This window comes from Photobacterium lutimaris (assembly GCF_003025555.1).
GTDB classification, from domain to species: domain Bacteria; phylum Pseudomonadota; class Gammaproteobacteria; order Enterobacterales; family Vibrionaceae; genus Photobacterium; species Photobacterium lutimaris.
Genome location: NZ_PYMH01000023.1, coordinates 1 through 46233 on the forward strand (window position 1 = coordinate 1; position 46233 = coordinate 46233).

General features: G+C 48.9%; 34 protein-coding genes and 2 tRNA genes. 32 read left to right on the plus strand and 4 right to left on the minus strand.

The window, feature by feature from the left end:
- Positions 1–378 precede the first annotated feature (378 nt).
- On the minus strand, positions 379–897 hold the full coding sequence (locus C9I99_RS25830) for a porin family protein (RefSeq protein WP_107351713.1): 519 nt from the start codon (positions 895–897) through the stop codon (positions 379–381).
- A 166-nt stretch (positions 898–1063) separates the two neighbouring features.
- On the opposite strand from C9I99_RS25830, the gene C9I99_RS25835 reads away from it, so the two are divergent.
- From C9I99_RS25835 to ahpF, 12 genes are all read left to right on the plus strand, one after another.
- Complete coding sequence (locus C9I99_RS25835; RefSeq protein WP_166645524.1) at positions 1064–2407, plus strand: amidohydrolase family protein; 1344 nt, start codon at positions 1064–1066, stop codon at positions 2405–2407.
- Positions 2408–2759: 352 nt separating this feature from the next.
- Positions 2760–2930: a XapX domain-containing protein gene (locus tag C9I99_RS25840; RefSeq protein ID WP_107351715.1), complete on the plus strand. Its 171-nt coding sequence runs from the start codon at positions 2760–2762 to the stop codon at positions 2928–2930.
- A 61-nt stretch (positions 2931–2991) separates the two neighbouring features.
- Positions 2992–3702 carry a purine-nucleoside phosphorylase gene (deoD, locus tag C9I99_RS25845; RefSeq protein ID WP_107351716.1) on the plus strand — a complete coding sequence of 237 codons (711 nt, stop codon included), beginning with the start codon at positions 2992–2994 and terminating at the stop codon, positions 3700–3702.
- A gap of 393 nt (positions 3703–4095) precedes the next feature.
- On the plus strand, positions 4096–5586 hold the full coding sequence (locus C9I99_RS25850) for a lactate dehydrogenase (RefSeq protein ID WP_107351717.1): 1491 nt from the start codon (positions 4096–4098) through the stop codon (positions 5584–5586).
- 152 nt (positions 5587–5738) lie between these two features.
- A complete protein-coding gene (locus C9I99_RS25855; protein WP_107351718.1) occupies positions 5739–8552 on the plus strand; it encodes a hybrid sensor histidine kinase/response regulator in 2814 nt (937 codons plus the stop codon).
- A gap of 177 nt (positions 8553–8729) precedes the next feature.
- Positions 8730–9656 (plus strand): LysR family transcriptional regulator, encoded by a 927-nt coding sequence (locus C9I99_RS25860; RefSeq protein ID WP_107351719.1) that lies wholly within the window; start codon positions 8730–8732, stop codon positions 9654–9656.
- A gap of 183 nt (positions 9657–9839) precedes the next feature.
- On the plus strand, positions 9840–10904 hold the full coding sequence (locus tag C9I99_RS25865) for an alanine/ornithine racemase family PLP-dependent enzyme (RefSeq protein WP_107351720.1): 1065 nt from the start codon (positions 9840–9842) through the stop codon (positions 10902–10904).
- Between the two features lie 50 nt (positions 10905–10954).
- Entirely contained in the window at positions 10955–12367 is a 1413-nt protein-coding gene (locus C9I99_RS25870) for a YfcC family protein (RefSeq protein ID WP_107351721.1), read from the plus strand.
- Positions 12368–12744: 377 nt separating this feature from the next.
- Complete coding sequence (gene tal / locus C9I99_RS25875; protein ID WP_107351722.1) at positions 12745–13695, plus strand: transaldolase; 951 nt, start codon at positions 12745–12747, stop codon at positions 13693–13695.
- A gap of 81 nt (positions 13696–13776) precedes the next feature.
- The gene (gene tkt, locus C9I99_RS25880; protein ID WP_107351723.1) at positions 13777–15768 is read left to right on the plus strand and encodes a transketolase; all 1992 of its coding nucleotides are present in this window, start codon (positions 13777–13779) and stop codon (positions 15766–15768) included.
- A 383-nt stretch (positions 15769–16151) separates the two neighbouring features.
- On the plus strand, positions 16152–16709 hold the full coding sequence (gene ahpC, locus C9I99_RS25885) for an alkyl hydroperoxide reductase subunit C (RefSeq protein ID WP_107351724.1): 558 nt from the start codon (positions 16152–16154) through the stop codon (positions 16707–16709).
- A 219-nt stretch (positions 16710–16928) separates the two neighbouring features.
- Positions 16929–18539 carry an alkyl hydroperoxide reductase subunit F gene (gene ahpF, locus C9I99_RS25890; protein ID WP_107351746.1) on the plus strand — a complete coding sequence of 537 codons (1611 nt, stop codon included), beginning with the start codon at positions 16929–16931 and terminating at the stop codon, positions 18537–18539.
- Positions 18540–18960: 421 nt separating this feature from the next.
- Here ahpF and C9I99_RS25895 read toward each other — a convergent pair.
- Positions 18961–19037, minus strand: a tRNA-Asp gene (locus C9I99_RS25895).
- A gap of 41 nt (positions 19038–19078) precedes the next feature.
- A tRNA-Ser gene (locus C9I99_RS25900) sits at positions 19079–19169 on the minus strand.
- A gap of 436 nt (positions 19170–19605) precedes the next feature.
- Here C9I99_RS25900 and C9I99_RS25905 point away from each other — a divergent pair.
- From C9I99_RS25905 to C9I99_RS25970, 14 genes are all read left to right on the plus strand, one after another.
- Positions 19606–20661, plus strand: a complete 1056-nt coding sequence (locus C9I99_RS25905; RefSeq protein WP_107351725.1) for a PTS fructose transporter subunit EIIC — start codon at positions 19606–19608, stop codon at positions 20659–20661.
- Between the two features lie 22 nt (positions 20662–20683).
- Entirely contained in the window at positions 20684–20998 is a 315-nt protein-coding gene (locus C9I99_RS25910) for a PTS fructose-like transporter subunit IIB (RefSeq protein WP_107351726.1), read from the plus strand.
- A gap of 221 nt (positions 20999–21219) precedes the next feature.
- Positions 21220–22062, plus strand: coding sequence for a helix-turn-helix transcriptional regulator (locus C9I99_RS25915; protein ID WP_107351727.1), 843 nt, complete (start codon positions 21220–21222; stop codon positions 22060–22062).
- Between the two features lie 497 nt (positions 22063–22559).
- Positions 22560–24956: a GH92 family glycosyl hydrolase gene (locus tag C9I99_RS25920; RefSeq protein ID WP_420849270.1), complete on the plus strand. Its 2397-nt coding sequence runs from the start codon at positions 22560–22562 to the stop codon at positions 24954–24956.
- A 210-nt stretch (positions 24957–25166) separates the two neighbouring features.
- Positions 25167–27767 (plus strand): GH92 family glycosyl hydrolase, encoded by a 2601-nt coding sequence (locus tag C9I99_RS25925; RefSeq protein ID WP_107351729.1) that lies wholly within the window; start codon positions 25167–25169, stop codon positions 27765–27767.
- Between the two features lie 43 nt (positions 27768–27810).
- The gene (locus C9I99_RS25930; RefSeq protein WP_420849268.1) at positions 27811–30213 is read left to right on the plus strand and encodes a GH92 family glycosyl hydrolase; all 2403 of its coding nucleotides are present in this window, start codon (positions 27811–27813) and stop codon (positions 30211–30213) included.
- Positions 30214–30573: 360 nt separating this feature from the next.
- Positions 30574–30885, plus strand: coding sequence for a PTS fructose transporter subunit IIB (locus C9I99_RS25935; RefSeq protein WP_107351731.1), 312 nt, complete (start codon positions 30574–30576; stop codon positions 30883–30885).
- An 18-nt stretch (positions 30886–30903) separates the two neighbouring features.
- Positions 30904–33393, plus strand: a complete 2490-nt coding sequence (gene ptsP / locus C9I99_RS25940) for a phosphoenolpyruvate--protein phosphotransferase (RefSeq protein ID WP_107351732.1) — start codon at positions 30904–30906, stop codon at positions 33391–33393.
- Positions 33394–33702: 309 nt separating this feature from the next.
- Positions 33703–34101, plus strand: a complete 399-nt coding sequence (locus tag C9I99_RS25945) for a DUF2170 family protein (protein ID WP_107351733.1) — start codon at positions 33703–33705, stop codon at positions 34099–34101.
- A complete protein-coding gene (locus C9I99_RS25950) occupies positions 34101–34787 on the plus strand; it encodes a PspA/IM30 family protein (RefSeq protein ID WP_107351734.1) in 687 nt (228 codons plus the stop codon). The genes C9I99_RS25945 and C9I99_RS25950 overlap by 1 nt, the downstream gene beginning before the upstream one ends.
- Before the next feature lie 23 nt (positions 34788–34810).
- Complete coding sequence (locus C9I99_RS25955; RefSeq protein ID WP_107351735.1) at positions 34811–35845, plus strand: potassium channel family protein; 1035 nt, start codon at positions 34811–34813, stop codon at positions 35843–35845.
- A 62-nt stretch (positions 35846–35907) separates the two neighbouring features.
- Positions 35908–36540 carry a YjfK family protein gene (locus tag C9I99_RS25960; protein ID WP_107351736.1) on the plus strand — a complete coding sequence of 211 codons (633 nt, stop codon included), beginning with the start codon at positions 35908–35910 and terminating at the stop codon, positions 36538–36540.
- 33 nt (positions 36541–36573) lie between these two features.
- Positions 36574–36990, plus strand: a complete 417-nt coding sequence (locus tag C9I99_RS25965; protein ID WP_107351737.1) for a DUF350 domain-containing protein — start codon at positions 36574–36576, stop codon at positions 36988–36990.
- A gap of 11 nt (positions 36991–37001) precedes the next feature.
- Entirely contained in the window at positions 37002–37637 is a 636-nt protein-coding gene (locus tag C9I99_RS25970; protein ID WP_107351738.1) for a DUF1190 family protein, read from the plus strand.
- Positions 37638–37804: 167 nt separating this feature from the next.
- Here the strand turns inward: C9I99_RS25970 and C9I99_RS25975 are convergent, their stop codons facing one another.
- The gene (locus C9I99_RS25975) at positions 37805–39241 is read right to left on the minus strand and encodes a cytochrome-c peroxidase (protein ID WP_107351739.1); all 1437 of its coding nucleotides are present in this window, start codon (positions 39239–39241) and stop codon (positions 37805–37807) included.
- 589 nt (positions 39242–39830) lie between these two features.
- On the opposite strand from C9I99_RS25975, the gene C9I99_RS25980 reads away from it, so the two are divergent.
- The 6 genes from C9I99_RS25980 (at position 39831) to C9I99_RS26005 (ending at position 45853) form a co-directional block, all read left to right on the plus strand.
- Positions 39831–41252: an immunoglobulin-like domain-containing protein gene (locus C9I99_RS25980; protein ID WP_420849269.1), complete on the plus strand. Its 1422-nt coding sequence runs from the start codon at positions 39831–39833 to the stop codon at positions 41250–41252.
- Positions 41253–41449: 197 nt separating this feature from the next.
- The gene (locus C9I99_RS25985) at positions 41450–42517 is read left to right on the plus strand and encodes a permease (protein WP_107351741.1); all 1068 of its coding nucleotides are present in this window, start codon (positions 41450–41452) and stop codon (positions 42515–42517) included.
- Between the two features lie 245 nt (positions 42518–42762).
- Positions 42763–43485 carry a sulfite exporter TauE/SafE family protein gene (locus C9I99_RS25990; RefSeq protein ID WP_107351742.1) on the plus strand — a complete coding sequence of 241 codons (723 nt, stop codon included), beginning with the start codon at positions 42763–42765 and terminating at the stop codon, positions 43483–43485.
- A gap of 136 nt (positions 43486–43621) precedes the next feature.
- Positions 43622–44326 carry a hypothetical protein gene (locus C9I99_RS25995; RefSeq protein WP_133638295.1) on the plus strand — a complete coding sequence of 235 codons (705 nt, stop codon included), beginning with the start codon at positions 43622–43624 and terminating at the stop codon, positions 44324–44326.
- Between the two features lie 108 nt (positions 44327–44434).
- Positions 44435–44767, plus strand: coding sequence for a DUF4156 domain-containing protein (locus tag C9I99_RS26000; RefSeq protein WP_107351744.1), 333 nt, complete (start codon positions 44435–44437; stop codon positions 44765–44767).
- Between the two features lie 183 nt (positions 44768–44950).
- On the plus strand, positions 44951–45853 hold the full coding sequence (locus C9I99_RS26005; protein WP_107351745.1) for an NAD(P)-dependent oxidoreductase: 903 nt from the start codon (positions 44951–44953) through the stop codon (positions 45851–45853).
- Positions 45854–46233: the final 380 nt, after the last annotated feature.

Genomic DNA, 46233 nt, shown 5'->3' on the forward strand with positions numbered 1-46233 from the left:
CTCACTGCTTTATAAGTTGCTGGGTGCCAATTGGTGCTCTCGTGAAGGCTTGAGCCTAGTGCGGTGAAAGTTGCACGCTGGGTTCTTAGAGGGACGACACTTGGTAACAGGTGTCGTCTACTCGACAGAAGCGAGTTACACCAGCATAGCATCAATGACCCAGCAACACGTATCTACCAACACTCCCGATATCTACACGGTTTCGTCGGATAATAAAGTGGTAGGGATTTGTGATTACCCAGTCGCGGAAGGAAAAAGCCCAAGAGCTGGTTCTGGGAACCGGTATTCAGCATAAAGATATGCAGAGGCTAACACTCATTCTTTAGCGTAATTGCGGGGAAGCCCGCACTGTCAAGCCAGTGCGGAAAACCGACCTGATTAAAGTCCAGCACTAACCCCGAACACAATAGCGTTATTGGTTACATCGCCCATATCGCGATATTCATAATTCAAAGACAAATCGATAAACGGCAGCATAGTAAAAACAACGCCCGCCCCTCCGGCGAACCCCCAACCGTCTTCACTTTGTCTGGGTTGGCCAGATTGGTCGACATCATAATCGTAGTAATTAGTGCCGAGTTTGCCGTATACACTGCCGATCAACAGAGGCAAATCCGCCCGCAACGTTAGTGGGAATGACGTGTAGTCAATTTCATTTTTTGCCAACTGGTTTGGCGCGTTGACATCAACACTGCCCTGCACCACCCCGGCATTGATACTCAAAATATCATTAATGTGGTAAGAGCCATTAATACCATATTCAACCCCTGTATCATCATTCCCCTGGTACTCAACCCGGCTCCCCCCCACCGTCGCTCCGACGGAAATGCCCAACAAGTCTGCTGAAGCAGGCGTTGCACAGAATAATAACGTCGCCACTAACCCTAGTCTTTTCATGCTTCCTGTCCTTCGAAAATAATCTGACCGCGTCCTTATTATGGGTAGTGCGTATTACAGCAAATTACCAATTCCATTGTTGTTTTCCGTGCAGGCGCTCAACTCTGCCTATACTCACAAAACGGTTTTCCTAATTCACTGTGCTCTCAGGACGGTTACCTATATCATGCCCAACACCTTTCTCAGGGACCTCAAGCAATACCTATCAGCGGCGATGCTTTTTATGCTTTTGGCCTGTGACAGCATAGACGAGACACCAGATGCCGACACCATCTATATAAACGGTACCATTCTTACCCTGTCAGCCCATACTGAAAAAGTCACGGCGATTGCGTTTAAAAACGGTAGGGTACAAGCAATAGGTTCCCGAACCGGAGTCATGCGCCACCAAGGCGATACCACACAAGTTATCGACTTGGAGGGCAATACCATGATCCCCGGTTTTTTTGCCGGCAACAGTGAATTTTCCAAACACCTTGAGCAAACAGCCGACCTTGAACAAGCCCAACGCTCCTTCGCCAGCCAAGGGATCACAACACTGGTTGATATCGGCATCACTCACACAGAGCTCAAGACCTTGTTTGCACACGCTAATGCCAACAAACTACTATTAGATATCATCGCGATCCCCAGCATCAGTGAGCTAGAAACCGTTGTCGATGATGCACAATTCACCTTAGGGCAGTACCACAACAAGTTAAAGGTTGCGGGGTTCTCGCTGGCGCTTGATGGCCGTGTTTCAGACTACACCGCCTGGATGGCTTACCCTTATCAAGATAATCCTGCCCTACCCGCACCAAATTGGCGTAGCGAATCCTTGTTGCCTTTCAGCACCTTCTATAGCGTATTTCAATTGGTTGTTGAAAATGAGCTCCAGCTGTTTATTCACGCCATGGGCGATGCCGCGATTGATGCTGTTATCCAGGCCGGCTATGACCTAAAACTCAATGCCGGACAAGATCAGCGCCACGTCGTTGTGATGTCGCGCTTTATGCGCGATAACCAATTGCAGCAGTATGCCAAGCTGGGAATAATCGGCTGCTTTGACACCAGCAGCATCTATCAACACGGGGAAGACGATGTCGACAAACTCGGCCTCAACCGTGCCGATACCCAGAGCCCGATAAAGCACGCGTTGGAGGATGACCTACCTGCCAGCAACATTTGCCATCCCGGTCCCTCAGCCGTCGATACCCTTTTTACATTGTGGTCTGCGGTCAACCGAATGACGGAAGGTGAAGAGATCATGGGCAGTGGGCTACGCCTCACCCCCCAGCAGGCCCTGTCAACCATGAGCACCCATGCCGCCTTCCAATTTTTTGAAGATGACATTAAAGGTGAACTGGTACCGGGAAAGCAGGCCGATGCCGTGATCCTCTCCGCTAACCCGATGATGATGGATCCGGGGCTGATCAAGGACATCACAATTATCGAAACCATCAAACAGGGGAGGACGATCTATCGCCAGCCCGCCATTATTAACGACAATGAGAACAGCCAACACCAGTGAAATCCATTACAACATCACATTTTTACTCACATTGTTTCATTAAATTGCACTAGTATAAAGCTATCGAAATTAACAACAAAACCCCTTTAACTTTCAACAACCTAAACAAAAAACCAGCGTAATTAAACGGAATTCCCCCGACCTGCCACGCAAACGATACCCCTCACCCTTTCAACAGATTTGGTAATCAAGCTGCTATTTTTAACTAACAGCTCAATAAAATGTGATCACGATCGCGAGATCCCATCACGTCCTTGCTTACACTTTAATCCATCAACACGACGCAACGAGTCAAGGCGCCAAAAGAGCAGCCAACTACGTTGAAATACACAACAATATAGAGGGTAAACACATGAATGAGATTCTGCTTGCAGTTTTTGCAGGATTAATTGTTGGTCTATTTTTCTCGGCCATTAAACTTCCACTGCCTGCGCCACCTGTGCTGCCTGGCATCATGGGAATCGTCGGTGTTTACCTTGGCGGCGTTGCCTACCAAAGCATCGTTGAGCGTTTTTTCTCTTAAACACACACTTTATATAAACGACACAGCGAATAACGTATAAACCACATACCTGGAGTGAACTATGGCTACCCCACATATCAATGCTGAACTTGGTGATTTTGCAGAAACAGTCCTGATGCCTGGCGACCCACTACGTGCAAAATTTATTGCTGAAAATTACCTTGAAGACGTTCAACTGGTTTGTGACGTTCGTAACATGTTCGGTTACACCGGAACATACAAGGGCGAGCGCGTATCTGTTATGGGCCACGGTATGGGTATCCCATCATGCTCAATTTACGTTCACGAACTCATCAAAGATTTCGGCGTGAAGAACATCATCCGTGTCGGTAGTTGTGGTGCCGTACACGACGACGTGAAGCTGATGGATGTCATCATTGGTATGGGTGCATCAACGGACTCTAAAGTGAACCGTATCCGCTTCAACAACCACGACTTTGCGGCTATCGCTGATTTCGGCCTACTAGAAACTGCTGTCAATGAAGCCCGTGCGCAGAATGTACCAGTCCGCGTTGGTAATGTTTTCTCTGCTGACCTTTTCTACAGCCCAGAAGCAGACCTGTTCGACAAAATGGAAAAACTAGGCATGCTAGGCGTTGATATGGAAGCGGCAGGTATCTACGGTGTTGCCGCCGAGCTAGGTGCGAAAGCCCTGACTATCCTAACAGTGTCTGACCACATCAAGCGCGGTGAAAAACTAAGCTCTGAAGATCGCCAGAAGTCCTTTGCACAAATGATGAACGTTGCATTGGAAACAGCCATCAAGCTATAACGAACCTACCGTGGCCGGTGTAACCCCGATTCATCGGCCACACTTTAACTTGTCTACCCAAGCACCTTGGTGCTCCTTGGATAGACCCTCATACCAATGCCATTTGTTCAGATGGTATTGGTATGACAGACAGTGAGAATAATTAGTCTCTGCAGCATTGCTTTGCCTTACTATCAAGCAGCTCAAAATTTTGTAAAATGTGGCGTCTTACACAATTTAATGGCATTCACTACCGTTTGCCGGCGAAGATACTAAGTCAAGGCCCGTTGTAGACACTAATGGTACAGAGCAGGGGACACCTGCTCTGTACCACCCCCCTTATGGGCTCTCCCCCTGCCAAACAGTTCACATAACTCGCTTGTTGCTTAAGCCCATGGATAAGGTTAGGCTGCCATGATGAATACGCGCCGTCTCGACAATCACGATTCGTTACTTCCCGAAGCCTGTAACGGCCATCAACTCAATCATTGTAAAACCGTCAGCTGCAGCCATTTTGGTTCTACCGACCCCCATCATTACGTCCTTCAGCGTAACAATCCGAACAAGCCAATGTTGGTTTGCAAGGAGTGCGGGGCCTTCCCTCCGATCATCAATAACCATGATGTCGTCGAAGAAGCCTTGCGCCTCAAGCAGCAGCAAAACAGCGGCATGCCGGCCTGCAGCAACCCCGACTGCGAAAACCTCGGACTACCGGTACTGACCCACCGCCACCTCTACCATGCTTTTGGTTTCAGTGGCGATCGCCAGCGTTATCGTTGCAAATGCTGCCAAGCGACCTTTGTTGATCGCTGGTCAGGGGTTAACGGCAAAAATCTTATCCAGCAAAAATTGTTAGCCATGCTGTTTACCGGTTATCCGGTCAGAGATATCTGCCGTCGCCTCAACATGAATCCAAAATCGTTCTACGATCAGCTATCGCATATTGCCAGTCGCTGTCGCCGCCAACTCGCGATGTTTGATGCCCGCTTGGTAAAGCATACGCCACAGTTAGCATTGGCCTCAGATATTAGTGAATTACAACCCAACAGCGGGAACGGTGTGCTCTGGGTCGCCAGTAGCGAAGCCGAGTCCGGTTACGTATTGGCGCAAGATATCAACTACCAGCCCGATGAACACAAAGAATGTAGCGAATGGCATGACCCTTACGCCGATGGGGCACGATTTATGGCTGCCCCATCAGCCCAACGGGTTGAAGCCCCAGCCGCATTGCCACAAGGGCTATTAGCCCATATCGACGCGGTTTACCGAGAGATCATGGCGCGGCCAAATTTTGAAGACCCGCTGTCGAGCAAGCCTCGGTTGAATTACCCTTCCAAAGGCTGTTTGATCCGACCACAATACACGGTGTATGCCCACTATATGCACCTGCAACAAATGCTCGTTCAAAATGAAAAGCTGGCTATCTATATGCCACAAGAAACCTTGCTCCGCTCCGCCTGTATCTCTATTTTTTGCGAGCGCATCAAAGACAAAACCATCCACCCGATATATGTCGAAACCGATCCCGAGTGGCAACACGGTCAGCAGGCAGGACGGATTGATATCGTGCTGATGGGGTGGTGGCGTGACCGCTGGGCTTTCACCCGCCAAAACGACATCAGCAAAGGGGTCTGCCATTTAGGCGGCGAAAAGGATAACGAAGGTCAATGGTTGGAGATTGCGACCCACAAGGCCATAACGCGATACCAGCAGCGCTTCCAAGATCAATTTGCCCAGTTCATCAATGAACCACGACGTAAGCTGCGACCGGGCGGCCTGCTCCCCTTGCTTGATATCTATCGCGCTTGGCACAACTTATGCCACCAAGATAAAGATGGCTTCACCCCTGCCCAGCGAATGGGATTGGTAACCACACCGTTAACACTCGAACAGCTACTTAGCTAATACCTTCTAGGCCAATAATGATGGGGAGATCCAATTTCTCCTCTTCCTTTCCATGTATCGGTTGATAAATTCATGGAAGATATATCACACTCCTATAAAAGCGTAAGCGTGCTAACCTTCGGGCACCGCTGTAATGGAATGGATGTTCACGGATGATACCCAATAGAATTAAGCCGATTTTACTCGGAAGTATGCTGTTTATCGGCATTGTTCCGGCCTTTATCTATAACTGGCTCAGCAGTGATAAGCTGACAACAGTAGCCACCGAACAAATTGCCAAGGGATTGAGCAGCCGCACCGAATTGGCCGCACACAACCTTGATGATATCCTCGCCCAGCGCTTGTTGAGCATCCGCAAACTTGCCAGTTCGCCCGTTTTCGAGCTGCCGTTGCTGGAACATCAAGCAGACCATTCCCCAGGCCAACGCACCTTTATCAGCAACTACCTCAACGAACTGTCTAAGGTTGATCCCAGCTTCAGTCAAATAGACCTGATCGAAGCGCACCAGCAGACGCTAACAGCTGTCGCCACCTCTGCCAATACTCTGCCGACAAACATTGAGGCAACCCTGGAGCAAGCAGGGCTGGCAGGTATCACCCAGCAGCTCGTCGAACTCAGCAACGACAAAGCCAACCTTCTTATTTCGCCGCCGCAATACCAAGACGATATTGCCTATCTCTATATCATCAGTACGGTGACCCATCAGCATCATGCCGATGATACGCGCGAAATCTATCTGGTTATCCGCTATCGGCTCGATGAGCTCAACGCGCAACTGACATTTCTTGGCGAGCAGATCAGCAACAGCGACTACATCATGCTGATCAACCGCAACGCTGACATCATCCTTTCGGGCCGCCACCAAGGCATAAGCCTCGCGATATTTGACGATTTCCAGACATACATTCGCCAGCAGCTTCAGCTTTCCCAACCAAGCAGGCAAATTGACAGTCAGAGCCCAGGCGACCTGCACAGCTTCATCAATCGGCAAGGACAAGCGATGGTCACGACGCTTGCCCCACTCAATATCCAGTTAGAGGGGCAAACAAGCTGGTACCTCGCTTCAATCACCCCTGAGCACACGGTGACAGCAACCATCGACTACCTTCAACGGTATTTCTTTCTGGCACTGCTGCTTACTGCAGGCATCGTCATCGTACTGTCGCTGATGCTTACCAAACACATCACCGCCCCTATTGCAGCCTTGAGCCGATTTGCCGCCCAGTTCAAACTTGGCAATTATTCACGTAACAATACATTCAAAGGCCCTTATGAATTCAAAGTTCTGCACGACGCGTTGAACCAAGGAGCCAACAAAATCGCTAGTGATACCCAGCGCCTGAACCAAGCCCTGAACAAAGCAGAGTCAGCAGACCGGGCAAAGTCCGCGTTCCTTGCCAACCTATCGCACGAGATCCGCACCCCGATGAACGGGATGCTTGGCCTATCACAGCTATTGCTCAAGACCGATCTCAACAAGGAGCAAGAGCAGCATATGCGCACCTTGCTTGAGTCTGGCAAGCACATGATGGCTCTGCTTAACGATATTTTGGATTTTTCCAAGATTGAGCAGAGACAATTGAAGCTTGACCCCACCCACTTCTGTTTTACCGATCTGGTTGGCGCCATCGAGAGCACCTACTATTCGCTGGCGAAAGAGAAAGGCATCGAGTTCAATATCCAGTGCGACTTTGACCGTCGCCTATGGTTCTATGCCGATAAAGCTCGGATCCGGCAGATCCTCTTTAACCTCATCAGCAATGCCATTAAATTCACCGAAAAAGGCAAAATCTCGGTATCGCTATCCCTCACCACGGGAGAATCAAGTGGTGATCAATACCTCCATATTGATATTACCGATACCGGGATTGGTATTCCTGCCGAGCGCATCAACCTTATATTTGACCCCTTTGCCCAGGCCGAAGCATCGACTAGCCGCCGCTTTGGCGGTACAGGGCTGGGGTTGAGTATCGTCAAGCAGCTGGCGCAGCTGATGCGCGGGCAAGTGTCCGTGACCAGCGAGCAAGGAGCCGGCGCGACTTTCCATGTCTCTGTCATGATGCAACCGGGACAATATACCGCCGAAGAAAGCAGTGACATTGCTTTTGACAGCCGGGCATTTGCTGGCCTCAAGGTGTTGATTGTCGAGGATAACCACCTCAATGTGCTGATCATTGAAAGTTTTCTTAAGCAACGGGGGTTTATTCCGTCCATCGCCGAGAATGGTGCTGAGGCATTGAAAATCATGAAGACCCAGGCCTTCGATCTGATTTTGATGGACAACCATATGCCGGTGATGGATGGTATCGAAGCGACCCAGCGGATCCGCAAGCTGCCCCCTCCAGCCTGCGAAACACCGATTTTTGCCTGTACTGCTGATGTCTTTGCTGAAACCCAGCGCAACATGCTCAAAGCCGGGGTGGAATGCATGATCACCAAACCGCTGGATGAAGGTAAGCTGGTTGACGCCCTCCAGCGTTTTAAGAGCAAGATCACCCATATGGCTCGGCTGCGCTCGGAGCTAGAAGCTGAGGAGCAGGCCCTTCTCCATGAAGCGGCTTCCCCCCACCACAGCAGTCAGCCAACAAACGGCGAAGGCGAGGGCAACCTTAATCCAGACAGCTTCAAACAAATCGACCTGACAAGCCTGCTAGAGATGATGGACGACGACCACGATATCGTATGCCAGTTCCTGCAGATGTTTGTCGACGAGCATAGCTTGGATATGAAAAAGTTAAGGCAAGCCCTGGTTGAGCAAGATTTTGATTCAGCGGCATTGATTAGCCACTCATTAAAAGGCGTATCAGGCAGCATCGGCGCCATCCATGTACAGCAAACGGCAGCAGCGGTCGAAAAGAAAATCAAGACCGGTCAACTCCCTTCAGATGACGTTCTTTCATTGCTCGAACAGCGATTATCGCTGCTGATTGAGGAGATTCACCATCAGGTAACCCTCACCACTTAATGACGCAGTGCCATTATTCTTCCGGTTTAATGGCATCGCACAATCACCCGTTTATTTCTGACAGATATTGTTCGTCTGTTGTGTACCTATTTGGCTTGAATATTTAAACCAGAGTGATAGATCTCAGAACAACATATCATTCGATCATAAAATCAATAATAAAAATGAGAATATGAGATGCGAAAAATTAATGACTGTGACATTAAACTCCTCCACTTATTTGCGACAATCGTTGATTCAGGTGGTTTTTCCGCAGCACAATTTAAATTAAATATGCACCAATCAACAATTAGCACCCGAATGAACGATCTGGAAACCCGACTCGGTATGACACTCTGCCACCGGGGACGCAGAGGCTTTCGTCTTACCCATGATGGCCTCAAGGTTTACCAGTTATGCCAGGAACTATTTAATAATATTGTCCATTTTGAAGAGCAGCTCGATAGCATCAGAAATGTTTCCCACGGCCATATTAAGCTGACCTTAACCGATAACATTGCCACCAACCCGCAATGCAAAATCCAACAAGCCATCAGGATCTTTTGCAGTGAGCACCCGAAAGTCTCTATTAACACCGATATCTGGGATTCCTACCAAATAGAGATGATGCTGCTTGACGGTAAAACAGAAGTAGGGATCACCTCTTCTGAAGTCCCCAAAGACGGATTAAAATATACCTACTTGTTTGGCGAAAGACAGTGCCTGTACTGCGTACCCGACCACCCAATACTCGCGATATCAAAGGAGATCACCCCCCAGGAACTACGCCAGTTTCCAGTTGTAGAACGTGGTCTGTCCCACAAAATCACACCGCTTAGCGATACCAAAGATCTGATCCATCTTGCCTGCAGTACCAACATGGAAGCCACAGCCCATCTCATCCTATCCGGCAATTTTGTGGGTTATCTGCCAGATCACTACGCATCGATTTGGGTGCAGCGAGGAGAAATGGTCAAAGTTAACGCCCCTTCTCTGGAGTATTTTGCCAAATTTCATTTGACCACCCTTGAATCAAAAGAATTATCAAAGGCTGCCTCTGAATTAATTCGTGCCATCACCATGGTGCACCAGCAGCAACAATCTCCGCTCCCCCTCTCCAAATAATAAACTTTGTTTTAAATATAATGATTATTACCGCGGGATAAAATTACTTATCCTGCGGATATTATTTCATCAAAAATAATACATTGTCATTTTTCAAAGTAACCATACAAAACTCATTATTTATCTTTACCCATAAATAGCGCTCAATAATACCAAATTACAATATTGCCTAAAGGTAATGATATGAGCACTTACCCTTGCATTAATATTCATTTAGATACGATCACCGAAAATACCCAGCATATGGTTTCCGCCTGCCACAACTACGGCGTTTCCCCCGCTGGCATAACCAAGCTGGCCTGCGCCTATCCGGAGGTTGGCCAAGCAATTATCGACGGCGGTATTCACCTGCTGGCCGATTCACGCATTGCCAATTTAAAAAAACTCCAGCGGCTTGATGCGGAAAAAATGCTGTTAAGGATACCCGCCATCAGCGAGGCCGACGATGTGGTGCATTATGCCGATATCTCCCTCAACTCAGAACTCACGACATTGGAAGCACTGTCTGACGCGGCAGTCAGGCAGCATAAAACTCATCAGATTATCCTCATGCATGACTTGGGTGATCTCCGCGAAGGGGCGTTCTATGAAGAAGAGACGATCGCGCTTTCTCACAAAGCAATGGCGCTGCCCGGTATAGAGGTAGTCGGTCTCGGCACCAACCTCGCTTGCTACGGTGGAGTGGAGCCCACCGCAGAGAACCAGAGCAAACTGGTCAGCCTCGCCAGGCAGATTGAATCTGAACTGGGTATCACACTGAAATACATCTCCGGCGCCAGCTCGGCCGCTCTGCCCTTGATGCTCAACGGTCAGCTTCCGCGAGATATCAATCAGCTCAGGCTCGGGGCATCACTCCTGATGGGTATTGGCTTAAACGATGATCCAATCCCCAATACCCGGCAGGATACTTTTGATCTCACCGCCGAAATCGTCGAGCTTAAAATAAAACCTTCAGTACCGACCCATTCCACAGCCCTCGATGCCTTTGGCAACAAGCCTGAGTTTGTTGACAGGGGATTACGCAAACGCGCCATTTGCGCAATTGGCAAGCAAGATGTCGATATCAGCGAGATCACCCCCAAAGACAAGGACATCATCGTTATCGGCGGCAGTAGCGACCACCTGATCATCGACATCAGTGACAGCAAGACAGACTACTACACAGGCAGCCTGGTCGAATTCGAACTCTCTTACGGGGGGGTCCTGCAATGCATGACATCCGAATACGTCACCAAACGCTTCATTTAATTTCGACCCAACTAATGCAGCACCGAACTGCAACCTGCTAAGGAAGCACCATGCTAAAAATTAAAAAGTTTCCCAATACATTTACCATCCTGTTCTTCTTGATAGCATTTTTTGCCATGCTGACCTACATACTGCCAGCAGGGAAATACACCCGCGAGATGAACGAACAACTCGGCCGTGAAGTCCCTTTGCCTGGCTCGTTCCAAATAATTGAATCGTCGCCGCAAGGTTTTTTCGACACACTAATGGCACCCATTTCTGGTTTCTATGATCCTATCAGCGGCGTCATCGGAGCCATTGATGTCAGCCTCTTTGTCCTGATGGTCGGTGGCTTTTTAGGGATAGTCACCAAAACCGGGGCAATTGATACCGGTATTGCGCGGATCATGGTGCGCCTGAAAGGCAAAGAGATCTATATGATCCCGATCCTGATGGTTCTGTTCGCGCTCGGTGGCACCTCCTACGGTATGGCAGAGGAATCACTGGCATTTTACGGCCTGCTTATCCCCATTTTCATGACTGCACGCTTTGACCCTCTGGTGGCCGTTGCCGTGATCTTCGTGGGTACCGGGATCGGCACCCTGGGCTCGACTATCAACCCGTTTGGTACGGTGATTGCCTCTAACGCGGCCAGCGTGGACTTCCTCAGCGGTGTAGAACTGCGTTTTGCGATTCTGGCAATCGCCCTGGTTGTCGGTATCGGCTACGTCATGCGCTACGCGAAAAAGGTTCAGAACAATCCAGAGTCATCACTGCTTGCCCACCTGCGCCATGATCACGAACAGCATTTTCTTGGCAACAAAGACACCACCAGCAACCTGCCGGTGCTTACCGGCCCGCAGCAAGCGGTACTGGTACTGTTTATCCTGACATTCACTATCATGATCTACGGTGTATCCGTTCTTGGTTGGTGGATGGCTGAGATGGCAACCCTGTTTATCTTCATGGGGATCCTATGCGGGATTGTCGGCCGCCTGAGTGAAGATGACCTGATTGACTCATTTGTCGCCGGTGCAGCCGATCTCATCGGGGTTGCATTAATTGTCGGTGTTGCACGTGGTATCGTTGTCGTAATGGAAGCAGGCAATATCACCGATACCATTCTTAACTATGCCGAAGGGCTTGTTGCCGGCAAGAGCTCGGTACTGTTTATCAACACCGTCTACGGCATTGAAATGCTGCTGTCGTTTATTATACCGTCTACCTCCGGCCTGGCAGTGATGAGCATGCCTATCCTGGCTCCATTGAGTGATTTTGCCAACACTGGCCGCGAATTAGTCGTTACCGCGTTTATGAGCGGAATTGGTACTGTCCTGTTTGTAACCCCAACTTACGGTGTACTGATGGGCGGTCTGGCCATTGCGCGTATCCCTTATGTGACCTGGCTGAAATTTATCGCACCGCTGGTTGCCTTCTTTGTCGCGCTAAACTGCATCATCCTCTCCATCGGCGTCACCATGTAACCCTACCAACCAGTCGTCTGCCCCGGGAGTATCGCCACTCCCGGGGCCATACATATGATCAGCAACCAGATCATATGTTCAGGCTCTAACCTTATGTGCATTGGCGATTATTGCGCCTAACAACCGACACATACGGCCTAAATAACATAAAGCGAGTAAAATAATGAGATCAGATCAGGATTTGAAAAGAATTCCGATTGACAAAATATGCCAAAACGCTAATTATCGAAACATCAATTGTTCTTAAGCTATCCATATGTTCACCAACATTGTTTTTGGTCTGATAAGGAAAGGTTAAGAAAAGGTAATTATGGCTTTGCTGGCCGGAATTTTGGCTAGCATTGAAACAAAGCCCAACGAGGATAAGGTCGATATTTATGAGCACTAAACTGGAACAACTGCGCGCGCTAACAACTGTTGTTGCTGATACCGGCGATATTGAAGCTATCAGTAAGTACAAGCCTGAAGATGCGACCACTAACCCATCGCTGATCCTTAAAGCGGCTCAAATTGCTGAATATGCACCTCTTATCGAACAGTCCATTGCTTACGCAAAAGCACAGAGTGATAACAAAGAACAACAAATCCAAGACACCTGTGACATGCTAGCCGTCAGCATTGGTAAAGAGATCCTAAACGTGGTCCCTGGCCGTATTTCGACCGAAGTTGATGCCCGTCTTTCTTACGACACTGAAGGCAGCATTGCCAAGGCGCGTCAGCTGATCAAAATGTACAACGATGCCGGTATTACAAATGACCGCATCCTGATCAAACTGGCTTCTACATGGGAAGGTATCCGCGCTGCGGAAGTACTGGAAAAAGAAGGTATCAACTGTAACCTGACTCTTCTATTCTCATTTGCTCAAGCGCGTGCTTGTGCCGAAGCGGGTGTTTACCTGATTTCTCCATTTGTTGGCCGCATCATGGACTGGTACAAAGCCAAAGAAGGTCGTGACTTCGACGCTCAAGAAGATCCAGGTGTGATTTCTGTATCTAGCATCTACAGCTACTACAAAGAGCACGGTTACAAGACTGTCGTTATGGGCGCAAGCTTCCGTAACATCGGCGAGATCCTAGAACTTGCGGGTTGTGACCGTCTAACTATCGCACCTCAACTTTTAGCGGAGCTAGAAGCAGCAGAAGGGGAAGTTGTAGAGAAGCTAATCGACTCTAACGGCACTAAAGAACGCCCTGCAGCAATGACTCACGCTGAGTTCCTATGGGATCACAACCAAGATCCAATGGCTGTTGAGAAACTAGCAGAAGGTATCCGTAACTTCGCTGTCGATCAGGGCAAACTTGAAACCATGATTGCAGAGCGCCTGTAACCCTGCAGATATAATTTAGAAAGCGGCCGATTGCCGCTTTCTTCCTTTTTCGATTAAGACAAATTCATAGTGGATACAAATATGGAACGTAAAGTGTTGGCAAATGCAATCCGTGCCCTGAGCATGGACGGTGTACAGCAGGCAAACTCTGGTCACCCAGGTGCACCTATGGGTATGGCTGATATTGCCGAGGTGTTGTGGCGTGGCCACATGAACCACAACCCACAAAACCCTGAGTGGGCTGACCGCGACCGCTTCGTGCTGTCTAACGGCCACGGTTCAATGCTGATCTACTCACTGCTTCACCTTACAGGTTACGAGCTATCAATTGACGATCTGAAAAACTTCCGTCAACTTCACTCTAAAACACCAGGCCACCCAGAATATGGTTATGCGCCGGGTATTGAAACCACAACCGGCCCACTAGGCCAGGGCATCACCAATGCTGTGGGCATGGCAATGGCAGAAAAAGCCATGGCTGCACAGTTTAACCGTGACGGCCACGACATCGTAGACCACTACACCTATGCCTTTATGGGCGACGGCTGTCTGATGGAAGGGATCTCTCACGAAGCATGTTCTCTTGCGGGCACCCTAGGTCTGGGCAAGTTGATCGCATTCTGGGATGACAACGGCATCTCTATCGACGGTCACGTTGAAGGTTGGTTCTCTGATGATACGCCTAAGCGTTTCGAAGCGTACGGCTGGCACGTAATCCCAGCTGTAGACGGTCACGATGCAAACGCAATCAACGCAGCTATCGAAGCAGCGAAAGCAGATCCTCGTCCAACACTGATCTGTACTAAAACTATCATCGGTTTTGGTTCACCTAACAAGTCTGGCTCTCACGACTGTCACGGCGCACCACTAGGCCACGACGAAATCGCAGCAGCACGTGAATTCCTAGGCTGGAACCACGGTCCATTCGAAATCCCTGCTGACATCGCAGCTGAGTGGGATGCGAAAGAAGCGGGCGCAGCAAAAGAAGCAGCTTGGAATGAAAAACTGGCCGCTTATGAAGCAGCACACCCTGAGCTGGCAGCTGAATTCAAACGCCGCGTAAACGGTGATCTTCCTGCTGAATGGGAAGAAAAAGCATCGGCAATCATTGCTGACCTTCAAGCTAACCCTGCTAATATCGCATCACGTAAGGCATCTCAGAACGCACTAGAAGCATTCGGGGCGATCCTGCCTGAGTTCATGGGTGGCTCTGCTGACCTTGCGCCTTCTAACCTGACGATGTGGTCTGGCTCTAAGTCACTAGAAGCGAATGACTTCTCTGGCAACTACATCCACTATGGTGTACGTGAATTCGGCATGACCGCGATCATGAACGGTATCGCACTACACGGTGGTTTCGTCCCATACGGTGCAACTTTCCTAATGTTCATGGAATACGCGCGTAACGCAATGCGTATGGCCGCACTGATGAAAGTGCAGAACATCCAGGTATACACTCACGATTCTATCGGTCTGGGTGAAGATGGTCCGACTCACCAACCGGTTGAGCAGATTGCATCACTTCGCCTGACTCCAAACATGAGCACATGGCGTCCATGTGATCAGGTTGAATCCGCAGTGGCTTGGAAACTGGCTATCGAGCGTAAAGACGGCCCGACAGCGCTGATCTTCTCACGCCAGAACCTAGCCCAGCAGCCGCGTTCTGAAGCACAAGTGGCTGACATCGCTAAGGGTGGTTACATCCTGAAAGATTGTGAAGGCAAGCCAGAGCTTATCCTTATCGCAACCGGCTCTGAAGTTGAGCTAGCAGTAAGTGCTGCCGCTGAGCTAACGGCGGAAGGTAAGCAAGTACGCGTAGTCTCTATGCCAGCTACAGATGCATTCGACAAGCAAGATGCAGCATACCGTGAAGCGGTACTGCCATCTGACGTGACAGCGCGTATTGCTATCGAAGCGGGTATTGCTGACTTCTGGTACAAATACGTTGGTTTCGACGGCCGTATCATCGGTATGACAAGCTTCGGTGAGTCTGCACCTGCAGGCGAGCTATTCAAGATGTTCGGCTTCACAACCGAGAACGTCGTTGAGACAGCTAAAGAGCTACTTGCGTAAGTGTAAATAGCCATTACCTTTCAAAGCCAGGCCGTCGCCTGGCTTTTTTGCATCTAGCCCTATAGTCCCCAGGCTCTTCTCTATCCTCATCAATAAATATCAGACCCATTAATTAAGCCATGAACCATAACGGGCATTCCACGAGGTAGCATTGTTCCCCATTTGGGCAAGAAAGCGCACTTTCTCTCGGCACTCGATGGCAAGGTTTTCAATACGACACTGGATGAGCTGAACTTACCGAGCAGAGAGGCATGGCGGAATATAGGTATCGCCTATCAAATCAATAGAAACGTCCGATTTCTAAATTTTCCGGTGGCATTGCATTATAGCTCCATCGACGCGGGACAGCGTCAAACACGATAAATGAGAAAGAGAGTTAAAGCATGATCAATTCAGAAATCAAACCATTCCAAGCGACTGCATTCAAAAACGGCGAGTTTGTAGACATCACAGAGCAGGACGTAAAAGGTAAGTGGGCTGTATTCTTCTTCTACCCAGCAGATTTCACGTTTGTATGTCCAACAGAACTTGTTGACCTTCAGGAAAAGTACGCAGAACTTCAGTCTCGTGGCGTAGAAGTTTACTCAGTATCAACTGACACGCATTTCTCTCACAAAGCGTGGCACGACACTTCAGACAAGATTGGTACTATCGAGTACTTCATGGTCGGTGACCAGACTGGCACTATCACTAACAACTTCAACGTGATGCGTGAAGGTCAAGGTCTTGCAGACCGCGCTACTTTCCTAATCGACCCAGAAGGCGTTATCCAAGCAATGGAAATCACTGCTGAAGGTATTGGCCGTGACGCTGAAGACCTACTACGCAAGGTTAAAGCAGCACAATACGTAGCCGCTAACCCAGGTGAAGTTTGCCCAGCAAAATGGAAAGAAGGTGAAGAGACTCTAGCACCATCTCTGGACCTAGTTGGTAAAATCTAATAAAGAATCAACTGAATAGCGGACACTATTCAGTTTGACAGGCACGCTTTGGCCTACCTCCTAAAGGGCTGGGGCGTGCCGCCCCTAAACAAGCTATCCGCAGCCAAAGACAATCCATCCCACAATATGTTTGCCGACTTGCGCCCCCTTTTTATATTCCTTTAAAGCAAGAAGGTATTGGTCAATACCAAGAAACAGAATTTAAGAGTAGGCACGATGATGTTAGATCAAGCAATGAAGCAGCAGCTTAAAGCATACCTAGAAAACCTTAAAACAAATGTACAGCTAGTACTTAGCCTTGACGGCAGCGAAACCGCAAATAAACTTCAAGCGCTGGCAGATGATATTGCATCGCTAACAAGCAAAATTGAAGTCACCCGTGATGACAGTGCCAGTTCGCGTCAGCCAATCATGCAGGTGGTGAACAAAGAAAAAGGCACAGCAATTGGCTTTGCCGGCCTGCCGATGGGACATGAGTTTACGTCTCTGGTACTTGCCCTGCTCCATAGTGGCGCTCACCCGATAAAGCTCGAAGCGGAAACCATCGAACAAATCAAAGCACTTAACCAGCCCTTGAACGTTGAGATCTATATTTCACTGTCGTGCCAGAACTGCCCAGAGGTCGTACAGGCATTCAACATGATGTCTGCTATTAATCCGCTTATTAAAACAACCATGATTGATGGTGCAGCATTCCAGGATGAAGTGAAGTCTCGCGACATCATGGCGGTGCCAAGCGTGTTCATTAACGGTGAACTCTTTGGCCAGGGCCGTATGTCACTGGCAGAAATCCTGAACAAAGTCGATACCGGCGCGGCAGAGAAGAAAGCAGCCAGTCTTAGCGAGCAAGAGCCGTTTGATGTTCTCGTTGTCGGTGGTGGCCCTGCGGGTTCTTCAGCAGCTATCTACGCAGCCCGTAAAGGCATTCGCACCGGTGTCGTGGCTGAGCGTTTTGGTGGCCAAGTGATGGACACCATGGCTATCGAAAACTTTATTTCGGTGAAAGCGACGACTGGCCCTAAGCTAGTCGCAAGCCTGGAAGAGCACGTGAAGGAATACGGCGTCGAGGTAATGACTGAGCAGCGCGCAGCCAACATCATCGACGCAGAAAAAACAGCCGATGGTTATATCCATGTGGAACTAGAAAGCGGCGCGGTATTGAAAGCTCGCACTGTGATCACAAGTACAGGTGCACGCTGGCGCGAGATGAATGTTCCTGGTGAACAAGAGTACCGCAACAAAGGTGTTGCTTACTGCCCACACTGCGATGGCCCATTGTTCAAAGGCAAGAAAACAGCCGTGATCGGTGGCGGTAACTCTGGCATTGAAGCAGCTATCGACCTAGCCGGTATCGTTGAGCATGTAACGGTTCTTGAATTCGCTGATACGCTTCGAGCAGACCAAGTGCTTATTGATAAAGCGAACGCAACGCCGAACATCGAAATCATCAAGATGGCTCAGACAACGCAAGTTCTGGGTGATGGTAACCGAGTAACAGGCCTTGAATACAAAGACCGTAACACCGGTGAGCTAAAAGAAATCGAACTCGCAGGTATTTTTGTTCAAATCGGCCTGATGCCAAACAGCGAATGGTTGAAAGGCACTGAGGTTGAGCTATCACCGCGCGGTGAAATCGAGATTAACGCACACGGTGCAACGTCTATGAAAGGTGTATTTGCAGCGGGTGACGTAACCACAGTCCCGTACAAACAAATCATTATCGCGATGGGCGAAGGAGCCAAAGCAAGCTTAGGTGCTTTCGATTACTTAATCCGCAACCCAGCACCTGCCAAGGCAGCCGAGACAGCCGAGACAGCCGAGACAGCATAAGGAATTTATTCAGCCTTAAGCCGTATCGTTCTTTTGTCGACACTACGACACCACTTCTGAGCAATCAGAAGTGGTTTTTTCGTTTTATCTTGGTCCCCAAGCTGAAATGACTCGCAGCAATCCAGGCGATCGCGTTGCAATCCTAAACTCAACACATACAAAAAAGCCCCAGCATTTCTGCTGAGGCTTCGTTGTAGTGGCGGAACGGCTGGGGTCGCACTCGACCGGGACTCATTCGACCGAAGGGCGAACGCCTAAACTCAACACATACAAAAAAGCCCCGTCATTTCTGACGAGGCTTCGTTGTAGTGGCGGAACGGCTGGGGTCGCACTCGACCGGGACTCATTCGACCGAAGGGCGAACGCCTAAACTCAACGCATACAAAAAAGCCCCGTCATTTCTGACGAGGCTTCGTTGTAGTGGCGGAGCGGACGGGACTCGAACCCGCGACCCCCGGCGTGACAGGCCGGTATTCTAACCAACTGAACTACCGCTCCAATTCTTTGTAAAGCTCAACCTTGGTCAAACTTTTAGAATGTGGCGGAGAGATAGGGATTTGAACCCTAGATACGCTACAAACGTATGCCGGTTTTCAAGACCGGTGCTTTCAACCACTCAGCCATCTCTCCGTAAGTGCGGTGTATATTAATCGCTGCGATTGACCTTGTAAACCCCTCAAAGATTCAACTGCTTAGATATCCACCAACCCCGTGAAATTTTAATAAAAAACCAGCAATCTATATTAAAACACGCCCCTCTCTCCTGTACGTTGCTGGATTTTTCCTCAGCAACTGGACTTTTAATACCTCTACACACCCGGAAAACCATTTCTCAGAGCGATTTAGTGATCACGCTCACCCAAGGGCTGAGAGCTAAATCACATCTCATTTCGGAGGATACAAAAGTCCAGCTAATGGCCTATTTATCCAATAGTTTCGTGTTGTTACCCGCCCCATAATTACAGCCATCCAGACAGCATTCTGTCTCTGAACATTGCTCAACCCTATTGCGTTGGCAGCCAAGCCAACTAAAAAAATAAACCATAACAACATGGAGTAATTCGAAATGAAAAGCCAACTGTCGGTGTTAAAAAGACACTTATTGACGGGTACCAGCCACATGCTCCCCTTCGTGGTCGCGGGCGGGGTATTACTCGCTCTGTCTGTCATGCTGGGAGGTAAAGGTGCGGTACCAGAAGGCGTATTCCTAGAAGGACTTTGGGACATGGGTATCGCAGGTTTCACCCTGTTTGTACCTGTACTCGGTGGCTATATTGCCTACTCAATCGCGGACCGACCAGCCCTTGCACCGGGTATGATTGGTGCTTACCTTGCCAATCAGGTACAGGCTGGTTTCCTTGGCGCCATCATCGTTGGCTTCATTGCCGGCTATGTCGTCCTGCAGCTAAAGCGAATTCCGCTATCAAACAAACTCAAAGCCGTTTCAACCTACTTTATCCTGCCTATCGGCGGTACCTTTATTGTCTCCGGTCTGGTGATCTGGGTGATCGGTACGCCTATCGCGATGGCAATGGAAAGCATGAACCTGTGGCTACAAGGTATGGCCGGCGCGTCTAAAGCCATACTGGGGATGGTACTTGGCGGCATGACGGCCTTCGACATGGGCGGCCCAATCAACAAAGTCGCTACCTTGTTCGCACAAACCCAAGTGGGTACTCAGCCATGGCTGATGGGTGGTGTCGGTATCGCTATCTGTGTGCCGCCACTGGGGATGTTCCTTGCGACCCTACTATCACCAAAACGTTACACCGATGAAGAGCGCGAAGCCGGCAAAGCCGCTGGCATCATGGGCTGTATCGGCATTACCGAGGGCGCGATTCCTTTCGCTGCCGCCGACCCAATGCGCGTACTTCCTTCCATCGTCGTCGGCGGTATGGTCGGTAACGTGGTTGGCTTTATGTTCAATGTTTTAAACCATGCGCCGTGGGGCGGCCTGATTGTACTGCCAGTAGTGGACGGACGTCTGTTCTACCTCGTCGGTATCGCCGCCGGTGCCCTCACCACGGCCCTTATGGTTAATGCATTGAAAAAACCTATAGAACAACGTCAAGACGCCAAAGAAGAAAAGGCGGAAGACACCCTTGAATTAGAATTCGATTAAACCAAATTTCGGGAGAAACATGATGAAACTACTTGGCGTAACCTCTTGCCCATCGGGCGTTGCCCACACCTACATGGCAGCAGAAGCACTGGAAATAGCCGCAAAAGCCAAAGGCTGGGAAGTGAAAATTGAAACCCAGGGCTCCATCGGCATAGAAAATGAAATTTTGTCATCTGAAGTAGAGGATGCTGACATCATCATCCTGACCAAAGATATCGCGATTAAAAACGAAGAGCGTTTCAAAGGCAAAAAAACAGTCCGTATCGGCGTGGCTGATGCGGTGAAGAAAGCCCCTCAAATTATGGATAAAATTGAAGCGCACCTTGCACAAGCCTAGCCCGTAACATTACAGCCATGAATACCACGAAGCCTAATCATAATGCCGTGGTATTCATCTGTATAATTCATTTTATTAATTGGTATGGACATAACATTATGTAGAGAATTATATATTTATAATGAAACCTATAATCAAAAGAGCAATAACTAACTTGCCGCCAGAAAGATAGCACTAAAATACCTCCATCCCTACGGTTTCATAAAAGACAAAAGAGTATAATGCAAAATACCTTCGCCGATATTCTCGACAATGCAATTTCTGACGGTGATTCCTTCAACCAGATATGGTTTGCAGGGGATACCACACCGCCACCAGAAGCCAGTTACCAAGTTAATTTTCCGCGCTTAGAGCTTGTATTTAACGGACGTTATGAAAACCAGTTAGAAAATCATCACCAGAAACTCGACACTATCTACCTTAGAAGCGGTGATGCTTTGTTTATTCCTGCCAACGCTTGGAATAAGCCCAGTTGGCAGCATGAATGCTCCGTTCTTAGCTTATTATTTGGTAAGAGCCAGCTAGGTTTCAGCCTCGTTAGTAAGCACGAAAACGAAGACGGTTTTTATGATGTGGTAAAATACAGTGTCCCGCAACGTACTGGACATGCCGTTGAACATATCCTGGCAGCTTTGACCACCTTGGCTCATGAGAAACAAAAACAGCCAGTTGATAAATACTTACTGCTAGCCTTGCTAAGCTACAGCAAGGAAATGATAAAAAATCCACCTAAAGATACCAGCCGACGCAGTGAAGAATTGTTCAAGGGCATATGCATTTACGTGCAAGAAAACTTCCACCGCAACATTAACCGCAATACGGTTGCAGCTAGATTTAATATTTCACCCAATCACTTATCGCGTCTATTCCGCCAGGAAGGCCATATGCGTTTTGCCGATTATATCTCTTGGGTAAGGCTCGAGCGCGCCAAGTTCATGCTAAAACGTTACAACTTCCGGCTTGAAGAAATATCCCAACGCTGTGGCTATCATGACCCCAATTATTTCTGCAGGGTGTTCAAACGAAAAACAGGCAAAACCCCAACCGAATATCGCAGCTACTGATCATATAAAGCTGAGCTTACTAAATTCTGCCGTTAAAATTTAAAGTTAAAATCCTTTTCTGCCTGTTAACTTCATGGCTTTATTCGTCCTAACAACAATAGGAAGTGATCATTTTCACACTCTGTTATCGACGTATTAATTGTCCAGTAAATGTTATAAAAATCATCTATAGGCAACGTTATCGCTATAGTACGATGTTGAAATATTCAACAGTCATTGTAATAAAGAAATACAACACATTTATTGCACCATATAACACGGACAAAAACGAATTATTGACACTATAAGCACAATTTAACTGTGAGCATCAAATGGCTTTGCCGCCTGAGTAATTAACATATTGTATTAAAAATACAAGTTGAGAGTAGCTTGTATCACATTCAAATAGACAGATAAACAAGAGAAGAAATATATATTACTGCAGCTATGATCCAATTTTCAAACTCAAACAGTATTGATGCTACCTCACCGTAACATCTTTGAAATCACAAGGAATAATCATGAGAAATAAAATAATGCCTTGCGCTATCGCTGTGGCTTTAGCTCTTACTGGCTGTAATTCCGATTCATCAACAGATAAAACGATTCCGGCAATTCCCATCGTTGATACCGCCGTTTTGAAATTTGTCGATCCCATGATCGGAACTGCCGCAAGTGGCCATACTTTCCCCGGAGCAACAGTACCGTCGGGGATGGTTCAGCTCTCACCCGATACTTTTATTGGCACCGAAGCTGGCCACGAAGCGGGATACAACCCCTGGCACTCGGCGTCCGGTTATTGGGACCCATCAGATTATTCCGAAGGTGGTGAAGTCATTGATCGCCAACTGGGTATTTATGGCTTTTCGCATACCCATTTATCTGGCACGGGGGCCTCGGATCTAGGCGATATCCTTATACTTCCATACTCTGATGATATTGATTCAGAAATAAATACCTTTGATAAAAAAAATGAGGATGCATCCGCCGGTTACTACACAGTGACTCTAAATGAGGGTGACATCAAAGCGGAGCTAACCACAACAAAGCGTGTTGGCCACCACAAATATACCTTTGCTCAAGATGCTGACCGTAAGATCAAAGTCGACATTGGCCATACGATCCTAGCGAACAATGGTGAATCATTGCTCAACCGTGTGGAACTTGTTGATAAATACACCCTGCGTGGCCGCCGCACTTCTACTGGATGGTTCCAAGGCCAAGATATTTTCTTCTATGCCAAATTTAATGAGCCGGTTGCTGAGGCGATGATTATCCGCGATGGCGGCGCTCCTTCTGAAATGAAGCAAGGCACAGTCTACGGCTCGATCAACATGCCCAATGCCGATCAAAAGGTTCACCTCGATTTCGGCAAGGCTGACAAGCCGCTAGAAATACGTGTCGCGCTGTCCCCTGTAAGCTGGGATGGTGCTCGTAATAACCTTGAAGCTGAAGCGCCCGATTTCGATTTTGCCAAAGTGAAACGAGACGCGGAATACGCCTGGGCCAAAGAATTATCACGCATCAAAGTCAAAGGCGGATCGGAAGTGGAGAAGACGAACTTCTATACCGGTATGTATCATATGATGATTGCACCGATCGAGTTCTATGACGTCGATGGGCGTTACCGCGATATGCTCGGCAAAGAAAGGCGCCTGGAAGAAGGGGATACCCCAAACTACTCCATTTACTCGACATGGGATACTTTCCGTGCCGTACATCCTCTGTGGACTATCATCGATCCAGAGCAAGCTACCAATTACGCAGAAGACTTAATCCGCAAATCGAACGAGTTCGGCTTGCTGCCTAAGTGGGAAGGCCATGGCATAGAAACCGGAACAATGATAGGTTACCCTGCAGCTGCCATCGTTGGGGATGCGGTGACCAAAGGACTTGTGGATGCCAAGGCAGGCTTGGATGCTTCCATTAAATCAGCATACTACCGCCCGTATGACTTTCCGCAGATCCCAGATCATACGCTGCAAGCCGTCATGGCTGGGCAATTGTCCTACCATGAAAACTATCAGTGTGTTGGGGTGCCGAACTGGAATTCAGTCTCATACGCGCTTGAATTCTCTTACTATGATTGGACTATCGCCGAAATGGCCAAAGCCGCCGGCGAAACCGATCTCTACGATGAATTCAAAGCTCGTTCGTACTACTCGCTTAACCATTGGGATGCAGAAGCAGGTAACGACGATGGCACCGGCTTCTTCGTCCCTGTCGAATGGCAGACTTGCGAGAAACATGTAGCATCAGATAAATTCGACCCATACCATGCGGATATGTTCTGGTATACCGAAGGCAACGCTTGGCAATGGCAGTGGGCGTTCATGCAAGATCTCGACAAGCTGACAGAAATTATGGGCGGTACGCAAGGACTGAACGATAAGCTCAATAACCTGTTTAATGCTGATCCGGATGGTGGTGATGCACACCAGGATATGACCGGTTTCATTGGCCAGTACATCCACGGTAACGAGCCATCACATCATGTTATTTACTTGTATAACCGCACGGAAGAGTCCTACAAGGCTCAGGAATACCTAGACCAAGTGTATGATGAGTTTTACAAGCCGACCCCAGACGGCATTATTGGTAACGAAGACGTAGGCCAAATGTCAGCGTGGTACATCATGTCAACTCTTGGCTTCTATCAGATTTCACCAACGGATCCGACATATACCATTGGTCGTCCGATTTTCGATCAGGCTACCATGACGGTGGATGGCGGCTCATTTAGAGTGATCGCCGAAAATAATGGTCCGGACAACCTATATGTAAAATCGGTGACAATCAATGGAAAACCGCTGGACAAATTTAATACCTTTAAACATGAAGAATTTAAAGCTGGCGGTGAATTACGGTTCGTGATGACATCCAATAAATCTGAAGCCATGGCAGCCAATTTATAATACGCCATATCTATGATAAGCCGCTTTATATTTTTATCATTAAATTATATAGAGCGGTTTTATTTAACTACGACTCATAAAAAACATAACTATAGCGTTTATTCAGCCACCATATTCCACCTTTTTATTAATACTATGCGGGAAGTCCGTAGGAAAAATCACACGTATTAATTGCGTTAAATCACCCAATTCATTCAAAGAAGGTCTGTTATGTTAAGTAGAGTATTATCGCTTTCATTGCCCGTATTGTTCGCCATGTCAGGGTGCCACTCGGACTCGTCAAATGACACCGATGGAAAACAGCCAATTCCGACACCGGATCTGACGGTATTAAAATATGTCGATACCTTAATCGGCACAGATGGCCTGGGTAATGTGAACCCTAGCCCTGTAATGCCGGAGGGAATGATCCAGCCCTCACCGGATAACTGGAATCCCAACAGCTGGGATGGCAAAGGATCCCCATCGGATTATCACCACCATCTGGACCAGCTCTCAGGTTTTAGTACAACCCATATTTCAGGGGCAGGTAAAGGGGATTTAAACGATTTTGCGTTCCTGCCTTATACCGGTTTTAATACCAACCCAGTAACAATGGATAAGGCCCACGAAGTAGCCGAGGTCGGTTATTATTCCGTAGACCTCATAGAAACCGGTATCAAGGCTGAGCTAACAGCGACAGATCGGGTCGCTTTCCATCGCTATAACTTTAAAGAAGGGGTATCGCGTAAGGTTCGTGTCGACCTCCAGCATGAGCTACTAGAGCAATACGGCAACCATTCACGCAGTATCTATTATCGTAAGGTAGCTGATAATGCTATTGCCGGTGCCCGTACCTCGAATGAGTGGGCGCAATGGCAGACTGTCTATTTTTATGCGGAGTTCTCTGAACCTTTTATTGAACATAGCCTTTTTGTAGAAGGCAGGGAAACCAGCAGAACAGAAGTAGGTCTTGAAAACTACGCAGGCTATGGCGAAACCCGAACACCGGTGCGAGATGTAAAAACCCACCTAAACTTCGGCGAGGGCAGTGCGCCAATCACCGTGAAAATTGCCATCTCCGGAACCGGGATTGATGGTGCCATCAAAAACTTGGATGCGGATAACAACGGCTGGGACTTTGATGCTGTAGTGCTCCAGTCGAAAGAGGAATGGGCCAGAGTATTGGGCCAATATACGGTAACAGGCGCTTCGGAAGCTGACAAGACGATGTACTACACCTCCTTGTACCGCACCTATATCGCGCCGTTTGTCTACCAGGACGTCGATGGTCATTACCGAGGCATGGATGGCAAGATATATCAAAACGACGGCAGCTTTACCAATATGTCTGTGTACTCGATGTGGGACACCTTCCGTACTGCCCATCCGCTAAAAACCATTGTCGACAAAAAGCAAGCAATCAACTACGCACGCGATTTGCTCAACAAAGCTAAGACTGGGGGGGTATTGCCAAAATGGGAGCTGCACTCAGACTATACCGGTGAGATGGTTGGTTATCCGGCAGTATCAGTTATTGCCGATGTGATGGTCAAATATCCGGAAGCATTTACCCAGGATGAATTCAAAGCAGCCTTGGCTGCGGCGGATATAGCCGCTAACTTTGATGAGCAAATTGCTATCGACGCAGGCTGGGTACCCTACCGGGATCCTTGGAACGGTGACAAGCGCTTTACGGTAATGACTCGACATGGTCAATACGCCGAGCAATATGGTTTTGTGCCGGCCAATGTGAAATGGGATCAAACTGCGGCCCCGTCAGGTATCGATGGCCTTAAGCAGGATAAATATGATGAATTGGTCAATGAGTCGGTGTCTTATGGCTTGGAGAATGCCTATTACGACTGGTGTATCGCCCAAATAGCCAAAATGGCAGGGAACCAAGCTCAATATGAACGCTATATGGCACGTTCCAGCGCTTATCAGCAGTATTTCGATTACGACCCAGCCGAGTACAGCAAGTATGGCGGGGCAACCGGGTTCATGCGACCAATATACCTCCAGGGGGGAGTGGCAGAGTTCGCCAACAACCTTGATGCCAGCTGTGTAGACCAAACTACCGGAGAGCTAATCGAAGCCAGTGATTTCGATGCATGCAAAGATCTGAACAAAGCTACGATGTTCTGGCCATACCGCGCTGAACACCGAGGGGAAAACTACACCGAAGGCAACACCTGGCAATGGACCTGGTTTGTTCCGCACGATATAGACGGGCTTAAGAAAGCCATGGGTGGGGAGCCCGATGCAAAAGCAGTTTCTGCCCATGCCGAAACGTCTTTTCTGGCAAACCTCAATGCGTTATTTACGGCCGCTCCAAATGCCGATACCTCCCAAGGGGACATGACCGGGTATATTGGCCAATTCATTATGGGTAACGAACCAGATCATCACGTTCCTTATCTGTATAACTGGACGACAGAGCCTTGGAAAACCCAGGAATACGTCCATCAGGCTGTGACTCGCTTTTTCCAACCAATCAAGGACGGATTAATTGGTAACGAAGATGTAGGCCAGATGTCAGCATGGTACGTGATGGCCGCACTGGGCTTTTATCAGGTCACTCCGGCCGATCCAACCTACACGATTGGCCGCCCAATCTTTGATATCGCCACGATCCCTGTGGAAGGCGGGCAGTTCACTATAATCGCGGAAAACAACAGCGTAGATAATATCTACGTTCAGTCTGCAACGATTAATGGCCAGCCACTGACAGATGCCTTCTTCTTCCAGCACCACGATATTAAACCAGGAGGAGAATTACGTTTTGTGATGACTGGAAATAAAGAAGAAGCATTAAAGCCCTCTCACTAAATAATTATCGAGGGGCCTCGTCCCCCTCTATTAAGGAATAAACATGAAAAAAGTTATAGCGCCGTTAGCGATCGCCATTGCTATCGCACTGTCAGGCTGCAACTCAAACTCTGAAAATGAAAAAGTGCTGGTTGATAAATCACTTATTCAGTATGTAAATCCATTCATTGGAACTGGAGCGGATGGCCACACATTCCCCGGAGCAGTCCATCCTAACGGTATGGTACAGCTTTCACCCGATACCGAAATGGAGGGCTGGGGCTCAGCTGCAGGTTACTTTGACCACGGCCAATCAGCGGATATTCCGGTATATGGTTTTTCCCACACCCATCTTTCGGGCACGGGAATCACTGATTTAGGAGATATTCTAGTGCTGCCTTTTACTGACAAGGCCAATGTCACCTACAACACTTTCGACAAAGTCAATGAAAGTGCAAAAGCAGGCTATTACGCAGTCACATTAAATCGCGGGGATATCCGTGTTGAGCTCACCACCTCGCCACGGGTCGGCTACCACAAATATACGTTTAAGCAAGGTACCACACCGCACATCAAGCTAGATTTGGACCACACGCTGAATAAGAGTTGGGGGCATCACACTACAATTGGCAACATTGAATTTATTGATGAGCATACCATTCGCGGCAAACGGAGTTCAGATGGCTGGGCCAATAACCAGCATATCTACTTTTATGCCAAGTTTAACCAGCCCATTGTCAAAGCAACCGCAATGATCGATGGCGTTGAAACCGCTGTCGAGCTCAAAGATGATGCCTACCAAGCTACCAAGACCATTGCCTACCTCGAATTTGCCCAGAGTCCGCAGCCTCTTGAGCTCAAAGTCGGGATTTCTCCTACTGGGGTAGAAGGAGCCCAAACGAACTTGGAAGCCGAAGCGCCGGGATGGGGATTTGATAACATGCAGGCACAGTCCCAACAGGCCTGGCATGATGAGCTGGAAAAAGTGACGGTAAAAGGTGGCACAGAACAACAAAAAGAAATTTTCTATACCGCCATGTACCACGCCAACATTGCCCCAATGATTTTCCAGGATACCGACGGTAAGTATCGAGCAATGCGTACCCAGGCGCTCAAGGAAGCCAATGATCTACCTAATTACTCGGTTTACTCTATGTGGGACACTTTCCGTGCAGTCCACCCTCTGCACACGATCATCAACCCGGAACGTGCTGAAGAATACGCTAACGATCTGATCCGCAAATACCAAGAGGGCGGTATTTTGCCTAAGTGGGAACTGCATGGTCACTATACCGGCACAATGATCGGCTTCCCGGCCATTTCGATCATTGCCGATGCAATGGCAAAAGGATTGGATATTAATGCCCAGGATGCTCTAGAGGCGGCGGAATTCACGGCTCGTTTCCATGATGAGTCTGAATTTCCAGACTGGACCGAAGATCAAAATATCGGGGCCGCGAGCGTAGTGCAGGTCAAAGTATATGAGGATAACGGCTTCGTCCATCACGGGTATTGGAATTCGGCATCGTATACCCTGGAGTTTGCCTATGGAGACTGGGCTGTATCTGAAATTGCCCGTATGGCGGGTGATGTGCGGCTTCAAGATGAGTTTCTGGCCCGCTCTGAAAATTACCTAAATCATTGGGATCAGGAAACTCGCTTCTTCCGCCCGAAAAACCACCCATTGAGTACAAACCCAAATAAACCACCACTGGAATTTAACCGGCCAGTTGATGACAGCCGTCTTGATGAATGTGAGACTGTCGATGTCAGCGGTAAGCCCATGGAAAAATGTCCGCTGTTACCGTTCGATCCCTATTATGTCGATGAGTTTGCCTTTACCGAGGGAAATGCGTGGCAGTGGAAATTCCAACCCCTGCATGCTTTTCAGTGGCTGAAGGAAGAACTCGGCGGTGCCAAAGGGCTACGCGAGGATCTGGATGAACTATTTAACGCCAGATCTTCGAATACCGGCGAGGATCTACCGGATTTGACCGGGTATATCGGCCAGTACATGCACGGTAATGAACCGTCTCACCATGTCCCTTACCTGTATAACATGACCGATCAGCCATGGAAAACACAGAAATACCTCGATCGTATCATGAATGAGTTCTACACCACCGAACCAACAGGCCTGATCGGCAACGAGGATGTGGGCCAAATGTCTGCATGGTATATCATGTCGGCAATGGGCTTCTACCAGGTAACCCCTGCGGCCCCGTCATATTATATTGGCCGGCCTCTGTTCGATGAAGTAGCAGTTAAGGTTGAAGGTGGGGAGTTTAAGATCATCGCCAATAACAACAGTCCGCATAACAAGTATATAAAGTCTGTCACCATCAACGGCAAGGAGCTATCAAATGACCTGACGTTTGAACACAGCGAAATAAAAGCGGGAGGTGAACTGCGCTTTGTCATGACTGGCGATAGAAATGAGGCGATACAAAGCCAAAACGAGTCCTGATGTTACAGAAAATGCCACGAATTTCGTGGCATTTTTTATGGTCGTATCATCACTGGCCAACACCTTTCCAAATAGGATAACACGGTCTTTCTCTCATCCCTTTTCAGCTCCTTTGATGCACGTATCAAAAATGCTGATCGTCTGGCTTACAGTTGTAACAGCCCCCAAATAAGCCCTATAAAAATGGCGAGTTAGAAACCGGGCCTTCTACGCCACCTCCCACATATGCGATCGCTATCACGCTTGTTTCTGGAGGTTACAAATATCCAGTAAAAGGTTGCATTATCTTCTACCGGACAACCCGACAACTTCTTATATTGCCATCATCGAAAATAAACAATTTCCCGTAAGGAGACAGCAATGAGAGTCGTCGCAATTACCGCCTGCCCAACCGGCATCGCCCATACCTATATGGCCGCCGACAAATTGATTGATACCGCCAAGAAACTCGGCATTACCATCAAGGTCGAAACGCAGGGTGCGATGGGAATCGAGAATCGCCTGACCGAGCAAGATGTCAAGCGTGCCGATGTGGTGGTAATGGCAACCGACATCAATATTGAACATAGCCACCGCTTCGATAACAAAAAATGCCTGAAAGTAGATATCCAAGAAGCCCTTCAGCGTCCTCGCCGGGTGTTTTCTCAATGTCAGCAGCTGTTAGCGCATTAATTACAAGGCACTAGTATCATGAAACACCAATTAGCTTTCCGTTGTGAATTACCCAATGGTATCCATGCCCGTCCGGCCACTCATCTGGAAAAAGTCTGCGGCCAATTCAGCTGCACCATCACTTTGGTTAACCACCGCAACAATAATCAGGGTGATGCCAAAAGCATTCTGTCGCTGGTCGGTACTGACACCCTACTCAACGACGCGTGTACGCTGATCCTTGACGGTCAAGACAGTGAGCCAGCCTGCCGTGCGCTGGAAGCCTTTATCACCACCGAATTCCCTCATTGCGATGAAGCGCTTGATCCGGTCGCCAGTATTGATGAATTCCCCTTGCCCCAGTCGCTGCTGCGCCACCGGCCAACATTGCTACACGGCACACGTCTCGCCACCGGCCTTGGCCAGGGTAAATTAATCGGTTTTAGCCAAACCGACCTTAACCAATTTGCGACGGATATTTGCCAACAGGAAACCAAGCGATTCCAACATGCCCACCAGCAGGTCGCCGACCACCTATCGATGATGACAGCAACGGCGAGCAAGCATGAACAAGACATCATCTCTGCGCATCTGGCCATATTGAACGACAGCAGCTTTATTGCTGGCATTACAAATTTGCTCAGCACCCACTCCACCGCCAACGCGATATTGGCGACCGTCGATAAATTAAGTACACAGCTCCAACAATCTGCCAGTGCTTATTTGCGCGAGCGGGTATTGGATATCAAAGATGTCGCCACCCAGCTGCTGATGAGCGCTTACCCCGAGGTTAAATGCCAGCGCGAATTTACACTGGCAGAGCCAAGCATTGTACTGGCGAGTGATCTGACCCCGAGCCAGTTCATCGGTTTGGATAAGGAGCATTTACAGGGCCTGGTACTCACCCATGCCGGCAGTACATCACACACGGTGATCTTGGCACGGGCCTTTGGCATTCCAACCCTGTCGGGCATTGAGATCAGCCAGTGCAGCACGGCACTCAATACCCAGGCTTATATCGATGGTCAGCTCGGTGTCCTTGCCACTGACTGCAGCGAGCCGGTTCAGCGCTACTTCCAACGTGCCCTGACCCTACGCCAGCAGGAACAACAGCGACAAGCGGTGTATGCCCACCAGCCCGCTGTCACAGCCGATGGCCACCGAGTGGAAATTGCCGCCAATATTGCCTGCTCAATAGAAGCACCAGCCGCCTTTGCCAATGGCGCAGAAGGCATAGGCCTTTTCAGAACCGAGATGCTGTTCATGGACCGCCATAGCGCGCCAGATGAAGACGAGCAATTCAACCACTACCGCGAAGTGCTCGATGCCGCCAACGGCAAGCCTGTGATTATTCGCACCATGGACATCGGTGGTGACAAACCCATTGATTACCTCAAACTGCCTGAAGAAGCGAACCCGTTCCTTGGTTACCGTGCCGTGCGTATCTACCCGCAATTCGAGCAACTGTTCCGCAGCCAGCTTCGAGCCATCCTGCGCGCATCGGTATACGGCAGCACCAGAATCATGATCCCAATGATCCAAAGCATTGAGGAAATCCGCTGGGTTAAGCAACAGCTTGCCGCAGTCAAAACCGAACTCGATAACAGTAACATTGCCTACTCCAAGCAGCTGCAGCTGGGGATCATGGTGGAAATCCCAGCGGTGGCCTTTATCATCGACCAGTTCTGTCAGGAAGTGGATTTCTTCAGCATCGGCTCTAACGACATGACCCAGTATCTGCTGGCCGTCGACAGGGATAACGCGCAGGTATCGCACCTCTACAACAGCCTGGCACCTGCATTTCTTCGCCTGCTGCAACACGTCGTAAGTACTGCCCATGAACACGGCCGCTGGGTCGGCTTATGCGGTGAACTCGGTGCTGATACCAAAGTATTGCCGTTGCTCGTTGGTGCCGGCCTTGATGAGATCAGTATGAGCGCCCCCAAAATCACGGCAACGAAAGCAGCATTGAATCACTTAACATTTGAGCATTGCCAGCAACTATTCGAACAAGCGTGCCAATGCCCGACCATCGACGATGTCACCGCCCTGCTGAACAAAACAGCAAGCCAAGAAACCGACAAACCCCTGCTGGGCATTGACTGTGTGTTCAAGCACGCTGATTTTGCCAACAAGGAAGAAGCGATCCAGGCATTGGTCGGCAATCTGCACCTTCAAGGTCGCACCGATAATACCTATGCGCTGGAAGAAGATATTTGGGCTCGCGAAGCGGTGTTCTCTACCGGGCTCGGGCACGGATTTGCCATTCCGCACACCAAGTCAGACAACATCCGCCATTCGAGTATTAGTATTGCCCAGCTGAAAACGCCGATTGATTGGCAGTCTGACTCGGGTGATGTGGACTTCATCATCATGCTGACACTCAATAAAGACCAAGGTGATCAGCATATGCGGATCTTCTCAGGCCTTGCCCGCAAGCTGATCCATCAGGACTTCAGGGACCGGCTGAAAAGCTGCAGCAATGAAGCGGCGATGATCCAGCTTCTGGAGCAAGAACTCGCTCTTTAATTCGCCGCTGACTATCACTCTCCCAAAAGAATAAAAAAAGACCCAAGCTTCCCCCTGACTTATTCGGACGGTCAGGGGGCTTTTTTTACTCATTATTGCCCTCGATATAGAGGTAGTTCTCAAAGCGCCCCGGAAAATAACCCCCTTATCGGACATATTCATACTGACTATTGTTATCCATCAGGCATAAAACAGCTCACAAAAAAACAACAAAAAAACAGCATTTCATGGTAATTGAACAATTTAACCTCATAATAAGAGGAGATTTTTCGTTCAATCCACTGACACCAAACTGATAAGGTAACAACCATGACGTGGCAAGTATCCGAGCTAATCCCACTCCTGAGTGAACACGACGGCTGGGCAGTTGAAACCAGCGACCAAACGCTAGTTGTGAGTAACGAAGACAATATTGAAGCTTTCCTGGCGATTGCCGGTGAGCAAATTCTGGTAGAGGTGCTGCTGTTCCCGGCAGAGCAAGTTAACGACATTGCTTCGCTCAACAACGACATCCTGCGCACCCACAAGATGTTCCCGTTATCGACTATCGGCATCAATGAAATTGGCGGCAACGACTACTACGTGGCCTTCGGCTCACTGTCTTCCCAATCCAAAGCGGAAAGCATTGTGATTGAGGTCGCCACCCTGTTCCGCAATGTTGAAGCGTTTATCGAACTGTACCAAGACCACCTCAAGGAGGTTGCGTAATGAGTGTCTGGAAAAAACTGTTCACCGCCATCAAAGGCGGCGTAAATGAAACCGCTGAAGCGGTCGCCGATAACCAAGCGCTGCGTATCCTTGATCAGGAAATTCGCGACGCCAAACAAGAGCTCCGCCGTTCTGACGAAGCATTGGTCAGCATCGTCGCCAAGCGTAAGCTCTCCCAACAGAAAGTGGATGGCTTCCAGCAAGGCATCGAAGAATATGAAGGCCATGCCCGCGGCGCGATGGAAAAAGGCCAGCAAGATCTTGCCCTTGAATGCGCGCAAAAAGTTGCTCAGTTCCGTAACGAACAACAAGCCGAACAAGCTTATCTCGACCAGTTTGTTGGTTCAGAGCAGAAAATGCGTACCAATATCAGCCAAGCCAAAGACAAGCTGCGCCAACTGGAACAACAAGTGGATGTGGTGAAAGCTAACGAAGCGGTGCAAAAAGCCCAATCGGCAGTATCGGCAACCAATGTCGGTGCCAATGCAAAAATGCATACGGCCGTTGAGTCCCTTGAGCGCATCAAGCAGCGTCAAGCCGAAAAGTCAGCCCAACTGGAAGCGGCTGCCGAAATGGCCGATGAACAATCAGGCAGCAGCCTGGACAAAAAACTGGCCGAGGCTGGGATCACATCAGGTAAGCAGTCGTCAGCCGAAGATGAACTTAAGCGTATTTTGGGCCAGTAGTTACCGTTTAAAAAGGAGGCAGTATGTCATTATGGCTCTTATTCCGCCGCTGGGCGGCTCAGAACTTCCATGCGCTAAGTGGCAGAAACCTCCTTCTATTGGTTATCGGCTATACCGCTATTAGCTACGCCCTATTATCTGTAGTAGGAGAATCAGCCTTAATACAAAGCCCAACTGACTTCCTGTACTACTTGGTTGTCAGTGCCTCCACCGTTGGCTATGGCGACATGTCGCCAACCACAGTGGCTGGAAAATGGGTTGTCATGCTGTTTGTTATCCCCGGTGGGCTGGGGCTATTTGCCCTCGCTGTCGGCCGGGTTGCAACCGTCTTTATTGATTACTGGAAACAGGGGCTGTTAGGCCGGAGGAAAGTATCGGTGGAAAACCACATACTCGTGCTGGGGTGGAACGAGCAGCGTACCCTGCACCTGATCAAAATGCTGCAACACGAAGAAAAAGGGCACCGCGCAATTGTTCTGTGTGTCCGCCCTGATATTGAAAACCCACTGCCCGGGGAAGTGGAGTTTGTCCGTGCCCCAAGCTTCACCGATAGCCAAGCGATGGCCAGAGCCGGGGTCGACACCGCCAGCTGTATTGTGATTGATAACAGCGAAGATGATGTCACCCTGTCTGCCGCCCTGTTCTGTGCCAACCAGAACCCGAAGGCCCATATCTTAGCCTACTTCAATGACGAGTCATTGAGTGGCTTACTCAAGCATCACTGCCCCAATGTTGAGTGCATTCCCTCGGTCGCGGTCGAAATGCTGGCCAAGGCTGCAATCGATCCGGGCTCGAGTGAATTGCATCACGAATTGCTCAGCACCCACAAAGGGATGACCCAATATGCCGTGCAATATCCCGCAACGGCTACACCGAGCACCATAGCCCCGCTATTCAACGGCTTCAAGCAGCAATATGAGGCTATCCTCATTGCCATCGATACTGGTAACGGGGTCGAGCTGAATCCGCCGCTGAATCGCGACGTTCCTCCTGGCGCTAAGGTTTTTTATATTGCCGACGAGCGTGTCGAGCAGATCGATTGGTCTAAGTGTACCTGAGTGTACCAAACGGCACCTTTACCTAAAGACACCTAGCCACACCAGACAACACGGGAGTGTTTATGTTCGATTGGTTCAAGAAGAAACAACCCCAAGCCACGCCCCCGAGCAGTCCAGAAATCCTTGGGCTAAGACTTGGCGGAGCGTTTGAGCTTGATGATCTGAAACTGAGGTTGATCGAGCCGGAGCTAATTATCGAGGGGGCATCCCGTACCCAGCTGATCAAGGCGGTCGGTGAAGTCCAGCTCGATGAACAAACCCGGCTACTGCGCTACTACACCGATGACGACGGGTTTATCCAAATTTTGACCCACGGAACATCCGAAGCCGATATCAGCGAGGTTAAGCTCTATTATTTTTACGCGTCACGCCCCATCGATACGCAAAGCCAGTGGCAGCACTTGCTGGATAATGAGATCGTCAAACCCAGTTGGGAGCTGGAAGGTTTTCAGTTTACCAAAGTGTGGGACAACAACCGCCCTGTCGCCATGACAGAAAAAACGTGGCTAGAGAACGGCACGGTAACTGAAACAGACCAATTTGTGATGATATACGAGCGAGATACAGGCAGCGGCCAGTTCGAATCGCTTCTCGTTGCCGGTGAAGAGAAAATCTACCGTAATCAAGCTGAGCGTTGCCTCGCCACCAGTACCGGTTTTGATTTATCTCCCACCGACTTCAAACTCATCGGCTAACATTCAATTGTTTAAATAAAGAATAGGATTAACATGGAAGTACTCACTAACTCACTCGCTGGCCTCGGCGCATTCTTGCTTTACTTTTCGCTGTCATTGGCTTTCCTGATGCTGTTCAAGTTTGTCTACGTCCGCTTTACGCCGCATGATGAGTGGAAGCTGGTAAAAGAAGACCAGAATATTGCCGCCGCCATTGGGTTATCCGGCTCCATCCTCGGCTACTGCTTGGCTATCGCAGGCGCTGCGACGAACTCGGTTAACTTAATCGATTTTGCTATTTGGGGTGTGGTCGCCTTGTTTGCCCAGCTGATCGCCTTTGCTATTTTGCGCTTTGGCTTCATGCCCAAAATTGTCGAACGAATTGAAGCCGGTGAAATACCCGCAGGTATCGTCATGGCAGCAACATCCGTGTCTGTGGGCTTGCTTAACGCCGCCTGCATGACGTACTAAGGGGGAATGCCATGAAACGCAGTAAACACGTCGTTCTCGCCAGCATGAAGAAAAACTGGCGTCCGGTGTCGATAGCCTCCATGTCGGCCCCCATGACCGCGGTTTTGGCCACCGCCGTGCTCTCTGGTTGCAGCGACAGCGCAGATGACGCCGTCATCTATCAGTCGCTTAATGATTGTGTTGATGACAACCCAGACTCCACGGAGCAGTGCCAGGCCGCTTACCAGTTCGCCATACAGGAAGCTTCCCGGACTGCACCTAAATACAATTCCCGCTACGATTGCGAAGCAGAGTTTGGCAGCAATGCCTGTGTGCAGCCGCAAGGCAACAATTGGTTTATGCCAGCCATGGCCGGTTTCATGTTTGCCAGAATGATGGACAACAATCGTGGCTATTACTCACAACCGATGTTCCGCTCATATTATCCGGGCAGTATTTTCTATGACCGCTGGACCACCGCAGATGGCAACGACTACGGCCGTAGCAGCTACAAGAAAACCAAGGTACGGGTCAGCAAAGATCATATGAAGCCCAAACCAACGGTAAGCCGCACCATTTCGCGTGGTGGGTTTGGTTCGACCGTGTCGGCCAAATCAGGCTGGAGCAGCAGTCGCTCCTCAAGTGGCAGTAAAGGGTGGGGAGGCTAAGCGCCAATCAACTCTCATCAAAAAGTGACCGGTGAATTGATCGACAAGCGTACCTCTCGCGTAGTTAACGGTGAGAGTTCATATCTCGTCAATTTGTTCCTTTCATTACAACCTGCACATCCTTGTTGCAGGTTTTTTTTGCGTAAAGCAAAGCTCACCGCAGTGCATTACGGAGAAATGTCCCCGTTATCAGCCTGCTGATCACTTTCTTCTTGCTCACTTTGCTGCTCAGTCACTTTATCAATGATGGCCTGCAACTGACCTTCAACGGTATTCGGGAAGAAAGGATCATGGTAAATCGGGTTCATTAGGAATGTCTCGTCGGTCAGGGCCTCAAGGAAAGCCACCAGCGCCTCTTTCTCTTCCTGAGTCAAGTTCATTCTGATTGGGTTTCCGCCGGTTTGGCCGTTGCTGGTCAAGTCCGGGCTCAAGATACGGTGGCGCTGCACACCACTGTTGTAAAACTCAACCACATCCATCAAGGTTTCAAACCGACCGTCGTGCATATAGGGAGCACCAACGCCAATGTTGCGCAATGACGGTGACTTGAAGAAACCATTCCCTGCCCCCTGATCGCCGCGAGTATCCGCATCCAGGCCATTGACATGCGCTTGATCCATCGAATGCGCACTGGTTTGGTGGCAGGCAATACAGCCCAATGAGTCACGTTCAGTTCCGGGGAAGCCAGAAAACAGCCTTAAACCAAGCATTTCCTGCTCACTGAATACTGCGGCGAAGTCTGGCTCATCCCACTCCCCAGCCGTGAATGCCTGATCATATTTGGACTCATAGGAGATCATGGTACGAATGAACTGGGCTAACGCTCTTGAAATCCGCTCGCTGGTTATCGCCTCATCCCCAAACGCCTCGGTGAACAGTTCAGCATAAAAGCTGGTTTCAGCCATTTTCACTTCAAGATCGAACAAGTTCATCCCCATCTCGACCGCATCCTGTATCGGCATCAACACCTGATCTTCCAACGTATCTGCTCGCTCATCCCAAAAAAACTTCCCGTTTCGGTAATATGCGGCATTGCTCAGACTCATCGAATGACGGCCCGTTTTACCGCCGTCAAAGCCATCACTGAATTTTTTTGGATCGGTAAAACCATGCTTCTGTAGATGGCAGGACGCGCAAGCAACAGTATTATTCGCCGACAAGCGAACATCGTAAAAGATCACCCGCCCCAAGTTCGCACCGGCATTGGTAACCTTGTTGCCAAACGGGGTATTGTTTTGCGAGTCCACATTACCGAACGGCGAAGTAATACGGGTGTAATACTTGGGTTGCGCCATTAAATAAGCTTCGTAATCATGGTCTGCCGATAGGTCCGGTAAAGGCAAACCATCAATGTCGAGTTTTGCCTCAGGAGGAGGTGGCGGCGGCTCACTGACAGGGGCATCGTCCCCATCGGTTGGCGGGGTGACAGGGGGAACACCATCGGGTTGCTCCTCTGCAGGTGCCTCTGCAGGCTCTTGGACAACTTCCGCCTCTTCAACCCCCACTGAGCTCGCATCTAGCGAACCTAAATCATCAGAGTCTTCACGGCATGCCGTGACTGCCGCAATCAAAACGGCAGCCAATAAATAACGGGAGGGATTCATACAACACTCCAACCTAGCCAAATTAGTTTTATTTTTATGGACAGTCTTATTGTATTTTTACTGTCTGTTGTTTGTGAGAATGGATAGTCCATTAACAACACTTAATTAAAAGCCTAATCGGTTAAATTGTTCTTGTTTCTGACAAGTGAGAAAAAGCCAATAACAGCAATGAGTTATAAACCAAAAGCAGTAAATTTGAGATAAATTAACGCCACAAATATTCTCAACGTGAACAAATAAATGCAAACGCCAAAATAGCTTTTCTCTTATAAGTAAGTGGTTATCTGCTGAACGCCGGTAGCGACAATGAAATAAAAATGTTCGACATCAATTTGTGAGATATCAAGAAATTTTAACCCGCAAATAGTTATCGGTAGACCTCTATCGAGATTAAATCAAGCAAGCATAATTTTGCATAAATAATTTTGAATCCAGATCTTTTTTTGCCTTATAAATTATTCCCCCCTTCTTATGCATGCATTACCGTACAACAACAAAAGAAAAACAAGACAACCAGATAAATCCAATATGAATCAAAGGAGTGAACATGAAAACATTACCGCTGACCCTCCTCACCTCCGCTTTACTCATGGGAACAGCCACTGTTTCCGTCACAGCACAAGCCAATGAGATGGTGGCACAAAACGGCAATGTCATCGTCGGCTACTGGCACAACTGGTGTGACGGCGCTGGCTACCGTGGCGGGCTGGCACCTTGCGTTGACTTAACCGAGGTACACCCTGACTACAATGTCGTCAATGTGTCTTTTATGAAAGTTTTTGATCTTAATGCCGGCCGCATCCCAACCTTCAAGCTTGATCCTGCAATTGGCCTAACCGAGTCAGCTTTCATTGATCAAATCAGCACTCTGAACAGCCAAGGCCGAAGTGTGTTATTGGCCCTGGGTGGTGCCGATGCGCACGTTGAACTCAAAGCGGGAGATGAGCAAGCCTTTGCCGATGAAGTGATCCGCCTGACCGACAAGTTTGGCTTCGACGGACTGGATATCGACCTCGAGCAGAATGCGATAACCGCAGCAGATAACCAAACGGTGATCCCCGCCGCGCTAAAAATCGTCAAGGCTCACTACCGCGCCCAGGGTAAAAATTTCATGATCACCATGGCACCGGAGTTCCCTTATCTCACCATCGCTAATGGTAAATACCTCCCTTATATTCAGGGATTGGAAGGTGATTATGATTTCATCAACCCGCAGTTTTATAACCAAGGGGGTGATGGTGTTTATGTCGAAGGCAGTGTTGGCTGGCTATCACAGAATGATGCGAGAAAAGAAGAATTTATCTATTACATCTCCGACTCACTGATTAACGGCACGCGTGGCTACACCACGATAACCAATGACAAACTGGTCTTCGGCATTCCAGCAAACATCGATGGGGCAAACAACGGCTACGTCGACGATCCCAATGCCTTGTATGCCGCTTTCGATCGCCTGAAAGCGCAAGGCCAGCCTTTACGGGGGGTTATGACCTGGTCAGTCAACTGGGACATGGGCACCAACAGTGCCGGACAAGCCTACAATGAGAAATTCATCAAAGACTACGGCAACTACATCCATAACCAGCAACCGCCAGAGCCAGATCTGTCGCCCGTATTTTCCGGTATCGCCGATACCCAAATCGCTCTAGGCACAGTGTTTGACCCACTGGCAGGCGTCAGCGCGGCCGACACCAGCGGCAGTGATATTTCGGCCAGCATCCAAGTAACAGGCACGGTAGACACCAATGTCGTCGGGGTTTACGCCCTCACCTACTCTGTCAGTGACAACGCCGGCAACAGTGCCAACCAACCAAGGAAGGTGACTGTCTATGACGACAACCAGCCTATCTGCCCAAATGCATGGGACAGTGCCTCAGCCTATTCCACCAATGAGGAAGTGACGCATAACGGTAAGCGATGGCGTGCCAAGTGGTGGACCAAAGGTGATGAGCCCGGCACCACCGGCGAATGGGGCGTTTGGCAAGAATTGGGAGCGGCGTCCTGCCAATAAGCCCCCCATCAACGGATAAAGAGAAAGCCAGTCATGTGACTGGCTTTTTATTCAAAGGCATAACACCCTTATCACGGTTTCTGCTTATCCTACCATTCATTACTTCCATAAATATCGAATTATTTAATTGACAGCAAACGGCTTCGAGCTTATATTTCGACACATATCGAAATATACTCCCAAACGAGGCAGTAACCATGAGTCCTGAATTCGTAACAATGTTCAAAGAAGCCGCAGGTATGTTCCTATTCCTTGCCGCAGAACTAACGGTGCTATTTTTAGTTATTAGCTACCTAGTGGGTGTGTTGCAGGAATTCCTGACCCCCGAGAAAATCCAGTCGATCTTGAGCTCACGCAATGGCAAGGGCTATGTTATTGCCGCTTTGCTTGGCTCCATCACGCCATTTTGTTCGTGCTCGACCATTCCTTTCCTGAAGGGCCTGCTTCGTGCCCGTGCAGGTTTCGGCCCGATGATGGTATTCCTGTTTGCCAGCCCGTTGCTTAACCCAGTGATCATCGGCTTGTTTGTGGTGACCTTCGGGATCCAAGTCGCGGTGTTCTATTTTGCTGTGGCTCTGGCTGTATCAGTCATGGCAGGTTACGTATTGGAAAAACTAGGCTTCGAGCGCTATGTCCGCGAAGAGGCTTACCAAATGGCTGATGCAGGTTCAAGCTGTGGCAGCAGCGGTGGTGATACTGCACCAAAGGCTAAGCCAGCCTCATCTTGCGGTACCCAAGCTGCCCCAGCAACGCCTGAGCCGGCACCAGCTGCCAGCTCATGCTGTGGAGCGAAAGAAGACGTGAATGTTGAAGTCAATGGCTGCGGTGAAGCGGTAATGACAGTGAAAGAAGAAAGCCGTTGGGTACGTATCTGGCACTCAACGTGGAAAGACTTTAAGCAAGTGCTTCCTTACTTGATGTTGGGCATCCTAATTGGTTCTTTCATCTATGGCTTTATTCCGACTGACTTGATTGCCAAGTATGCGGGTGAAGGTATGTGGTATGCGATCCCTGTTGCTGCTGTGATTGGTATCCCCCTCTACATTCGTGCAGAAGCGGTGATCCCACTAAGTGCCGCACTGGTGAAAAAAGGCATGGCGATGGGTTCAGTAATGGCCTTGATCATCGGTAGTGCAGGCGCAAGTTTGACTGAAGTTATCTTGCTGAAATCTATCTTCAAGAACCAGATGATTGCCGCCTTCCTGACCGTCATTCTCGGTATGGCAATTGGCGCAGGTTACATGTACACCTACCTGTTTGGCTAAGCGATAAGATCGCCTAATCATCACGGCAAAGCATCAGAATGGCCTCGTAGCTCACAAGCCATTCTGGTGCAGCCAAAATGACTGAAGCTCCCCCCTTGACTGGATATAAACAGCCAATTAATACGACTTTATCCTCGCCAGCCAACAATGTATCTTCTAGCCACTCCACTCTACATGATATGCTATAGCCAACCTAAATCAGCAGCAATAAGATGCTGTTATTATTGACTTTTTGAGTACCCTTAATGTTTGAGTCGACGGTTCTTTTCGCTGCCACCCTTATCTTTCTTGGCTCTTTTGTTCAAACGGCTATCGGCTTTGGTTTAGCAATAGTCGCTGCACCATTACTGTTTCAACTTTCGCCACAGTATGTGCCTGCCCCTATCTGTTTGGTTGCGCTAGTCATCTCCTTGATCAATGCGTTCAAACTACGAAGCAGTGTGTCAATCGGTGGATTGAAATCAGCCATTATCGGACGGGTTCCAGGTTCACTTCTGGGAGGTTACCTGTTAACCGTGGTCTCTGGTGCAACGCTTTCTTTGTGGCTGGGTGCCATGGTACTCATTGCCGTCGGGATCAGCGCCTTGCCTTACCGATTAAAACCAACGCCGAACAGAATGCTAGTAGCGGGCTTTATGTCAGGCGTGATGGGCACCAGCTCGTCAATCGGTGGCCCGCCGATGGCCCTATTGATGCAGCATGAAGAAGCCGCAAAGCTACGTGGCAACCTATCGGCGTTCTTTGTGATCACCTCAATCATGTCGCTGGTGATACTGTATTTCTACGGCCACTTCACCATAGAGCACATTCAGATCACCTTGCCATTGCTACCAGCCGGTTTGTTGGGATACTGGCTGGCAAACAAGGTTGTTAACAACCTTCCTCAATCAATGGTAAGGGTGTTTGCTTTGCTGCTTTGTCTAACCAGTGGCGTAACCGCCATTTATCAGGGCGTTACTGGGTTTTGAGGCTTGAGTGATCAATTTCGCGATTCAGGCATGGGACGTAGATTAGCCTTGGCTGATAAACTGGGACTGGACGTATTCAACCCGATGTTTCTCAACTCAATCTAGGCTATCAATTTAAAGCATGTCTGATATCAAGATGAAACAGATCATAGAAAACACGTTAGCCATCGTTAATGACGTCGAGGCCGAGCTTTACCAAAAAGCTCGGCACTCATCCAAACTGGGGGAGATTGCCGATTTTAAGCAATGGCTTAAATTCAGGCATAAGCAGGGAGCATTCCAATACGCATGCACTATCGATTGTGATTACAATGCTCGCCAGTTGTGTATTGAAGTGTTCGACCATATTGGTTTCTCCCCCGAGACAATCGCCGAATGTTGCCTAGAAATGACCAGCTTAATTGGCAATGATGGTTACTTCGAAATAAGGTTTAACCCTGACGATGCCACAGAATACGGGCCCGATAATTATTTCAACGATGAAGACGGCCTCGTCGATATCAATAAAGACAAAGACGGTGAACTTATCGTCCCGTATCGAAAAGTGCTCCTTACGGTGTGGCGGGAATACCCTGCCCATGTAAGCGTCGAATACCACGTATTTTTCCATGCACTCAGGCAGTATTTAAAAGAGCAGAACTGCGCTAGTTCCGTACAGGCAATATCTCAGAAATTTGGCCTAACCGATGAAAGCGATGCCTATTGTGATCAATTGGCTGTCACCCCTGATTTTCTTCAAGAACTGACCACTGAGCTACTACTGGCTCGAATTGATAGCTGGCGCAGCATTTCACCCCGAGTTGCAGCGCTTTCCGAGTTGATAAACAGCCGATTTTATTAGATTGTTATCACGTATAATTACTTTACACATACCCACTTAGCATAAGACCATTAAGGTGTTAACCTAACGCTGATTTGTGGAATTACCCGTGAGCTGCTTGAGAATAAAATGAAAAAAATATTATTAGCCGGTTTCGTTAGCCTGCTGCTAGCCGGTTGCGTTACACCAAGTGAAGCGCTGCTTTCGCAAGCCACACACGTCCGCGTACTGACCACCAGCCTGCCTAATCTCGATGAATGCCTCTGGGTCGGTGAAGTCACCGGTAATGAAGGTCACTGGTATTCCTATCTGTTCTACAGCAATGACGCCCTGATCCAAGGCGCAGTCAACGAGCTGAAAAACAGCGCCCATTACATCGGTGCCGATACCGTGGTGATCATGACACCGCACAACTTTACCACCTCGGTCTCTTTGCTCGGTACCGCTTACGACTGCCGGTAAACTTGGATGAAACAGGGAAACCACTATTCTTGACTGCCTTGTCGAACCGGTAAGCAACCGCTGATAAAAAGCCCCCCAATCCGGTTTGGACAACATACCGGATTTTTAATTGAATTACCTATTGACTCTGCCCTTAGGGGAAGACTTTAAGCTATGGATCTCAATGATTAACGGAGGTCTACTATGGGTATTCAAAAACGGCATTTCCTCGTGGTTGCAGCCACATCACGGGTTGCCAGAATCTTTATCAAGAATGCATTATTGCAAGGCCATAACGTCACCGCGATGTGCCGCGCACCAAGCGACGAGGACGCTTTGCGCCGGGTAACCCAAATACTCGCAGAGACTGCATTAACCAGCACCACGCTAACCGACGCGAATATCGCCGCTACGAAACCGGCAGGAACAACTGCACCATCGAGTCGCCCCGGTCAATTAAAAGCCACCAATGCCAATATAATACGTGCCGATTCTTATAAAGATATCCTGACCGGCGATCCCTCCATAGATGCGGTGTGCTGCTTTGTTGGCGTAACCACATTCAAAGACATGCTGCGCGCCAGCTGCTCTATTTACACCGATACCATCAGCGCACTGGTTTCGGGTATGAAGCAAAGCCGCTGGGTAGAAACCTTTTACCACAGTTCTGTGGGCACAGAAGGCATTCCGGGCGGCTCCGTCACGGCTTGGCCCGCCAACTACAATGTCATCGCCAACCTCCTTCCGGTCATTTTTCCTGTTTACAAAAATGTCACGGCCAGTGAAAACATCCTCGCGCAAGCGGCAAACGACAGCTCGCCGTATATTATTTTTCGTCCCGCCGCCCTCAAAGACACCCCCGCCCAGCGGCGCTATGGCTATAGCTTTGATACCACAAGTTTAGACAGCACCGGTTTAGACAAAACCGCGCTTCCCCTCAGGCATGCCAAGATAAGCATCAGCAGGGAAGATGTGGCTGAAGAAATACTCCGAGTTGCTACGCTACCCGAGCAAGAGCGTAAAAACTGGCATGGCCACGGCGTGTATCTTGTCGATATGAAGGAGGGGCACGCAAGTCAAGGTCACGACCAAGCTGAAAATCGCTAGGCGGCAAAGAGAGCTAACCACACCTAATGACCTTCACTTTGTTTGACCCAAATCGCCTTATGGATAAGTAACTAATTTTCAAGCCATTAGAGTATGGTTTTACCTACACCCATATGCAAAAATAAGAGTATTAATGTGTTATGCAGCTGAGTGGCTTGAAAAAGCAAGCTACGTCAGTCATTTAACATAATGGATATAATGTCTACCGGATAGCTTAAGGGTGGATATGCGAAACAAGATCGCAGAATAAAATGTTATGTTTTTAAGGTTAAATATGTTCGAAAAACACAATAAATATACAAAAAGCACATACTGGTTGTTAGCTATTAACAGTTTGATTGGTGTTTGTTTTCTTGGATTACTCATCTTAAATTTAGCTG

Coding starts and splice junctions, on each gene's coding strand:
- C9I99_RS25830 (WP_107351713.1), bottom strand. CDS start 897: ATGAAAAGACTAGGGTTAGTGGCGACGTTATTATTCTGTGCAACGCCT.
- C9I99_RS25835 (WP_166645524.1), top strand. CDS start 1,064: ATGCCCAACACCTTTCTCAGGGACCTCAAGCAATACCTATCAGCGGCG.
- C9I99_RS25840 (WP_107351715.1), top strand. CDS start 2,760: ATGAATGAGATTCTGCTTGCAGTTTTTGCAGGATTAATTGTTGGTCTA.
- deoD (WP_107351716.1), top strand. CDS start 2,992: ATGGCTACCCCACATATCAATGCTGAACTTGGTGATTTTGCAGAAACA.
- C9I99_RS25850 (WP_107351717.1), top strand. CDS start 4,096: ATGATGAATACGCGCCGTCTCGACAATCACGATTCGTTACTTCCCGAA.
- C9I99_RS25855 (WP_107351718.1), top strand. CDS start 5,739: ATGATACCCAATAGAATTAAGCCGATTTTACTCGGAAGTATGCTGTTT.
- C9I99_RS25860 (WP_107351719.1), top strand. CDS start 8,730: ATGCGAAAAATTAATGACTGTGACATTAAACTCCTCCACTTATTTGCG.
- C9I99_RS25865 (WP_107351720.1), top strand. CDS start 9,840: ATGAGCACTTACCCTTGCATTAATATTCATTTAGATACGATCACCGAA.
- C9I99_RS25870 (WP_107351721.1), top strand. CDS start 10,955: ATGCTAAAAATTAAAAAGTTTCCCAATACATTTACCATCCTGTTCTTC.
- tal (WP_107351722.1), top strand. CDS start 12,745: ATGAGCACTAAACTGGAACAACTGCGCGCGCTAACAACTGTTGTTGCT.
- tkt (WP_107351723.1), top strand. CDS start 13,777: ATGGAACGTAAAGTGTTGGCAAATGCAATCCGTGCCCTGAGCATGGAC.
- ahpC (WP_107351724.1), top strand. CDS start 16,152: ATGATCAATTCAGAAATCAAACCATTCCAAGCGACTGCATTCAAAAAC.
- ahpF (WP_107351746.1), top strand. CDS start 16,929: ATGTTAGATCAAGCAATGAAGCAGCAGCTTAAAGCATACCTAGAAAAC.
- C9I99_RS25905 (WP_107351725.1), top strand. CDS start 19,606: ATGAAAAGCCAACTGTCGGTGTTAAAAAGACACTTATTGACGGGTACC.
- C9I99_RS25910 (WP_107351726.1), top strand. CDS start 20,684: ATGAAACTACTTGGCGTAACCTCTTGCCCATCGGGCGTTGCCCACACC.
- C9I99_RS25915 (WP_107351727.1), top strand. CDS start 21,220: ATGCAAAATACCTTCGCCGATATTCTCGACAATGCAATTTCTGACGGT.
- C9I99_RS25925 (WP_107351729.1), top strand. CDS start 25,167: ATGTTAAGTAGAGTATTATCGCTTTCATTGCCCGTATTGTTCGCCATG.
- C9I99_RS25930 (WP_420849268.1), top strand. CDS start 27,811: ATGAAAAAAGTTATAGCGCCGTTAGCGATCGCCATTGCTATCGCACTG.
- C9I99_RS25935 (WP_107351731.1), top strand. CDS start 30,574: ATGAGAGTCGTCGCAATTACCGCCTGCCCAACCGGCATCGCCCATACC.
- ptsP (WP_107351732.1), top strand. CDS start 30,904: ATGAAACACCAATTAGCTTTCCGTTGTGAATTACCCAATGGTATCCAT.
- C9I99_RS25945 (WP_107351733.1), top strand. CDS start 33,703: ATGACGTGGCAAGTATCCGAGCTAATCCCACTCCTGAGTGAACACGAC.
- C9I99_RS25950 (WP_107351734.1), top strand. CDS start 34,101: ATGAGTGTCTGGAAAAAACTGTTCACCGCCATCAAAGGCGGCGTAAAT.
- C9I99_RS25955 (WP_107351735.1), top strand. CDS start 34,811: ATGTCATTATGGCTCTTATTCCGCCGCTGGGCGGCTCAGAACTTCCAT.
- C9I99_RS25960 (WP_107351736.1), top strand. CDS start 35,908: ATGTTCGATTGGTTCAAGAAGAAACAACCCCAAGCCACGCCCCCGAGC.
- C9I99_RS25965 (WP_107351737.1), top strand. CDS start 36,574: ATGGAAGTACTCACTAACTCACTCGCTGGCCTCGGCGCATTCTTGCTT.
- C9I99_RS25970 (WP_107351738.1), top strand. CDS start 37,002: ATGAAACGCAGTAAACACGTCGTTCTCGCCAGCATGAAGAAAAACTGG.
- C9I99_RS25975 (WP_107351739.1), bottom strand. CDS start 39,241: ATGAATCCCTCCCGTTATTTATTGGCTGCCGTTTTGATTGCGGCAGTC.
- C9I99_RS25980 (WP_420849269.1), top strand. CDS start 39,831: ATGGGAACAGCCACTGTTTCCGTCACAGCACAAGCCAATGAGATGGTG.
- C9I99_RS25985 (WP_107351741.1), top strand. CDS start 41,450: ATGAGTCCTGAATTCGTAACAATGTTCAAAGAAGCCGCAGGTATGTTC.
- C9I99_RS25990 (WP_107351742.1), top strand. CDS start 42,763: ATGTTTGAGTCGACGGTTCTTTTCGCTGCCACCCTTATCTTTCTTGGC.
- C9I99_RS25995 (WP_133638295.1), top strand. CDS start 43,622: ATGAAACAGATCATAGAAAACACGTTAGCCATCGTTAATGACGTCGAG.
- C9I99_RS26000 (WP_107351744.1), top strand. CDS start 44,435: ATGAAAAAAATATTATTAGCCGGTTTCGTTAGCCTGCTGCTAGCCGGT.
- C9I99_RS26005 (WP_107351745.1), top strand. CDS start 44,951: ATGGGTATTCAAAAACGGCATTTCCTCGTGGTTGCAGCCACATCACGG.